Below are 52,883 nucleotides of genomic sequence, written 5' to 3' on the forward strand. Positions count from 1 at the left end.
ATGCTTTAAGGCAAAATATAATAGAAAAAGTTTTCTTTTGTCTGAATGTTGGGTGAGGGCTGTTGTCTGTGATACATAAAAGAGAAAGTCAGGAAAGTCTTAAAATTATGCGTGGTTGTTTCCGTACTGAATGCTACAAACTTCTTATCTCATCCCATAATTTACCAGGGTATTGCTCGGTTGTATTCCTATCGACCCTGCTGAAACGGGGATGCCATCTGTCTCATCCTGGATTTCTTCAAAGAAGTTGTGAACATTATCTGGCAGTCTTCTAAAGGCTAAAGATCGTTTGCTGTCATGAACAATTCTTGGGTTTATATTCCATCCTTTTAATGGGGTTATAACCGCGGTAGAACCCCATAAAAAATCTTTAAAACTTGAGGAGTCTAAATTATATGGTATTTGATTATATATCTCTTCTCCGTTTTTGTAACTTCGACATGCGTACGAAGGATCTAAACCGTTTAAACGATCCAGGTTTGTAACTATTATAGAGCCTACTTTCCCTCCTGAAGATTCAATCAAATATATTGCGTGTTTTAATCTTAAAAAATCAAACCACCCTGCCCTGAAAGGGCCGTAAAATGGGTTATCTCCGGTGGGGTTGGAATCAAGCATCTTTCTGTAAATTTCAGGCGTTATTTTTCCTTGTAAATCTTTTTCTGTTATCTCAGGAACAAATGGGGCATAGGCATGCCGCGAATCGTAAGCTCTTGTTACTCCAATGATCTCTATTTGATCAAGTGGGATTCCACTGTAGGTCTCGATTTGATTTGCTTCTGTATTTGTTTTTACTGTGTAAGGATATGGGCCTCTTTCTTTTCCAAGCAGAGGGCTTTGTGATCCTTCAAATATTACAGAGGCCCCTTCATCAAAGGCCCTCTTTATATAGTCTTGTTTTACAATATTTCTGTTTTTGATAAGTTTTTCAACTAAAGGTATAAGTTTCCTGAAAATTGAATCCACATCAAAAGCCTTTTCGTCAAAATGCTCGCGAGCTTGTGGGCAATCTTGCATAAGTGCGTAAGCTTCTTCCTTTTTTCTTTTAGCAATTCTTTTTATCTTGTTTTCTAATTCTTTATATTTCGATGTGTCTGATAACGCGTCGACAACTTCTTTTATTGTTACGTTATCTCCTCTTTCTTTGTCTTCTATAGCATCTCCTGTTCCACGACCTATACTTCCATATTCATCAAGCAAAGAAATTCTTCTATGTGTCTCTTTTATTCTTCCAGATGATACGTTGTATCCGAACACAATCGATGTATCTTCGAAGATTTTAAAATTGTTTTCTAAGTCTTTGAGATTAAAATGTTGTTCTGTTCGGTCTATTTCGTTATAAAGCGCTTCCAGGTTGACAAGTTTTGCTAATACGCCTGTCACGCCGTAAACCAGCATTCCGGCAGGCAACTGGTTTAATACTTTGTCTTTTCCTGATAGTGTATATACTCTGTGGCCTGAAGATGTTGATGAATCACAAAAACGGCAGCATAAAACCGGTTTGTTGTCGGGCCTTAAATCTCTAACTCTTAAACATAAATTATATGTTTGCTGCCCTTTTGATTCATCTCCCCAGCCAATACCTATTATTGCGTGGGCGCTTCTTTCGACTATTATTGTCTTATCTCTGCCTATTAGAGCAACCCTTTGTACGAAAGGGATTCCCGGTATATTGCCACTCATCAGCGCCGGCAAATTTGTATCAGTTATTCTAAATCCTGTATATATTCGCGCCATTTTTTTCTCCTGACTTTTTCCTTTCTGTTCCTTACGCCCAAAGGGCAAGGGGAGCCGAAAGTGAGGGTATGATCTTACTTAAGATTTTCCCAATTATATATCGAAAAAAATAGATTGAAATTTCACCCCGATTATCCTAATCGGGGTTCATCTATTTTTATTGAATTTTTATTGAAATTATATGAAATTCATAGCGATAACTTTATGAAATTTAGACTTAAAATTTTCGATATATATGTAGAGAAAGGAGGCGTCTTATCTCCTTAGAGAGGCGAATATACTATGATTAATTTTATGACGCCAATTAAAACAAGGATTTCATCCCTTTTCGGGATAAACAGGGGACAGTTTTGCGCAGAATTTAAAACTCCAGAGAGTCGCTTAAATCAGCTTATAGCTGGAAATTCCGGACATGAACGAAATCTTCTTGAAGTCATGTACAGACAGGGAATTTACGATGGGGAGGCTAGAACTTTTGCCGGAGTGAAAGAGTCTGATTTTTCTATTAAACTTTCCGGGGCAAAATTGGGGGAGGTTTTTTTAGCATGGGGTTCTGAAGCCTATTTTAACGAATCACAATCTGCTCAAACTATACTTCAATATTTTACAGGGATTGAGCGCAAAAAATCCATTTTTGAAGGGTTCTCAAATCTCCTCTGGAGTTTGGCGCCGCAAAATAGAGGGGAAAGAGCATATGCTCAATTTGCTTTGCGAACAAGCAGGACGCTTAAGGCGCTTTATTATTTGTCGACTGAATATACAAACCATGAAGATGTTGTAGGAACAACAAAAAGACCGCGTGTTGATTTTTATGGCGATGGATCAGGGTCTCCTCGAGAAGTAAAACTCCTTCTTCAAAAAGGGTTTTTATCAGGAAGACTTGATAAAGACTTTTTTACTAATATGGCAGATCAGATGGAGAGCCTTGTTGAAACAGGGATGAGAGAATGTGTCTCTCTTTCAAAAGAGGAGATAACTCTTTATCACGACATTGCACAACTGATTCGTGATATGGCAGGACAAAGAAGAATTATAGATCACTCAGAAATTATATCTCTTATCTCAAGATTTGAAAATCTTCCTAAATTCGAACAATTTTCTGTTTCAAGAAGATACAGGCGTCTGCAAAAAAGATATAACAGGGTTTTAACGGAATTAAAAAATGTTGTCAGTGCAACTGTTGCTGTTTTGGAATCAAAAAAAGCTTCTGAGGAATTTGCTGAAGAAGATTACATAAAAGCGCAGGAGCATCTTTTGAAATTCACAAAACGTTCTATATTGAGCATTAAAGATTTAATGGGGGAGATCAGGCTTAAAGATAAGAATATTGCCCTTGGATTAAGATTAAACGCTGCCTTTTGGATTGCATTTAGTACTTTTGGCTATATATCTTACAGGACTCAAATGATGACCAGTTCATGGTCGACAATAACAGCAACTGTTACTGTTTTTCTTGCAAATCTTTTTTTGATGTTGCCTGAAGTACTTTTAATTGGAATGGGATGCTGGTATCAAGGTTCTGTGTTTACAGGCGCCAAAAAAGTGTTTGTTGAAGGCTGGCAGCCGATGACAAGAGAGAGTTTATCTGATGAGCCTGCTCATAGGCCGTCGTTTGCTTATTTTCTTACTTTAGCGGGAGCTGATCCCTCTGCTGCCGAGCATAATATAAAAGAGCATGCAAAAGCTTGCATGTGCTATGGTGAAAATTCGCAGGTGTTTGTAGCAGCGTTGTCTTCCATGGCGTTTCACTGGCTGGCTGAAACAGGATATGTTAGGGAGGGGACAGAGATTTGCGCTAAATATGCAATGGTAAAAGAGATACTTAATGATGTTCAGGGGCTATCAAACCTTACTCGAAATGATCTTGCGTCGGCAATTGTTTATGAACATGTTCCTGTTGATTCCCTTCATCAGAGGCCTTATGTAATTCAAAGATGTGCCGGTTTTGCAAGAGAACCTCACAGGCTTGCGGAATATAAAATTGGAGGGATAGGAAGATATCTTGCAGCTAGGTTTGCAGAAGAGAATAAAGAGAATCCTGCCGGGCTTTATCAGTTTAGTATGACACATGAGGAGCTTGTCGACTGGCTTATTGGGGTTGACATTGATCCTGTTAAAGCTGATTCTATTGCGGCAGGGATGCTTTGGGATATTAACTCTTTGATGCGATGGTCAACTATTGCCGGCTTTTTTGGGTTGATATTTAGAGGGAACGGTTTAACAGAAGAAGGAAATAGGAGATTAAGCGAGGCTATTCAGAATGAGTTTGGTCTTGCGCCTGATGATGCGGAAGGGGTAATTGCAAAAATTACAAATGCTGCTGAAAATATAAAAGTTTGCGCTGCCGAGGTTACGGGTAGACGAGATCTTACTCCTCATAGTAGAGGTGTAAGACTGAAAAAAAGAAGAGAAGCTTTTAACCTTGTGTATGAAGCGATGGCAGAGTTTGCAAAAAACGCAAGAACTTATAGTATGATGCCGGGGACTTTGGGCAAAAGACTCCATCATATTGTTCAGGATAAGATGTTTTTCCAGAAAGGAGTAAGTTGGCAGCGAATATTAGCGAGGGAACTCCCTCTTGCAGGAACACTTTATGGTTTGTTTAAGCCTACAAAAAAAATTGCAGATGAGATTGCCCGCGGGGTAAATGATCTTTATAAAATTTCAGGGCGCATAGAGGCTGACATAGAAAAAGAATCTGTTGTTTCATATGAAGAAGCTGAAGCGAGCGCGTGGTTCGAAAGAAGAGCCGAAATTTTAGAAGTTGTAACTCAAGTTGGAGCCAGATATGGTTTAACGCTTCAGGAGATTGATGATATTGCAAATGGGATTATTCCCAGCATAGAAAGTTTTTATGGATTTAAAAAAGTTGCGGCTTTTGAACTTGCAAATTTTATGGCTGATAAACTTTCTCAAAATCCAACTGCCTCTTTTGAAGATTTTCTTAAATTTGTTTTTCTCTTTCCCGGAGGAGATAACGCGGGAGGGGTAAATATTGGACTAGCTGTTATTTTAGGTTACGGCGCAATGGATCTTAATATAGATACTTCTTCTTTACTATTCAAAAATATCCAGGCGATTCTGGAAAGCACTGTTGATCCGAAAGAGGAGAGAGATAATCTCATAAAAGCGTTGCAGGTAAACTTTAGAGAGGCTCCGGTTGCCGGAATAACAGGAAGCGTCACTGCCTCTTTGCCTATAGCGACAGAGATTGTTGACAATTACATAAAATATCATGAAGAGACGATCGGAAAGATGAGAAAGGCATTTGATCTTATGAGAGATAATGTTCCGCCGAAAATAAGATTTAGCCTTGATTCTGACCGTGTCGGTGAGGAGGTTTGGATCTAATGATATCTCCTACTTCAAAAACTTGCATAAATTTAGGGGCTGTAAAAAAGGCAGCCACTACTATGGTCAAAAAGATTGGCAAGTATAGAGGGTTTGGCGCTAAGTCTAACCTTATTGCCTGCGGATATAAAGGCGGAACTGCTGCCGAGTTTGTTAGAGTCTGTTCTTTTGATGTTATAAGAAGTATGGTTCTTGAAAGAACTTTTGATATAAGAGATATTCCTCAGGAACTTATTACTGAAATCGCAAGCGAAATTTCATACGAAAAAGGGGAGTTGCCGGAAGAGATATCCCCTAAACGTTGTGATCCAAGGCATGTAGCAAGTATCATAACTAAAAAAGTTGTTGAAGGAAAAACAGCATCAAAAATAGCGGAAGACCTTTTTAATTACTGGGATATTGAAACCCCTTCTAAAAAGCTAAGAAAACATCTTTATAAAGTTGTAGAAGATGTAGAGTTTAGGGTTGCGATGGATGAAGTTGTGAAAAAGCTGGCGGAAGATGGCGAAAAATGTGATGTCTTTGCTCTGGCTGCAAGCTTTAAAAGGCTTACCTATAAGCAGCGAAAGGCAATTGCCTTTCATACCGATCTTATTATGGGGCATATCAAAAAGGGATTAATCGTTGCAAAGAAAGATGATACAGGCACTCCTGTTGTAGTCCTTTCTGATATGGCAAAAAGAGATTGGGTCAAAGAGAATACATTTTTGGAGCATTATACAAAAAGTTTAAAAGGTTATTATAAAGACGGAAAATATTTGGGATACATTTTTAGTGATAAAGAAGAAGAGTTTCCTGTAGATCTTTTGGAAGAGATTAAAGATAAATTCGTATATTGGTACAAAATGCAGGGGGGAGAAGAAAAATCTCCTCAGGCATTTGTAAAACTTGTTTTGCGGCGCACGAAAGAAGGAAAATCTTCAAGCGCTATAGCAAAAGAGATTGTAGAGACGTGGGAGATTGAAGATAACGATAGCCAGACTTTAAAAGTGGCTCAAGGGCTTGTTGACGCGATAAGAAGACGTTCCTCTCTTGGCCTGTTTTTCCGTATTGCATCCTCTGCAGGAGAAGGGCTTAATGAATCTGTCGTTGCAAAAATAGGAGGGGTGGATCAGAAGTTATATAATATAGTTGAAGGGCATATTAGCTCTCTTCAAGGGTTTTCGGATCAGGAAAAAACTGAAATAAAGGCTGTTGCTCTGGATATAAGGGGGATGTGGGAGGAGCTTGAGTATAAAGCATCAGCAGGGATCCTTGATATACACCGCAATGGAGATGGAATAAAATTTTATTTAGGAGAGTGTTTACTTCCGGGTGAGAGGGAAAAGGTTTTAGCTGATGTTCGATATTTTCAGCATTTAGTTATTACGAAAGAGCCTCGTACAGCTTCTCAATTTGCTGAATGGATAATAGCATGGGAAGATATTGCTGATTTTACAATACGAAAAGAGAATATGGGACAGGGGGATGTTAAACGATGCGGGTTGGCTACAGAGTTTAGAAAATTTGCGCCTGAAATTGAGAGGGCGTTTAAGGCTGTTAGCCTAGATATTGAAAAGTTTAGAGATGAAACATTGGCAAAGGGAGTTCCTGTTAAACGGGCTATTGAAATTGTCGCAAAGCGAGCTGATGAGTTAATAAAGACAGAGCTTGATAAACAGCTTAAGCCGTCAAATAGGCTTAGAAATTATCTTGAGCTTCCCCTTCCTGACGTTTTAGCTGATATTGTTGAAGTAAATGATGTCGATTACGATCCTAGCATAGAATCTTCAAAAAGGAAGGCGGAGCTTTTAGATCAACATACAGGGCTTGCAATGGTTGGGGACAGGCAGTTTGGTGGAGGGGAGGAGCGAAGCGCGGTTGCAGATGCGTTTCAAGGGCAGGGGACACCATATTTTAGCTGGGTTTTGGGGGATGCTTCTGCACGGAAAAAGCATGGGGTTGTTGCTTCTTATGGATCTTGTGTTGCTTACTCTCTTGCGGCTTATAGAAGAGAGGCTACAAAATATCTTCAATCTGTCCCTTATAAAGAGAATAAGCAACCTTTTGCAAGCTTATATGATAAATGGGGCAAGGGAATTACTGATGCTGTGCTATATGATACAGAAGGGAACTATGCCAATAGTGCTGGACAGGTTGCCAGAGGGCTAGTTATTGCCGGCCGTCTTCCCGTAAGGCTCTCTTTTGGTTCACTTGCTGGTGCAGTAGATGTTGGATTGGCTTTCTCAAGTGTTCAAGTTACAGACTTGTTTCATTCTTTGGCTTTAAATGGATATATTCCAAAGAGGTTTATAAAAGATGTAGATAAAGATGTTTTGATCTCCGGCTTGAAAAATATAGAGGGTCCGGATGTTCAGGATTCAGAAGAAGAGTCAGAGGATATTGCAGGGACACGCAAACCTCTTGAAGCTCTTCCTTTTCCATCTCAGCAGAGGATCTTTTTTCCTGCCTATGCATTTTATGAAAAATTCGAAATGACTCGTTGCAGTTGGCCAAAAGGGAACGCAAGAGAATTAATGGATATAATGGCATTAAAAGCTCTTAAACCTGTTTACTGGGCTGGATGGAGCATTGCAAAACGCTTTAACTTCAGATTTGCCATTGGAGGATTAAATCCTCTGTTTAACAACCTCTTTATCCCTGGAATAGGGCCTATTGGAGCTCACTCTGAGAGTTTGGTTGGAGCGTATGTAACCGTCTTTTTAAGATGGCTTAGAGGGAATTTAAGAATTGCGGGGAAAGTTTTTAATACTCAAATGAACTTTTTTAGAGGGCTACAGTTTAAATCTTTGATAGTTCATTGGCTAACATATGTTGCAAAAACCTGTTTGATGGTCATGCCGATATTGTACATACATCTTGACATCCCTTCTGTAATTATTAAAATGGATCCGAAACATTTTGCGACTTTTGGTTTGTTAGTTGCGTCAAATACATTGGGGCTTACAGCCGCTTATTTAATTAGCATGTGGGCGGTTTCCTCATTTAATAAAGGCAATAGAGGAGAAACAGGAAAGGGGCTGGCTCTCGATTATGTAGGTTTGGGGAAAGCGACAAAATCTGCTTATGAAGGAATTGTTTTAAGAGTATCGAGGGCTTTTAAAATATCTTCTAAAGGGGGAGAGGCTGTTGACCGGCTTCCTTTAAGAGATATGCCGCTTGAAATTCTTCTTTTTTCTTTAAACTTCTTGGCTCTTTATTCGTCAATGCATTATTTCTTTGTAAATAATGGCGATCCTTCAATGTTTGGCGCGACTATATGGTCGACCATAAACCTAGGCTTTTTAGGATATGGTTTGAGAAAATTTAATTTTGGAGTTTATAACGAAGCTCCATGGGCTGGGGATGTTAAAGCTTTATGGGATTCTATAAGAGGCCCAAGAATAAGAGCCTCGGTTCCAACGGGATATATTTATGATTCACTTAAAGATGAGGGGAGCAGAGAGGAAAGGATCGATGGAGATGAGGGATGGGAAAGGGAGATGTCATAAAAATGAGTTTTAGTAGATTTTTAAATCAAATAGATTTAGTAAGAAGAGTTAAGGGGATGCCTGTTTATACCCCTCCTACTTCTGTTTCTACAGGACCAACAAGAAGGAGCATTTTAAAGGCGGCAGGAATAGGTCTTGTTTTGACGGCGGCCGGAACTCCTTTTGTACCTTTTGTATTAGAAGAGTGTCAGGAACCCATTGAAGTAATAAGAACTTCTTCTTTTAACTCTATAGATAAAAACTTATTAATTGATGGTTGGTTTCGAGCGTATGAAACTCCTTTAAATTCTGAGGCTGGTTCACCTCTTTTTATCGTAGATCGTGAAAAAGATGTTGTCCCGTCTGAAAGTATGCACTGGGGGCTTGAAGCTGCCAGAATACGTCAGGATCAGGAAAAATTTGACCGATTTTTAAGCGGTATTTTTGAAATGATGGAGAGAGGATTGCCTGCTTGGCAGGGATATATTGAGAATGGCAGATTTAATATTGCGAACTATGCTTCGGCTATGGATGCTGATGTTGGAATTGCAACCGAGCTTATAAAAGCCAGTGAACTTTGGGGATCTGAGGGAAGATTTAATTATGCCAAAATATCCAAGCAGTTTATAGATATGATTTGGAATACTTATGTAAATACTAATGGGGTGTGCGCGACTCTTGCTCCTACTCCATATGATAAATCTACTAATGGTAGTTTTGTAAGAAATATAAGTTATGTTTCAATTGCTATGCTTGAGATGATTAAGGGGTTTGATGGCGACCATGATTGGGCGCTTGTAATAGAATGTGAACAGAAGATTCGTGAAGAGGTTCTTGCCGCAACGAGTTATAAAGCGGGAAAAGATGAGACAGGAAAAGAGCTGACAACCGCGGACAATTTTTCTGATGGTCAATGGGAAAGGTATACGCATATACCTGATTTAATCGAAATTGTTCCAACAGTTTTTAATAAAGATGGTGAGCTTGTTAATAGATACGCTTTTTACACTCCGTCTGATGGAAGAAGCTTCCGGTTTGGGCGTGACGCGCTTAGAACTATTGTTCAAATAGCAATAGATGCCAGCTATTGCAGTGACCCTGTTTATAGAAAAAGAAATGTTGATTTAGCAAAAAGAATGTTGAAGGCTCTCTTCCCTAATCCTACTGATGAAAACGCAGTTAAGGGGATCGTTGATTCTATTGTATTTCATGGATATGATGGTTCTCCTGATGATTATAAAAATGGGGGAGATGAAAAAAGAAGAGCAGATCAGGATGTTCTCTATGCGGCTTATGCGTCACTTGCTTATGCTGCAGGGTTTGATGATTTACATGCTATTCTCGCAAAACCTGCTGTTGCAAGATTAAATAAATCTCTCAAAAGTGGTTTTACCAGATTTTATTATCAAGAGAGCAGTATTTTAAGATCTGTTTGCATGGCTTGCGAGTCATTTTGGGTAAACCCTGCTTCTGTTTATGTTGAAGGAGAAAGTAAAGATATACAGTCTCTTCATATACATCGACCATTTATCCTTCATCATCTGCAAAATTTTCCTTTTTATAAGGGACCATTTAAAACGTGGTGGTCAAGGACTCCAGCAGAAAGGGCAATTTCTGATCTTATGGTTCTTGTTGACAGTACAAAACACAATCTGACGTGGTATCAAAGGCCTTTTGTTTCTACAAAACTCTTATCTGCTGATGTGCATGAATTGCAAAGACTTATTGATTTGGGGGGGAAATTAAAAGCTGTTCGTTTGATGGAAGGGGCATGGTTTAGATATGGAGAGGCATTAGAAAAGTCAGAACCTTGGAAGAATCCACTTGAAGTTTCGGCAGCTCTTTCAGGGTTGCAGGGGACTTTTAAAGATGGAGTTTTTTCTCCTTTTACGAGTGTTAGAATTGTTGCCAGAACCAGACGTTTGGCGGAAGCAAGGTGGGGAAGAGAGAACAGAAATCCTTTTATTGAGATAGGATTAGCTCAGGCATTTATTGATGTAAATAGAGATGAGTTTGTTAGGGATGGGTTGGAATTAGTAGATAGGTTATTAAGTGATAGAGAAGCATACGGAGAAAAAGACAGCAGAAAGGGGAAAAAAGAAGTACTTATAAGGGCCTCAATGGTTTATGCTGAAGGATATCTTAAAGAAGCGGAATATGCCTGGAGAAACAACAGAGATTTGGCAGTTGTTGATGAACGCAGAAAAAAGAGTGAAGAATATTTGGCGAAAGCATTTGAAGAAGCAACCTCTCAGTTGAAAGAGCTTGAAACAACTTATAGTGGTTTAACTTTATTGCGTGATGGAACTGTTGACCAGAGAGAACCTATAGGCGAAGAATTTGAAAAGTTTGAAGGTTTTATCTCCTCTGTTTCTTTGCAACAGGCAGACCTTTCATATAGAATCGCGGAGTTGGAAGGCAGGGATTATGACAAAAGAATTGAAGACTATAAGAAAACGATCAGTTTTTGTTTTGATGTATTAAATTCTAAAGGATTAAATCCCGACTCTGCTCTTTCTTCTGTCTCTAAAATTATAAATGCTTATAATCGAATGGCTGTGCTTTCTAGAGATGAAGCAGAAGCGGCGGCGGACGAGAATAAATATCTTGGTTTGGCTGAAAAATATTTTAATGAAGCGAAAATAGTTGTAGATATTGCTATTCCCGTTCTTGTGGATAGAAGGAGATTAAATGATCCTGATGGAGTCTTGAGAGGGATTAAAACTATTCTTGAAGGAAAACCTGACGCATCATTTTTGGATATAGCAACCAGCGCTTTTTTTGAAAATGCAGAGAAGGTATTTATTAGAGAGCAATTATCTCAATTAAAGTTTAGAGTTTCAAGACTTGCTGTTTTAAACGAAATGACGGGAAATGATAAGCAGAAATTGCAGCAAATGGCGGAAGATGTTGATGAGATTATTCTTGCTTCCCCCTTTATGAGGGTTCGTTCGCATGTTGAAAGGATTTTAACTTTTTTAAATAGTGGGGATTACTTTCAAGCTCGGTTAGATTGCAGTATTATTGAGAGGGCAGTCAAAACTGTTTCTAACGCTGTTAATACTCCTTCTGATATAGATAAAGATTTGATCGATTTTTCTTCGATTGCGAAATTTAGAACGTTAAGTTTTATGTCAAGAAATATTTTAGCTTTGGCAAGTGCAAGGTTAGAGCAAAAAGATGCGATTATAAGAGATATAAAAGGAAACCTTGAGCATCTTTATCGGGACGAAATAGAAAAAGAAAAAGATTTGACAGTTGATGAAAAAGAATCTAAATTAAAAAAAATAACTGAAGTTGAAGTAAAAAAAATAATTGAAGCTGTTAATATATTATATCCTCAAGATGGAAGTTTAGTGAGGGATACTAACGTTTTAAATAGAGAGAGAAGGAAAATAGGGAAAATCTTTGAATCTTGTGTTGTTATTGTTGATGACTCTACTCAAAAATGGTTTTTTTGGGAAGCTTTTAAAAGATTAGATAGCGGTGAATATTTAGCTGCCTCTCAAATATTTGAAAGAGGGGTTGAATATAATGCCATGCTGACGGGATACAAAAAAGAGCTTATTGAGGGAAAGAAGGAAAGAGTAGAAGAGGAATTGACTCTTTTAGCAAAAGTTAAAAATATTAGGGAGACAATTAAAGCAGGAAGAATTAGAGGCGGGGATCCTGTAGTAATTGCAGCTTCTTTGTATGAAGAGATACTTGACACTTTTGCGGATCAGAAAAATCCATATACTTCTGATTGGTTTAAAGAGATAGTGGGCGCATATGAGATAGTAGCTTGGGCTATGTTTAATTCAGGAGATATAGCGGGAAGGGAAGGATCTCTTACTATGATGAAAGAATTACTTAATGAGGATCATGCAGATAATCCGATTCATGGAAATAAACCCCAAGTTCCTAATTGGGGTAAAATTGCTCAAGATTTAATGACTTTAATAAGAGATAAAGAAATTAGGGGTTCTATTAATCAGGTGTTGACAGAGCAGCCGTACGTGAGAATTCAAATTTTAGAAACAATTGGAGACATTTGTTCATCCAGAAGCATAGAGGGATATGAAAAAGTAGCAATTGAGTATTACGGAAAGGCCATGGGACTTTATGGCGTGACCTGGGAGAATTTGGATGCTTCTATTTTTTATGCTGAAGCAGAATCGATTGTTGATTTTAAAGATAATAATATGCGAAAGAGACTTAGAGATATAAAAAACAACAGGCCTAGTGAAATGGAAAGATTAAGAAGACTTTTGTATACAAGACATGGAATAGGAAATGGAGAAGAAATCCTTAAAAGCTTATAGGAGGTAAGGAGCAATGGTTGAAGTTGTTAAACCGTTAACAGGAATGCAATGCAAAGAGGCTGGTCTTCTTTCAAAGGAACAAGCTGAGACACAAGAAGACTTAGACTTTCTTTACAGATATGGTGGGAGTAGTGAAGTTACCCCTGAACAACAAAGAAGTAGTTATTTAGGCAACATAAACAGAGTCTTGTGTTTTTTGGATTCTGAAGTTGATAATAATCCCAAATTTAGAGTTGCCGCTATAAGATCTATTATAAGGTTGATGGAGTTATTAATTGATGAAGGACTTAAACTTCAAAAGAGTGATGATCCTAAGGATATTAAAAGAGCTAGAGAGAAGTATGAAGAAGCATTAGACATAATAAATGCGCTCGAGGGAAACCCTGTTGCTAGAAGTAATAGTGTGACAGAGGCTGCAATCCGATTAAAAAAAGCAATAGAGACTAATCAAGAAGATTTTTATAAGATTATTCAAGGTGGAAAATTAAAATATTCTCTCGGGAATTATCAATTTAAAAAAGGGGAAATATACAAGGGGTTGGGAAATTATACACAAGCGCTTACGTGGTATGCATTATGTAAGGACAGTAAAATAGAATCTTGGGAAAGGTTTGACTATACATTATATGCAAAGATGTCATATCTGGAGGTTTTGGCTCAAACCAGAAAAGAAGGAAATACAACTATAAAACCTAATCCCGAAGAGATTCTTAGCTCCGCCAAATCTTTAAAAGAAGAGATAGATAAACTAAATTCTACAAAGGGAATTGTAGGTATAGATCCTTCTGTTTTTGAGCGAAAGAAAGAGGAATTGTTAAGACGCCCTCTTGAAGCATATATAACAGCTCTTATTGAGGCAGGAGAATATGATAAAGCGCAAGAAATTATTGATGCCATACAAAAGGGGGATACATCTGGGCTCGGAGATGTCCAAACTTTGGTTACTCCTGGAGCTACGGTTTCTGACACGAATTTTGCAAATGTTAAACTTTGGAATCTAGTTAATTTTAGTCCTTTAAAAACTGCAAATGATGTGGAGGATTTGTTAAAGAAAGTAGGAGATGTAAAAGATGCAGAAGAACGTCAAAAGATGCAAAATGCATTAATCAGGCGTTTTTGGAAAGAGAAATGGGTTGCAAAAGAAAACTGGGAAAACGGCAAAAATCCTGATGATACTATTTTTAATGATACAAAAAGGTGGGCGGATAGTTGTAAGCTTACAACGCTTAAAGGGGAGGTGGCTTGGGATCTACTAATCAGAGCGGCAACAATTTCTGATGTAAAAGACAAAAAGGCAGGTTGGGAGGGACGTGTTATAACTTTAGTCAACAGAGCTCTTGACTTGAAAGATAATGTTCAAAATAATAACAAAGCTAATTTTATGGGAAAGATTGTTTTACTGCTTGGAAACGCGGACGATTTACAGAGAGCTCTTGCGATCGCAGTAGAGTGGAATTTATTTAAAGATGTTGTAGTCTTTCTGAAAGCTAAGATGAATAAGATTGCAAAAACAAAAGGGAAACAAGATCCTGAATATATAAAAAATCAGAATGCTTTGATAGCGTTGCTTAAAATTTTAATTTCCGGTTATAAAAACATTAAAGATAATCCTGAATGGTTAGTATATATAGAAGATTTGAAGGGGGTTGTTTTTAATGGAGATGAAAAAGCAGATGAGAAACTAAATAAAATTTCTATCTCTAATTCTATATTAGATGATAATCTTTGGCTTGCGGCGGAACTTAGGGCTACTGGGGAAAAAAGAGCTCAGACATTAGCAGATAGAGAATATGTAATTTGTGAGAGGCAAACCCGAGAAGATATTGCAGGCCAAGATGCAAGAAGAAATATTCTTAATGAAAGCGCTTATAATCTTGCTCGTGCTTTAGAGGGAAAGGGGACTTTAGGGGATAATTTGGGGAATTTGCGTGAAGCAGGCTATATATTACAGGAACTTCTTTCTGATGCGCTTCCTCCTTCACTAAAAATATTTTCAAAATCTTCAACTTCTATAACAAGTGCAATTCGTGTTTTTACTCTTGAAGTTCTTAAAGGAGAGACAGAGGAAGACGCTCTTGAAAGATTAAATAAAATTAAAATAGAGGCATTGGGTCTCTTTATGCAAATTTTTGTAAAAGAGATATCCGCGTATCCAAAGGGCGAAAAAGCTGAAAAAATTCGATTGGCTTTGATTGCTTATAATCAAATAAAAGAAAATCCCAACTTGAAAAATGCTTTGGGTGTTGGGACAGAAGCACAAATATTTATATTGGCCGGAAAACCTGCTGAGGCTGCCGCCCTTATTTACGACGATTTGAAGAGCAACGGCTCTTCTTTTGATATCGAAGATCTCTCAAGAAGATCAAGTTTACTCAGCTGGGCGTATGAGGAGGAGGGGCGGAGATTAGAAAAAGATGGGAATTTTAAAGATGCGGCTATATGGTTTATGAAATCCGCCCGTTTAAATGCGATACTTCTTACAAAAGAGGTTAATAGTTTAGAGGGTTATTCTTCTAATAGAAGATTTGACTCTCTATTTAGGAAAGTAGATCAGAAAAAAGAGCCTCATTTATATCTTTTCTATAAAAATAAAGCGCTGTTTGCGGAAAATTATCCTGAGGAGTTTTCAACAAAAGCTGTCCTCTATAAAGTTGGTGAAGCGTGTAATTTTGCTTCTGAACTTGGGCTTGCAATCCCTGCTTATAGATTAGCTTTAATGATTGCAGGAGAAGATACCCCTTTCGGGAAGAAAATAGAGCTTAGGATTATAAGCGCGTATGCGAAGAAGACAGAGAGTCTGTTAAAAGAGGCTGATGATTTTATTCTTGCAGGTCAAAGAGATGCGGCTATAAATATCTATCAGCAGATATTGAGCTTAAAAATAAATGGAGATGTTATAACTTCTCAAAAACTTATAGATAAATTAAATTATGTTAAGACTTTGGATAATGCGATGGATAGAAAGGATATTACCCAGGAGTTGTTATCTTTAGCATGGCTTGCTATCAACATGGGAAAGGCTTGTGATGCTTTAAAGCAGAAGGAAGCGGCGCTCTCTTTTTATAAAATCGCAATCGATGCTGATGATGTCATCCTTACAGACATAGGATTATTAGCTTCTTTATCTGACGTTGATTATGCTCCTTCTAAAGAGGAAATCATTCTGTCAAAAGGGGGACTATATCAATCTATCGGTTCTTTTGATGAGGCTATTACTGCTTTTGATGAAGCAATAGAAGTTGCCGAAAAAACTGATTCTTATAATTCTAGACTTGTTTTGACAAAGGCCAATCTTGGAAAAGGAGAGGTCCTTTTGGCACAATCTAAAAAGGCTGAAAAATCTTCTGACAGAAAGAGAGAGATCGATGCTGCATTTTATTGTATAAATTATGCTTTTGCCATATTGAAAGATATTGAACCCCGATTAGGCAATCGGGGTGAATTGCCATCTGGTGGGGATTTAAGAGTTTTAAACAGGCAGAAAGAACAATTAGTAAGCGATCTCTTCTGGGCTTTAAATGCTTATGCCGACTGGCAGAAGACTGACGATCCGCGTTTGAGAGATAAGCTTGTCCCTGCGGAGGCTGCTCTTTTAACTTTGATGAAAAGGATGGATGGAGGAGATATTTCAGTGTCATCTTGGCCGGAAATAGTAAATTGGGCTAAAAATTTTGGATATTTAAATATAGAAGAAGTTTCCGGTTTTATTTCGGTAAATAGCGATGCGTTTAAATCTTATTTAAAGAGTGGGAGTTTTAGGTTTAGCTATGTATCTGCCCTTGCGAGCTCAAAATTGTTTAAAGAGGCGTTGGATCAGTATGCCCTTGCGAAAAAGATGAGTGCGATTGACGGAGGACATGAAGCTAGATCTATCGGAGCTACCATCACAGTTGGGGATGTATTATGTTTTGAGGGAGGATTTTTTAAAGATGCTAAACCTTTTTATGATCAGGCTCTTTTGCTTGTTGCAAGAGAGCTGGTTGAGAAATATAACAACAGCAATAAAGGAGCATTCTCTTTAGATTTGCCTGAAAACCTAGAAGATGTGGCAAATTTGTTGAAAAACAGAGTTTTACAGGATTTCTTGTGGAAGGAAGAAAACGCCGATTTACTTAAGAGCTATTTGAGTGTTTGTAGCGGAAGAGGAAAAATATATGTTGAATCAGGGAGGCTTAAAGAAGCTGTTTTTGAGTATAACAATGCCCTTGCTTTGTTTGATGAAAGAGATTTTTCAACGATAGAAAAAGAGCTTGTTTCAATATATGTTTCATCTTTAATGAGTTTGGCAGGGATTTATGTTTATGAAACTAAAGGTCTTCTTATGAGAAAAAACCTTAAAAAAGCTATTGATTTATATGAGAAGGCTTATGTTTGTACGGAGCAATATTTAAAAGAAGAAATTGATGAGCCTTCTTTAAAAGCCTCTTCCCGTCTTGGAAGTGGCGATGCTCAAAGGCTTATAAATTTTGATTTTGTAAAAGCAGAAAATTTGTATCTTGAAGGGATTAATCTTTTAAAGCCTTTGTATGAGCGCGGTGAACTTGAATATAATGATAAAAAAACATTATCTCAACTCTATTTTGGATATGGAATGGCTTTATCAAAACAGAGAGGGAAAGGTGATGATCCCCGATTTCCTAATCGGGGTGAAGCTGCATATTATTTGCGACTTGCAAAGATAGTCCTTGAAAACGCTTCATCAAAACCTTATGACAAGGATCACTTTGTTATTTCAGAGCGCCTTGGAAAAGGGGACGGGGATATTGAGAAAAATAGAGAGGGCCTTTTAAGTTCTGCATCCGCGACTACTTATGTTAAGCAGAGTGGATATCAGGAAAACATGGAAGGATACAGACCAGGCGGAAGATTGGAGTTTGTATACAAAAGACCCAGACTTAATATTGATGCCAGTATCGATTTTGCGCCCCCTATAACATCTCTTTTTGATGTTGTAGGGCCCTATGATGAAAAAGTTCCCCGTTTAACCTCTGGATATTTTAAAAATTTTCATGTCGGAATAAATTATGAAAATAATATGGTTAAAGGAGTTCCTGCTTTAAATCTTAGAGGGTCTATTTTAGGTGATATTCAGGTTTTACCAGGCAGAATTTACGGATATACCTGGTCGGAGAATTATGGAGCTTATGTTGATCCTGTGGCGCAAGACCAAAAGTTCCATTCGTTAAAACTTGGGCTTATCTTTGGCTTTGATTATAAAAAAGATATTTCTGAATCACTTCTTTTTATGGGAGGGTTGGACGCTGAGGGATATTTGGGGTGGTTTAATAAATCTCCTTATTATTTGTCAGCTGTGCAGACATTTGGGGAATTTGCAAAAGATAAAGTCTCTTATAACGGAGAAAATTTGTCTGTGGATGAGGCTTTAAGTGCGATAGATAGGGCTGTTACTCCTAAAATACAAGACAGAATATCCGGCAAGGTTGAACCTCATATTCAACTTTTGTACAGTGGGAAATTAACGGACAGCATTTATCTTGACACCTCTATAAGATTTGGAGGCGGTGTCGGATTAAAAAGCGATCCTGTTTATCCATTAATGGATATAGGTTTTGAAAATGATGAGGGTCTTGGCGTTACGAAATTACTGATAGGAGATACCCGTGACATGAGACTTTTTTACGGGTCTTTAGGCATAAGTCTTAATCCTAGATTTGGAAGTGATTATAAATTAAGTTTCCCTTTTTCAGTCAATGTCGACGTAGGCAACATATTTAATTTAAATAGCTCTTTAGGCTTGCGAAGAGGAAATCTTGAAGTTGACCTGCAGTTGAATCGTTATAAAGACAAAGATGTTCAAGATAATACTTTTGGGATAAATTTTACTTCTTCTTTTTAACCCCGAGTATGATAATCAGAGTTGATTCACCGTGAATAATCGGGGGACTGTTGCATAATGGTCATTCCCGTGCCGTGCCTGCGGCAGGCAGAAAAGAGGGAAGCAATGTGCAAGTTTTTCATTTCTGATTACGATAAAATTTACAGCTTCTGGTGCAACATTGATGATATATCAGAAGCAAAAAGAGGTAGTAGAAACTACCCTTGAGAGGAGAGATTTATATGTTTGATAAATTTGGTTTTTTCTCTCCGGATGCTGTAAGTCTTGCGACTTCAAAAAAGACCCCTCAAAAAAATTCAGATTCTAAGCTCTCTTTTATTGACTCCTTGAAAAATATAGCCGCATCAAAACAAAAAAGTGTAGATCATCCTTCTTTTTATTCCGACCAGAAAGATGTCAAACTAGAAGTTCCTAATTTACTTCAAGGACATAATCAATGCGGACCTACTTCACTTGCTATGATTTTAAATTATTACGGGAAGGATGTTTCAAATTATAAAAATATGTTTATAGGCGAAGATACTGTCGGGCATGGTCCCTATGCCTTGAGAAATAGAGCCTTAGAGCGTGGGATGAAGGTTTACGGCCATAATAACGCGTCAATAGAAGATCTTGTTAAAATGGTTGATATTGGCATCCCTCCTCTTGTTCTTGGTATTTATGGCGGCAAGCAGGTAGAGGGAGGGCCTTCTTTGGATAATTTTATAAAAAATTGTAATAATGCTCATTGGATGGTTGTTACAGGTTATAAAAAAGATGAAAATGGCAAAGTGACGCATATTTACTTTAACAATCCTAATAAAAGTGAACCACAATGTTGGGAAGCGCAAAAATTTATTGATGAATTTTGGGATAAAAATATTATTCCTGGGGGACAACGTTTTTACATGGCTTTCGCACCCAAAAATGATTTTAGAAGTTCCGTATTAGATAAGAGTTTTCCAAGAGGAGATAAGTATTCGAGCGCTTTTGACAGAATTTTAAAAGCAATTAATAAAATGGAAAAAACTTTTTATGCCGCTGAAACTGTGTATGATAAAGTATTTGATGAAGAGACTCAGGAAAAAATAGAAGAAACTGTTAAGAATACTATTGATAAAGCAAAGCAGGCTAAAGAAAAAGTTCAGGAAAAAACGGCAAAGGTCAAAGATAAGATAAAAAACTTGTTTTCTTGATTATTCATACTTGGGAAAATTTTCAACACTTTGCTAGAATTCTGTTCGTCTATGAACCCCGATTATCCTAATCGGGGTGAATAATCGGGGTTAAAAGAGAATTTTTAATATCCGAATTTATTTTTTTAAGTAGAGTTTTAACTGTGTTTTGATGATCTTTTAAAAATAGACTTATCTTTTCCCATTTTATATCTAAATATTCATGAGCCAAAATGTTCCTTAATTTTGCGATTTGAACTAAATTATTAATTTCTTCGTTCGAGAGAGAAAGAACCTCTCCTCCTTTTTTCATGATATCTGCATAACTGTCTGGCATTTCCAGCCTTTTTTCACTGATAGCTATTTTAATGGCATCTATTGTGGCATTAGCTATGTTTTCTATTATTTTTTCAACCAACCTGCGTGAATTTTTATCATTTAAATATGTCTTATAATCAAGACTGCAAAAAGATTGAAGATCCGCAATTTCATTTTCAGCAAAATCGGTGATTGCTATTAATCTGTGCCTCGCGCTTTCATGCATATTTTAACCCCTTTTTAATCATCCACATCTCCTTTAAATCTTCTTGGAAATCCAAGGCGTCAAAAGAGACATTAAGCATATATTTTAAATATAAATCCCAATCTTTTATTACCAAAGATTTCCCCCTTATAGCCTGCCATCCAATCATCTCTTTTGCATTGTTTAAGGTCAGTAATTCGACATCTTTTTTTGAAATATCTTGAAGTTTATCCCAGACATTGTCAACATCTTTGGATGAAAATCCTTCTTTGAAATATGCGCCTATATCAAGATCTGAATCCTTCAAATTTGTCCCATTGGCATAAGATCCGTACATGAATGCAAAAATTACTCTATCTTCTTTTGCCAAATAGTTGCTCAAGCGTTTTTTTATTTCTTCAGTGGTCATTGCAGAAATTATAGCATATTTTATAGACTATAAACTTATCCTTGCCTCAATTCCAAAAAGGTCAGAATAAGCAGGGGCAGAGATTGCGATTACTCCGTCGGGGCTTGTTGTTTCTGATGGGACAGCATATCCTCTATAGAAGCTTCGCACTGAGAAAGTCGAAGATAGAGAAAATTTTAGCCCAATCTCTGTTGTCCATGTAGTTCCCAGATAATTTGCGCCGTATTCGAAATTGCCTGTCATTGCTGCGTCGGTTGTAAAATCCAAAACAACGCAATTGTTTAATTTCTGTGAAATAGAAACTGCAATATCAGCCATACCATCAATTATTAACTTGTCAAACCCGTTAAGCGGGATGAATTCGTATTTGTCCAAAGTTGTGCGGTAACTGCTCCCAACTTTGTGGGTGGTAAGTTCAAAAGTTGTCGTATCATTTTCATATTTTCCGCTTGCTTTTATATATCTTCCCGATGAACTCATATTCCCAATGCCGATTAAGAGTTGGCATGAGAGATTTTGCGAGAGGGAAGAGTTAATAGAGGCTTCCGCAAGGGAATCTTTTGTAGTTCCATTCCATAAATATCTCGGCCTTACGGAGACGGTAGTTTTTCCTAAAAGAGGGAGTTTCTTGTAAGTATAAGAGATGTTCCATGTAATCTCGTTTGAAGATGCCTCTCCCGTAAGAGAGGTCTTGTTGTTGTAATATTCAACGGCGATATCAAGGTTTTGGAAATATGTCTGCGTGTGGAAAGAATTTTTCTTGCGTTGTATCACCGTGTAATCGTAAGAGGGGAGGATTCCTGTTGCGTCGCGATGAATGATCTTATCAGACCCGATCGTTGCTGTGTAGTTTATCCCCCCTCCTTTTACATTTGTCTCTATATCGATTAAATCGGTTGATATTTCGTGTGTGGTTCCGCCGAATCCTGCGTCGACTGTATCGAGATCGATTTTAAAATTCCCGCTTTGGCCTATGGTTTTAAATAATGATCCTCTCATTCTGTAATTAAAAAGGGAACCTTTGTTTAATATCTCCTGATTAAAACTTCCTGAAAATACTAATTGATCAGGATTCTCTGCTTTATATTTTTCTGTGTAGAATTCTGTTTTTAACTCAGATAAAATTCTATTAATCTTCTCTCTTTCCTCTGTTTTGGAGGATACAAGATTTAGCAATAAAGAAGCAGCCTCATATCTTGTGATAGCGTTGTCTCCGCGGAATGTTCCGTCAGGATACCCATTTGTTATATTTTCTTTAAGCAGTTTGTAAACATATTCTGTTGCGAAATGATCAACTGGCATATCTTTAAATTTTTGATATTTGGCAAATGAAGGATTATAAATAATGAGCAATATTAGCAGCGATATCAAATACCGCATTTTTATTTTTTCTCCTTTTTATATTGTTTACGATCTTTGTATAACTTGATGGAATTTGTAGCTCTTTTATTGTTTTTACAATTTTTTCGGGGTCTTTTTGGATATAGCCCAAATTATTTTCTTTTACAAATTGTATATTTCCCTCTTCTTGTCCCGGAAGCCATGAAGTTATAATCATCGGGATGCTAATTGCGATTGCTTCAGCTATTGCTCCTGGTCCCCCTTTTGTGATTATAATATCTGATTGTGCCATGATTTTGGGGACATGGTCTGTAAATCCATATATTTTTGTTGGAATTCTTGTTTTTGAAGTCTCTTTTTCTAGTTTTTCTTTGAGTTTTTTGTTTCTTCCCGCGATAACTATTAGTTGCCCTTTTATTTTTGAATAATTTATTGCTTGTACGATTTTATGGATGCCACCTGCTCCTTCGCCTCCTCCCATAATTAAAATCGTAAATAAGTTAGGGTCTAGGCCCTCTTTTTCTCTTAAAATTTTCTTATTTTGCTGATTTTTGGTGAATTTTGGGTCGACGGGTAGACCGATTACCTTCCCCTTGTAACTTGGCAGGCCATATTCTATTGCAAATTCTTTGGCTTCTTTAGTTGCAAAGATATATAAATCAGGGTCAGGAGTTACCCATGCCCTGTGTATAGTAACGGGATCCATAACCATTACTATAAATGGTATTTTTTTGTTCAATTCTTTTAACGCTTGAACTGTTAAATGGTTTACTAGCGGATGGACAGAGACTATTACATTAGGCTTTTTCTCTTTGATTAGTTTTGTTAGTTCTTTTAAAATGAGCGGTTTTGCGATTTTTTCTAATTGTTCAAGCCTTTTTTTATTGTTGAGAAAATAGTATAAGGCGCCCCATAATTGAGGGGTGTAATTTATTACGGGAGAATACATTTTGGCAAAAATATTTAAAAAGCCGCTGCATTCTGCGAAGACATCCACCATTTCTTGTGAATACTTTCCGGGATACAATTCTTCTATGGCGTTTATCAAAGATTTGGCTCCGGCCCTGTGCCCGCCACCTGTGTCAGAAAAAAGATATAGTATTTTCTTTTTCATATGTTTATTAGAATACCAGGTTATCAGAATATCTGCCTGCCGGCAGGTAAGAAGAAGAATTCAAACCATCAGAGTGTTCTGATATTCTGTTTTTCCTTATACCAGTGCAAAGTCAATTCTAAGCCTTTTCTGATATCAACCTCAGCTTTCCAGCCGAGCTCCCTCTCTGCTTTTTTGCAGTTTAAAACGCTTCGAAACAGCTCTCCCGCGCGTGGAGACGCATATATTGCTTCACCTGTAAAGTTCAATAATTCTTTTAGATGTTTAAAAAGTTCATTGACTGAGATTCCGATCCCTCTTCCTATATTATATGTTGTATTATCCCCTTTTTTAAGGGCTATAAGGTTTATCTGCGCCACATCTTTGACAAAGAGATAATCTCTTAATTGTTTTCCGTCCCCATAAATGGTAGGAATTTCCCCCTTCAGCATTTTGCCGCAGAATATCGCGTTGACCCCTGCTTCTCCCAGAGGGTCTTGCCTAGGTCCGTAGACATTTCCATATCTTAAAACCGTATAATTTAATCCGTAATTTACATGATAAGCATATAGATAAAGTTCTCCCGCGCGCTTTGTTATGGCATAGGGGGAGATAGGCTCCTGGGGATGTCCTTCGTCGGCCCCGTCTTTCTCCTTTATTTCACCGTATATAGCCCCTCCTGTTGATGAAAAAAGGAGTTTTTTTGCTTTAGTTTTTACCGCGGTTTCCAGAATATTTAGCATTCCAAGTTCATTTACTTCTGCGTTAAAAACAGGATCAGAGAGCGATTTTCTTACATCAATTTGGGCGGCTATATGGTTTATGACATCGGGGCTGAATGAAGAGATTATATCGTGGACTTTTTTATCTCTTATGTCGATCTTTTCAAAGTTTGCTTTTGTATTTAAGTTCTCTTCTTTTCCCGTTGAGAGGTTATCAATTATTAGTACTTCGTGTCCGGCTTCAACATAAGTATCTACGACATTTGAACCTATAAACCCTGCTCCGCCTGTGACTACTATTTTCATAGGAGCTATTCTAGCATATTATCTATTGTTCGTGCACGTATGGTGCGACTTTTTTTAAGACTTTATTTGTGATACGACCTGTCATCGAAAAAGCTACAGCAAAGCTTAAACATCCCAGAGTTGTACTAAAAGCGCTTTCATTTCCCATAAGTCCGATTATCTCTCTATATGCAAAAATTCCTGTGCCTAATTTAGCTGTTTGAGTTGTCATATACCTTAAGATATGTTTTGCTTTTATTTCAAAAGGATTATCTTTAAAAAAATATCTGAATATATGCAAGTATTTTTGATTAATATTATCTAATTTGATTTGTGCCTCTGTTTTTAATGTTTTTTTTGCAAATAAATAGTAGGCAAATATATAAGCAAATAGAGCAGGCATTAAAAATCTGTAAAATTGCCACTCTTCTTTAGGCTGAAGAAGGGTAAGGGCATTTTTCGAAGCTCTCCATTCTTTATATGGGGTTACAGGGGGGTATGCTGATGCTAATACGTATGGCCAGTCGCTTGAAAATCTTTGATGATCTATATGATGGCCCAATTCATGCGAAAAGGCGAAAGGTTCGTTGGTAAAAACAACGACTGTTTGGGTCATGGAATTATAATAATCCTTGCGGCCGAGTTCACTATATAATTCACCGCTCAACGTGGAGAATAATCCGAGAGTCATCCTTGAGAAAAAACCATTTCTTGCTTTTACTTGCGGATCAGTAAATAATCTTCCTGTATCTTCAAGTATTGCATTATGGTTGATTCTTGCCGTCAGATTTTTCAGCTCTTTATGCGATTCTAGCGTAGTAAGTAACGCTCCTGTTTGCACAGCGTCTAATCCTGCGCCTAAATCTAAATCCCAAAAATATAATTTGTCAGGCAATGAAAAAATATATTTCCCAAGATAGCTTGATAAAAAAGAAGACTCTTCTTTAATTAAAGAATATCTCCCTGTTTTTATTGTGAAGCTTGAACTTAGGTCTATATCACTTGTCTTTACTATTTGAGGGGAGGTGATTTTTATTTGATCCCCTCCTGGAGTATTAAATTCTGCCTGAGAGACGCTTATTGTTTCAGGAAGTACATAATCATCTATTTTTGGAATTGACGACGGGGTTGAAAAAGCATACCATCCCGCAAGAGCTGCGGCTACGGCTAATCTTTTAATGGTTCTTTTTGCTCCTGGGGTTAAAGGTTCTTGATAGCTTATAGGTTTTTTTGTTGGTCGATGATAATTAAATTTGCCGGACAACTCCATCTGTTCCATTCTTCCTATATAATCTATTTTTCTGCCAAACATTGTAATCCTCCTTAATTATTAGCTTAACCTCGATTATTCATTCCGATTAGGATAATCGGGGGTAAGCATTTCATTTATAAAATCCATAAAAGTTTTTCCGCTGAGAGCTTTTTGTTCTTTTGCAGCTTCATAAACGGTTATAGTTTTTTTCAAAACCGATAATATCTTTTTCAGTTTATATGTTTCATCGCTCTCTTTCATTATATCGGCAAGTATTTTCAAACTTTCTTCCTCATCATAATGTTGGGCTAGTATTATTTTGATTTTCCTTGCAGATCTTAGATATGGCGCAATTCCTTCTGTTGTAACCGTTTCTCTTGATAACGTAAACTCTGTTTCTATTGAATATTTGGTGAAATTAAGAGGATCTTTTCCTATGGAGAGGGATGTCTTCCCATCCATTTGATTCGCACAAAAAAGCCTTTTTTTGCCGGAAATAATTCCAATTTTAAATCTACAGCCGTTAGCATCTATTTTATAATCTTGATAAGGAGGCTCTCTTCTGATTAAAAAATTCCCTTGGGAAGTTGTAAGCCCCGATAGATAATCTCTCCCAAGCAATTTGGAGCCTTTTTCCGCGATAGGACTTATTATGTCAGAGATAGATTTTAAAAGATTTGAGATCGGATATCCTATTATCTGATGAGGCTTGGTAATAGGAGCTTGTCCTCTTAGTATAATTTTTCCGATACTGCTTTCTATAGGATTTAATATGCGCATATTTTTTAATCATCGAAAGATCGGAAAGTAAATTTCATGAAATTACCCGTTGAATCTGTATTTTAACAATTCAGGGTTATTTTCATCAACAAAAATAGATTGATAGGGGAAGAAGACATTAGTATCTGAGTCTCTGATTGTTAAATCCTGCAGTTTTATTTCCAAATTGACATCGGCAGGAATTACTCTGAAATAGTTATTAGACTCTTTTGCCGCCATAGGGTGTGCCCACTTTTCAATAATATGGCTTATAACCTCTCGTTTTCCTGAAAATTCCTCTCCGAATTCGGTTAAGATTGCAAGAAGCGGCTTCCCCAGCCTCGCCTCTTTTAACATGTTTATGCAGCCTAACATACCAAGATGCTGGGATAAATATTTTCCCTCTTCTTTTTCAATAGATCCTATGTTTAGAAGAAGAATCTGGCACTCCTTATAATGATATCCTATTCCGGTTTCATATCGTGTGTCGCCTGTAATTCCTATGTGAAGATATTCGCCGTTTTTGTTTTGTAAGGAGGTATGAAGGACAAGCCCTACTGAAGATTCCTGGCTTGTCCACAATTCTGTGTGATATGCCGGTTTTATGCTAATTGTGAATCCATATTTTGATTCAAGAGACTCTCCCCCGACCTCTGTTAAATGATTTCCCGGCACCAGCATTTTAAAATTGATCTCTTTATTGCCAAAAAGGTCGGTTGCAGAGAGTAGCCCGTGGAATTTAAGAAGCACCCCTGCGGATCCGAAAACATCTAAAACCTTTGATCTTTTCTGGTGGTTATGATCATTGTATTTTGCAAGAAGAGATAATATCCCTTCAACACTCTCTGTATGATCATCATGGTCATGGGTTATTATTATCGCGTCAATATCAACAATCGAAAGCCCAATACTCCGAAAAATATCAAGAAAATCGTATCCGGGATCAATTGCTATCCCTTTTATTTCACCTCTTTTATTCCTCAGACTTAGAAAATATCCTCCTCCCTGGGAAATCCCGCCCGAGAAAAGAGGGGAGGAAGAATTCCATTTATGTATGGTTCTTATGACGTTTGCTCCGATTTTATATTCCAGCTGCCTGTCAGTGTTTAAATCTCTTATGAGTTTGTCTTGGTTTTTTCTTATAATTTCTCTTGTAGGGAAAATTGTCTCTTCCATGTAATCCAGGGCTTTTAAGGCTTGCGAGTTGTGGCTTTTTATATGTTGGTCAAACTGATATGAAGAGGTAAAATCTTCATAGGCTTCCTTAAAACGTCCCTGGAGAAATCTGCTTATCCCTCTGTAGTATGCTGCAATGCCAAAATTGTCATGATGATGCTTTAGCTTTTTGAATAAAAGATCATAAATTGTTTCCGCTTCTTTGTATAAATTTTCATTTATGCAAATGAAACCTATTAAATGCCACGGTTTAGGAGAAAACTCTTTATCATGTTTAATATTGTCGAGTGTTTTTAATATCTCATTAAGATGCTTTTTTATCCATTCTTGACGAGTATAAGACGGGATTTTGTTTAAATTTTCCCAGCTTTCCCATCTTTTTTCATCTAAGTGAATTTTTAAAAGTTGAAACATCTATTATATTTGAATTTTAACAGAATGAGGTATTATGAGCAATGCGGAAATAACATTACAACTTCCATGTGGCTCCGACTATTTGAGTCCTATTAAATAAACCTCCAAGATACGCGTAATCGATAATTAATTGGTTTATCATAATACTGGTGCCTGCTGTTTTATTCTCATCGAACATGCCTGCCCTTAAAGCAAGTCCGGGAAAAGGTTTGCATTCCATTCCATAATGGTATGTTTGTCCGTTTGTAAAGATATTGTGAGTGTCCGCTGATATGGTTAACATATCTATCGGGTTTAAAGCTATCCCTAAATTAATAACCGGTTCGTATCTTATGCTTGTTCCGTTTTCAAATTGAACATCGGTAGTCAAAATCTCTTTTGCTGTTGCGCCAAGAGCAAGATTATCAGTTGGCCTTATTATAATCCCAAGGTCAAGCCCCCCGCCCAGACCGTCTAGTGAAGTAGATGGTATTTTTATATGATACAGATTAAGATTTACTCCAAGCGCAACTCTTTGTTCGTAAGCTGTTGCGAGAGAAAATGTGTAAAAATCCGTATTTTGATCGAGCAGAGAATTTTTATCCGTTAAAAAAGATAGTCCTGCCGCGAACTGAGCTTTGCCATAAGAGATTTTTTCTTTGCGAATTTCAGGTTCATCCCAATATGTTGGCCTTTTATAATTTCTTTGATACCAAGGATAGTAAACAGGCCCCCAATAAATTTTGGGAGTTACAGTTGTTGCTATTGCATTCCCCGCAGCGCCTATTGCGCTTGTTGTTGAATCAAGCGCTGATGTAATTGTTTTTTCGACGGCATTTTCTGCTTTTTCCTTTACATCTTCTGTCTGTTCTGTTCCTCCTTCTTCTAGGACATCTTTTGAAACAGCTTCTTCCTTTGTATGTTTTTCTTCTTTTCTGTCCCAGTTTTTTTTGATAATTCCTTGATTAGACAGATATTTTGCTCCGTTATAAGCTAAAAGAGATATTGCTCCCACTCCAATTATCCATGCAAAAGGGTTTAGTTCTGTTTCAAAGCACATTTTAATAGCTGCCAGGTTTTCTCCTATTATTTGGTTTCTGTTATTTACAAGCGTTGTTCCATAAATATCCACGCCGGGATTAATTGCAAAGCCTGCAGGGTTCCAGTAAGCGGCATTTGTATCATTTGAGATTGAGGTAAAAGCTCCTCCCATTCCCATTGGCCGCGCGCCATACAAAGCAAGAGCTGCGGTCGAGGTAAAGAAAAAGAGAGTCAATATAGAAATAATCGTATTAATTTTCATGAAATTCTTTATGAAGATTTTATCAAATCAGTATTGCCAATACAAGGACTCAATGCTAAACTTTCCTAAGTAGTATGAAAAAAACATTTTTTCGAGCTGTTGATTTATTGATTAAACCTGAAGCTGCCTGGGCAGAAATTGCTTCCGAGTCTCATGGTACAAAAGAGATAGTTCTCTTTGCTTTAATCATAGTATGTTTTCCGGCTTTAGCCATGTTTATAGGGTATGTTTTTGTCGGTTTGCCAATGGATTACGGCTATGCCAGGATGCCCGTCAATGGGGCTGTTTTGGCCTCCGTTATTTTTTATGTTTTGTCATTGCTTGCTGTTTTTGCGGTTGCTTTTATGATAAGTATGTTTTGTCGCCATTTTAAAGTTGAAGGAGAATGGACTGATTGTTTTAAATTAGCTGTTTATTCTGCCACGGCTCCATTTTTAACTGGTGGATTTTATGTTTTTCCCGTGGTGAGTTTTTTGAAAATAATCGGATTTTATGGGGTTATAACTTTATTTTCCGGCTTACCCATAATTTTAAAAATACCTAAAGAAAAAGAGCTCTATTTTGTTGTGAATATTATTGTATTTGCGATTATTATTATGGTTGTTTTTTTTGGCCTAGTCGATTACTTTTTGGCTCCCATATCTTCGGGAATATTGTGATCGCTTCGACTGTGAATAATCGGGGTTAATATATAACTTTATTTAAAGGATATTCAACAATCCCTGAAGCTCCTGCTCTTTTAAGTTTTGGAATAAGCTCTCTTACGATGCTTTCTTCTATTATTGTATCTACATCAACCCAGTTTTTGTCTGACAAGCTTGAAATTGTTGGTGTTTGAAGCGCCGGCAGAAGGGATAGTATTGTTTTTAGTTTGTGTGCGGGAACATTTAGTTTTATCCCGACTTTTGTTTCCGCGTTAAGAGCCCCCTGAAGAAGCATAAGCAGATTATCAAGTTTTTGTTTTTTTGAGGGGTCTTTTAGTGTTTCTTTATTGCTTATGACAACAGTGTTTGATTCAAGAAGGGTTTCTATTATTTTTAAATTGTTTGCCTTAAGAGAGGATCCTGTTTCTGTAAGTTCAACTATCGCATCTGCGAGTTCCGGCGGTTTTGCTTCGGTTGCTCCCCATGAATATTCTACGATCGCTTTGACTTTGTTTTTTGCAAGATATTTTTTTACAAAACTAACAAGTTCAGTCGCGATTCTTTTTCCCTGAAGATCTTTTAGTCCCTTTATTTTTGAATCATTGGGAACTGCCAGTACCCATCTTACTTTTCGAAGCCCGTGTTTCGCATAAATTAAATCGGCTACTTTTGTTACTTTTTTCCCAGACTCCATAACCCAGTCGATTCCAGTAATTCCCGCATCTAAAATTCCCTCTTCAACATATCTCGGCATCTCCTGGGCGCGGATAAGCATACATTCTATTTCAGGGTCATCAATTTGAGGATAATAAGAGCGAGAACTCAGCTTAATTGTGAACCCGGCTTTTTTAAATAAATAGATTGTTGTCTCTTGCAGAGAACCTTTTGGAATACCAAGCTTTAATAATGGCATTAGTTTTTCCTCCCTTTACTCGGATATCTTAACCATTTAATTACAAGCCTTTGGCTTAAAGGGTTAAGGTATTGGATTTTAGTCGATCATATTGTAGCATTCATATTGTAGCATTTTAACCCCGATTATTCACCCCGATTAGGATGATTGGGGTTCACGCCAGAATCAATAACTAATAAATTGTCAAGCATTACTTACGGTATGAATAATCGGGGTTAAATGAAGTTTATGAAAGTATTTTTGAAATTCAGCAACATTTTTTCGATAAATAATATATATATAAAGGAAATTTACCCCGATTAGGAAATCGGGGTTCATACCTGGGGAAATTTCCAACACTCTGATAGAATTCTGTTTGTCTATGAATAATTGGGGTTAATTAAAAAATTACTAATGTCTAATCATATAATAAGTTATGGAGGATAATCATGGGTGTTTCTAGCCTTTCTGTCGGTGATACCCTTATTTCGAATAGATATACACAAAGAGAAATTGGCGTGCCTGTTCGGAGCAGAATAATAAAAACTGGGACTTCGTTGCCTCTAAAAAAACTTTGTGAATATGGCGGGCAGACAACAATTCTTGGCAGGGTAGAAATTCCATATAATATTATTTTAAATTTTGTCAGAGAAAAGTGTCTTAATAATGAAGATGTAAGAATTTTAGATGTTGGAATAGCGGCTAATATTCGTGATGCTAAAACGAGGGGTGTAACGACAAGAGATATGGCGTGGAGATTTATTAAAAAAGGATATTTAACCGTGAGTGTGCATGGATTGGATGCTAATTTAGATTTTCTTGAGGAGATGGTCTATTCTGAAATTGATATGCCTCCGCAATATCCACCATTTAATCTTCCAAATTTAACATATATAGAGGCAGACGCTACAAAAACTTTAGGGCTTTCAGAGAGATCGGTGGATGTGGTTTTTTGTGGAAATGCCGTTGTATACATATATGAACAAGGGGGGATGGGCGCTATAGATAATTTTCTTGGCAATGTAAGATCAGTTTTAAAAGATGGAGGATTGTTTTTAAGTAACATTGCTTTTACTGAAATAGCAGACGGGGATTATCGACGATTTATCAAAAGAGACAATACCCAATGCATAGTTGATGACTCTTATTATTTGGATTTATTGGAATTTGCAAGAAAACGGAATGAGGCTAGGCATTTATGGGATATGTATCATTTAGGATAAATTCATTCTTTTTTTGTCGATAATTTCTTGGGAGGATTTTGTAATGTTAATAGATGGACATCAAAGCATTGTTGGATATATGAGGCAAGCATGGTTTGATTGCTAAAATTGCAATTCCTCTCCATTTCTGCTAAAATTTAAAAAATTGAGGTTGTTTATAGTGACAAAAAGTTTTAAATCCTACTTAAAATTTAGTGATCAAAAATACAGAGATAAGTATTTAGTTTTTGCAAAAGGAAAATTTTTTAAAGCTGGTAAAAATCTTCTGAAGATTCTTCAAGAGTTCAAGAAAAAACATCCAAAAGAAACCCCTTTTATAGCAAAACCGCTTGGTCAGGGCAATTATGTTTTTCATGATTACTTTTAATTACAGGAAAGAGAAAAATAGTCTTGGTGGAATTATCTTTCGTCCTGTAGCAGATGTTGTTTTGCAATCAAATATTGGCGCTGTTGAAGTCGGGATGTATATAGATTCGGGTGCGGATGTATCATTAATTCCTTTATCAATTGGCTTAGCCTTAGGATTTTCTCAAAAAGCTCATGAGATTAAAGAGATGAAAGGTATCTCGAGTGAACCAATCCCTTATGTCCTTAAAAAAGTTAATTTTATTTTTAACAACTTCAAAATCGAGGCAGAGATTGCATGGGCTCTTATAGAAGAAATTCCGATTTTATTAGGCAGAAAAGATATTTTTACAAGATTTAAAATAATATTTGATGAATCAAAAAAGAAAATTCTATTTAAGCCAGTGCCTGTTGTCTTAACGGCTCATGGAGCGTATTGAATATGGTTGACACGCAAAAAACACCTTTATATGCAAAACCTTTAATAAGATTTGATTCTGATTGTTTTTCTCCTGAAATATTTAAAAAAGCTAAAATATGTCATATAAAGAAGAGATACAAAACAGCATAAAGAATATATTGAACAAAGCAGATGAATTAGCCGTTTCTTAATAAAAAATTGCAATTCTTTGTCTGGTTTGGTAAAATGATTTTGTAAAAAGAGGTGTTTATTATGCCAAAAGTTGAAGAAAAATTTAGAGTTATTCATTTGACGAGACCAACTGTCATTGAAGAACCGATGGTTTTAATTTCTATCGAAGAATATGAAGAGTTGCTTGAAGATGCAGAAATCGCAAAAAGTAAGACTTTAACAAAAGAAATTGAGCAAGCCAGAAAAAATTTCAAAAAAGGGAAAGGCATCTTGTTGGAAGATGCAATAAAGTCAGTTGAAAAACATCAAACTAGATAAAAAAGCCTAAAAAAATCTTGCCAAATTATTCCACAGCGATAAACACATCTATTTTAAACTTAAGGAAGCCTTATTTTCTTTAGCGAAGGCTCCTTTCCCTGGAAAACCTTTGGTGGGGGATAAAAAGGGTTGTTTTAGAATTAGAGTTGGTGATTATCGTATAATATACGAAATTGCCGGAGATGAAATCTGGATAATTAAAATAGGACATCGTAAAGATGTTTATAGATAAAATTTCTTTTTGTCAAATTGCAATTCCTCTCCATTTCTGCTAAAATTTAAAAACATTTTCGTTTTAAATCATGAGAGCAAAAATTATAGGCACAGGATCCTATCTTCCTGAAAAAATTGTGACAAATGATGACCTTTCAAAGATGGTTGAAACTTCAGATGAATGGATTACAACCCGTACAGGCATAAAGGCGCGGAGAGTTACGGATTACGGAACAACAACTTCAGATTTAGCTGTAAATGCGGCTAAAAAAGCTATTGAATCATCTGGAATTAATCCTTTAGAATTAGATTTTATTATAGTGGCAACCTGTACTCCTGATACTCTTTTTCCGTCTGTTGCTTGTATTCTTCAAGATAGACTTGGCGCAAAAAATGCAGGCGCCCTTGATGTTTCTGCTGCCTGTTCAGGGTTTAATTTTGCATTGGCAACCGCTGCAAGTTTTATAGAATCCGGCAAATATAAAAATATTCTTGTCGTTGGCGCTGATACTTTAACAAAATATCTTGATTGGCAGGACAGAAACACTTGTGTCCTTTTTGGAGATGGGGCGGGGGCTGTTGTTCTCCAAGCGACGGAAGAGGATTGTGGGATATTAAGCAGTTATCTGAAAGCAAAGGGGGAGGGGGGACAGTTTCTTGTTATGCCGGGAGGGGGATCTAAAGATCCTGAACTTAGAAATAGCAGATTTATTAACATGAATGGCAAAGAGGTTTTTAAATTTGCGGTTAAAGCTCTTGAAGAGTCTGTTGTTGAGGCCTTGAAACTTGCCCACCTTGAGCTTGAAGATATAGATTTTTTAATTCCTCATCAGGCAAATATCAGGATAATAGATCATGTCTTAAAGAAATTTAACTTGCCAAAAGATAAAGTTTATGTTAATTTGCAGAATTACGGGAACACGTCGGCAGCTTCTGTCTCGATAGCACTTGACGAAGCTGTTAAAATAAATAAAATTAAAAAAGGCGACATAGTTGTCCTTTCTGGCTTTGGAGCCGGACTTACGTATGCCGCCAATGTTTTAAAATGGGGGTAGTATAAAATGTTGGATTATGGTTTTACAGAAGAACAGATAATGGTTAGAGAATTGGTGAGAAAAATAGCGCTTGAAAAGGTGTTGCCTGTTAGGGCGGAGCTTGATGAGAAAGGGATATTCCCGAAAGATATTTTAAAAGTTTTGTCGGATGCGGATCTTTGCGGTTTATATGTTCCTGAAGAGTACGGAGGGTTCGGGCAGGATATACTCTCCTTTTGTATTGCGACAGAAGAATTGAGTCGAGTATGTGGCGGAGTTGGCGTTACCTTTGCAGCTTCGGCTCTTGGAGCTAGTCCAATTTTGCTCTTTGGAACCGAAGAACAAAAGAAAAAATATATGCCAGAGATTGCTAAGGGGACCAAACTTGCCGCTTTTGGTTTGACAGAAGCAAATGCCGGTTCAGATGCCGGAGGGATTGAAACCACAGCCGTAAAAGATGGGGATTATTATATTTTAAATGGAACAAAGCAGTGGATAACAAATGGGGGGGAGGCGGATACTTATACTGTTGTTGCGATGACAGATAAGAAAAAAGGCGCTCGTGGAGCAACGGCTTTTATCTTGGAAAAAGGGACTCCTGGTTTTGATTTTGGTAAAAAAGAAGATAAGATGGGAATCCGCTGTTCCGCAACTCGTGAGCTGGTTTTCCAAAACTGTAAAATCAACAAAGAGCAGATTTTAGGCAAAGAAGGGATGGGTTTTATAGTTGCTATGAAGACCCTTGATATGACTCGACCTGGAATAGGCGCTCAAGCTGTTGGGATTGCTCAAGGAGCGCTTGATGAGGCTGTTAAATATGCGAAAGAGAGAATTCAATTTGGCAGACCGATTATCGCTCTTCAGGCAATTCAGCATATGCTTGCTGATATGGCTACGCGTATAGAGGCTTCTCGTGCTTTGGTTTACAGTGTTGCAAAAGCCATGAATAATGGGGCAAAGGATTTTACAAAAGAGGCTAGTATGGCAAAGCTTTTTGCTTCTGATACTGCGATGTATGTTACGACTGAAGCAGTTCAAATTTTGGGCGGGTACGGATATATGAAAGAATATCCTGTTGAAAAAATGATGCGAGATGCAAAAATTACTCAGATATACGAAGGGACCAATCAGATACAGAGAAATCAAATAGGATTGGCTTTGATTAAAGAGAGTGCTAGGAGATAGATATTACATTCCGAGTATAGCGAGGTTGTGTCTTCCAATGTTTTGCTTCGCTAGATGTTTCATTTTGTTCAGCATGACAAAATCTAAAGCTTAGAGGGAATAAATGGACATTATAGTATGTATTAAACAGGTTCCTGATACGACAGAGGTTAAAATTAATCCTGAAACAAATACTTTAGTTCGTGAAGGGGTTCCTTCTATAATAAACCCTTTTGACGAAAACGCAGTTGAAGAGGCGCTTCGTCTACGCGAAAAAAATGGGGGGAAGGTGACTGTTATTACAATGGGGCCCCCACAGGCGAAAGAGGCGTTAAAACAGGTTATTGCCATGGGTGTTGACGAGGTCATTTTGGTTTCAGATAGAGCTTTTGCTGGATCTGATACATGGGCTACTTCTTATACTTTAGCTCAAGCCATAAAGAAAATCGGAAAATTTGATCTTATTTTTTGTGGCAAACAGGCAATTGATGGGGATACCGCTCAAGTTGGGCCTGGAATTGCAGAATGGCTTAATATTTCTCAAGTTACTTTTGCAGTGAAGATTGAGCTTACAGGGACTACTATTAAGGTTGAAAGGCTTCTTGAAGAGTTAAATGAGGTGGTCATAGCCCCTCTTCCTTGTTTGCTTACAGTTGTTAAACAGATAAACGAACCAAGGGTCCCATCTCTCAAGGGGATGATGAAAGCTAAAAAAGCTGAAATCAAAACATTAAGCGCCGCAGATATAGGAGCAGACATTCAAAAGACAGGGCTTAATGGCTCTCCTACCAGAGTTGTAAAAATATTTACACCTCCGCAAAAAGGGAGTGGAGAGATAATTTCAGGCGAAACGACAGAAGAGATAGTTTCTAATGTTGTGGCAAAACTTCAAGAGAGGAAACTTGTCTGATGGGAATAAAAGTCTTACTTGATAAATGTATAGGATGTACTCTTTGTGTTAAAGCTTGTCCTTTTGCTGCAATTAGTATGCAGGACAAAAAAGCTGTGATTGATCTTAATACGTGTACTCTTTGCGGCGCTTGTCTTCCTGTTTGTAAGTTTAATGCCATAGAACTTGAAAAAAAAGAAGCTGTTTCAGGTACTATTGATAAAAGTTCTTATAAGAACATATGGGTTTTTGTTGAACATCATGAGGGAGATGTCCATCCTGTATCTTATGAGTTGCTTACAGAAGGAAGAAAACTTGCGGAGGATTTAAACTGTGAGGTTGCGGCAGTTTTGCTTGGAGATGATGCTATAGAAAAAGAGATTGACACTCTTTTTTCTTACGGCGCTGATAAAGTTTACTTGTCGACACATTCAGAGTTTAAAGAATATAGAACAGCTCCCTATTCCAGAACAGTTACAGAGATGATAAAAAAATTTAAGCCGGAGATATTTTTGATTGGAGCTACAACTACGGGCAGGGATTTAGCTGCCAGGTTGGCAATTAGAGTAAATGCCGGGCTTACCGCGGATTGTACCGGGTTATCGATTGATATGCAACAAAAAATTTTAAATCAGACACGTCCCGCGTTTGGCGGTAATATTATGGCTACAATCATATCTCCAAACCACAGACCTCAGATGGCAACGGTTAGGCCGAAAGTTTTTAAAAGGGTCAAGATTCAGGGGGCAAGCGCCAGGGGGGAACTTATCAAGTTTGATCCTGTGATAAATCAAGAGGATTTAGCCGTTAAGATTTTAGAGGCCATAAAAGATGAAAGCGCCAAGGTGAATCTTCAAGAGGCAGAAATTATTGTTTCTGGCGGGCGAGGTATTTGTGACCCTAAAAATTTTAAATTGATTGAGGAACTTGCAAGTTGTCTTTCTGGCGCTGTTGGGGCATCTCGTGCAACTGTTGATGCCGGATGGATTTCTGCTCATCATCAAGTGGGACAGACAGGGAAAACCGTTGCTCCAAAGGTTTATATAGCATGTGGTATTTCAGGTAAAATTCAACATTTAGTAGGGATGCAAGGGTCAGATACCATTATAGCTATAAACAAAGATCCTGATGCTCCAATCTTTAAAGTTGCGACATATGGAATAATTGGAGATTGTTTAGAAATAATTCCGGCTCTTATAAAAAAGATTAAGGAGATTAAAGGTTGAAAACCGCGTTTATATTCCCTGGGCAGGGGAGCCAGCTTGTAGGTATGGGAAAAGGGTTTGCGGAGGCTCTTTTAGACCAAGCAAATGAAGTTTTAGGAATTGACTTAAAAAGGATCTGTTTTGAAGGTTCCCAAGAGGAACTTAAAAAGACAGAGATAAGCCAACCTGCAATATTGACAGTAAGCATAGCTGCTTTTGATATTTTAAAAAGCAAAAATATAAAACCTGATTATGTTGCAGGGCATTCTCTTGGAGAATATTCTGCTTTGGTTGCAGCTGAATCTATCAACTTCAAGGATGCGGTTAGACTGGTTTACTTGAGAGGAAAGTTTATGCAGGAGGCTGTTCCTATAGGACAAGGGGCTATGGCGGCTATTTTGATGCTTGATAAAGAACAAATCAAAGAATGTTGCGATAAAGCAAAAGATAAAGGCGTTGTTCAAATAGCAAATTTTAATGCTCCGGGCCAGATTGTGATATCAGGAGAGAGAGAGGCTGTTTTAGCTGCTTCTGCTTTTTGTAAAGAAGCGGGGGCAAAAAGAATAATTCCTCTTGCTGTTTCTGCCCCGTTTCATAGTATTTTAATGCAAAAGGCGGCGGATAAGTTGAAAATAGAGCTTGATAAAATAAATATAAAAGATGCTAATGTCCCTCTTGTTTCTAATATTGATGCGGAGCCTGTTACGTCTGCCTTAAAAATAAAAGAAAATTTATACAGTCAAGTGGTGGGATCTGTTTTGTGGGAGGATTCTGTCAAAAAAATGGTCTCTCTTGGAGTTGAAAAATTTATTGAAGTTGGTCCGGGTAATGTATTGTGCGGACTGGTTAAAAAGATTGATCCTACTTTGGTTAGGGTTCAAAATTTTGAATCCGTACTACTAGAAGGCTTTGGGAGGTAATTATGAAATTAAAAGATAAAGTAGCTTTTGTTACAGGGGCTGCCCAGGGGATTGGAAAGTCTATTGCGGAAGCTTTGGCGAGAGAAGGGGCGGATATCATAGTTTCTGATATCAACCTTGAACTTGCGGTGCAAACTGCCGCTGAGATAGAAAAAATCGGGGTTAAAACAATGGCGCTTAAAACAAATGTTTCCGATTTTTGTGACGTTGAAAACGGAGTTGAGCAATCAGTTAAACAGATGGGGAAAATTGATATTCTTGTAAATAATGCTGGCATTACGCGGGATACATTGCTTATGAGAATGAAAAAAGAGGATTGGGACGCAGTGATCAATGTAAACTTAACTGGTGTTTTTAATTGCACTAAAATTATTTCTGCTTTGATGATTAAGCAACGTTCTGGTAAAATAGTCAGTATTGCGTCTATTGTTGGAGAGATGGGGAATGTGGGACAGACAAATTATGCTGCTGCCAAAGCAGGGGTTATTGGGATGACAAAGACAGTGGCTCGGGAGCTAGCTTCAAGAGGTATTTGCGTAAACGCTGTAGCTCCGGGATTTATTCAAACGGCAATGACAGACAAGCTTAGCGAAGATGTTAAAAATAAAATGGTCGAAGTTATTCCATTAAAGAGAATGGGAACGCCTACAGAAGTTGCAAAGGCTGTCTTGTTTTTAGCTGGGCCTGATTCAGATTATATTACGGGCCAAATCATCAATGTTAACGGTGGAATGCTAATGAATACCTGATAAAGTGTACAGTGAACAGTAAAAACAAGAAATAGCTTACTACTGTACACTGTAAACAATAAACTGTAAACTTATTACAAAAAAGGAGGAAAAGTAAATGAACGAGAATGAAGTGTTAGAAAAGGTAAAAAAGGTAGTTGTAGAACAGTTGGGAGTTTCTGAGGCGGAGGCAAAAAAGGAGTCTTCCTATGTTGATGATTTAGGAGCTGATTCTTTGGATACGGTAGAATTGGTAATGGCATTGGAAGAGGCTTTTGGTACTGAAATCCCCGATGAAGATGCTGAAAAGATTAAAACGGTTGGGGATACGGTAACTTATATAATGTCACATCAAAAATAAATTTTAATAAGGTTATAATTATTTGAAATTACCTCAATTAAAAATAGGAGATTTAATCGCGCAGGTGCCGATTATTCAGGGGGGGATGGCAGTTAGGATTTCCACGGGAAATTTGGCAGGTGCTGTTGCTGCAGCACAAGGGATAGGTGTAATTGGCGCTTCAGGGATGACTTTTGATGAATTGGCAGATGAAATAAGGATTGCAAGAAAGAAAGCTTTAGATGGTATTATCGCCATAAATATTATGTTTGCTGCTCGTGAGTTTTTGGGGATTGTAAATACAGCAATAAAAGAAAAGATTGACTTTATAATTACAGGAGCCGGATTTTCTAGAGATATTTTTAGAATAGGCCGTGAAAAAAATATTCCCATTGTTCCTATAGTATCTAGCGCTAAGCTTGCTAAACTTGCCGAAAAGAGCGGAGCGTCCGCGGTTATTGTTGAAGGGAAAGAGGCTGGCGGACATCTTGGAACTGATAGATCGATATTTGATATTCTTCCGGAAATTTTAAAAGCAGTGAAGATTCCTGTTATTGCTGCAGGGGGATTGGTAACAGGGGAACTTATTGCAAAAGCTTTTAGAATGGGTGCTTCTGGCGTACAGCTTGCTACAAGGTTTGTTTTATCAGAAGAGTGTAATGCTTCTTTGCCTTTCAAAAAAAGATACCAGGATGCCAGAGAAGAGGATGTTGTTTTAATTGAATCGCCGGTTGGTATGCCTGGTAGGGCTTTGCGTACCCCTTTTGTAGATGAAATTATATCTGGGACCGCGCCAAAACCTGTTGGTTGTGACTATTGCTTGAAAAATTGTTCTCTGAAATATTGCATAATACAAGCATTAATCCGTTCTCAAAAGGGTGACATTGACAATGGAATTGTTTTTTCCGGTGAAAAGGTTTGGCAGTTAAAAGATCGTAGAATTAAGCCGGCTAAAGAGATAATGAATGATATTATTTCCGAAATCGAGGAGGTCCCTTGATGGAGAAAAGAGTTGTTGTAACGGGGTTGGGAATTGTTTCTCCTATTGGTTTGAACGTGGATGAACACTTTACAAATCTTGTTAAAGGAAAAAGTGGCATTGGCAAAATAGACCGTTTTGACGTCTCTTCTTTTTCTTGTCATATAGCGGGCTTAGTGAAGGGATTTGATCCTTCTTTATATATGGATAGAAAAGAGGCAAAAAAAATTGTTAATTTTATTAAATATGCAATAGCAGCTGCAAAGATGGCTTTTTCTGATTCTGCATTCTCAATAAATGAGAGCAATGCTGATCGTGTGGGTGTTATTATCGGTTCTGGAATTGGTGGTATTGAATTTTTAGAAGAGCAGGTTAATGTTTTGAGAGATAAGGGGCCAAGCCGACTCTCACCATTTACTGTTCCTTATATGATAACAAACATGGCAGCGGGTTTGGTCTCTATACATCTTGGAGCTAAAGGGCCAAACAGTTGTGTTGTGACAGCTTGCGCTTCAGGGACCCATTGTATTGGTGATTCCTATAGAATATTGCAAAGAGGAGATGCTGATGTCATGATTGCCGGCGGAGCTGAGTGTGCTATTTCTCCTATTGGAATTGGTAGTTTTGCTGCGGCAAGAGCTCTTTCTACTTCTTTTAACGCTGATCCGGAAAAGGCTTCTCGTCCTTTTGACAAAAAAAGAGATGGTTTTGTTATGGGAGAAGGGTCAGGAATCGTTATATTGGAAGAGTTGGAACATGCCAAAGCGCGCGCTGCTAAAATTTATGCTGAAATTGTGGGCTACGGAATGAGTGGAGACGCAAATCATATAACGGCTCCAGCGCCTGGTGGGGAGGGGGCTGTACGAGCTATGCTTATTGCATTAAAAGATGCTAAGCTTAATCCTTCTGATGTTGATTATATAAATGCTCATGGAACATCTACAAAGCTAAATGATGAGTATGAGACAATGGCTATTAAAACGGCGTTTGGCGAACATGCAAAAAAAGTAGCAATCAGTTCCAATAAATCTATGACAGGTCATCTTTTGGGGGCTGCGGGAGCCATTGAAGCAGTTTCTACTGTTTTATCTATTGTTAATGATATTGCGCCTCCTACCATTAATCAGGAAGAAGCTGATCCTATTTGTGATTTGGATTATGTTCCAAATGTTGCTAGACAAATGAAAATTAATGTTGCGATTTCAAATTCACTTGGATTTGGCGGGCATAACGCTGTTATAGCTTTCAAAAAATATAAAGCGTAGAAAATCAATTTTGCTGCAAAACTTTTTGTTTGTAATCTTTTCTGTCAAAAGTTATAATTCTCCTGTAATGAAAATAAAAATTATTATTATAGGAGCGCTTTTAATTTCATTCTTTTTATTATTAGGAAGCGCTTACGCAGATCAATTCCCCAAAATAGATGTTTTTGGGTATAAAAAATGGCAGTATAAAGAGGTGAGTGTAACTCCCCGTTCTAATTACTTTCTTGGCGTTACTCTTTTGGGTGGGGGATCTTCCAATCTAACAGGAGGGCCTTGGCAAGAGAGTTTGCAACTGAAAATAGTTGGGCAGCTCAATGAAAAATTATCCGTGGCTTATGATGTTGAACAGCAACCTGAAACTCCGGATACTTACAATGTTAAAGTTAATTATGATGATAAGCATGAATTAACCTTCGGTGATTTTACTACCAGTTTTTCGGGAAATGAATTTGCCTCAGCCACAAAATTTTTAAATGGTGTAATGGTTACTTCAAAAGGCAAAAATTATGATTTTATTGCCGTCCCTTCTGCGAAACTTAAAAGTCAAATTCAACCGCTTACGTCTCAGATAGGAAATAATACTACAGGACCATATAGCTTGGGGCATGGTTCAATTGTTGAAAATTCTGAATACGTTGAACTAAATGGTATTGCTTTGGCTAGAGGTAAAGATTATTTGATCAATTATTTTGAGGGTAAAATTACATTCACAAAAATATTGACAACAACGGATACATTTAAATATAGTTATGAATATACTAATATTTTAGACCTTTTTTTCCCTTCGTTATCAAAAAAAGATTTTTTAGGGCTTCAAGGTAGAGTGATTTTGGATTCTTCATCATCATCAAAAGGTGATAGCGAACCACAACCCGTAGAAAAAGGGACTAATGAAATTTTTCCGACGACATCAAGAAATTTTACTGGACACGATTCTCCCCTTATTGATTTGTCAACTAGCGAAGCATTATCTGGCACAGAGGAAGTAAATGAAAATGAAATTTCAGATGAGATTTTGGAGGATGAATCGGTCGGAAAATATCAATTAAAAAATTTCCCCGTTGTTCAGTTTTCCGAAGCATTATTTTTTAAAGGTAGATTACTCGCTAAAAATGAAGATTATAATATTGACTATAGTAAAGGAAGCATTGTTTTGATTCTTCCTGAATTGCCAGATGATTCCTCCCGATTAGAGGTTTCTTATTCATATTATAAAACAGAAAAGACAACTGATAACATTTCGGGCAATGGAGGAAGAGGTCCTTATTCCCTGCTTAATCAGCCTATAGTTCCTAACTCAGAGAAAGTTTATGTAAATGAACGATTTGTCATTCGTGATTTTGATTATTATTTAGATAATGAAACAGGAAAGATAACTTTTAATTATAATGTTTCAAATACTTCAAATATAAGAACTTTATATTCTTATATAGTGAGAGAAGTTCCAACTCTTTCGTATCCGGATAAAAATCCGAAATCTGCGACAATCGGTTTTACTTACCTTAAGGAATCGGCACAAAAAAGCACAAGCTCTATTACTGCAACAGATGTCCAAACTTTCAGGTGGTCGGATATTGCAAGTAATGAGTCTACCATATATCTTTCTAAATTCCCGATTTTGTCAACACAAGAAGGTGGAATTCTTACGGTTTCTGTTGGCAATCAAACCTTGGTTTACGGTATAGATTATGTTATTCCTACTATTGAAGTTGCGGCTTCCGGAAATGCGCTTACTATTCCTTCCACAAAACTTGCATTTATAAATGATCCATCTGATATATCAAACGGTTACTATACAGGGACAATAAAAATGTTGACTTCCTTTAATTCTACTGCCGAGGTTTCTGTTACTTATACTTATTATAAAAATGTTATTGGGAGGTTTACCGGGACAGGGGATGGCAGCCGAGGCCCTTATTATCTTACAGGTTATAGAAATGTTATTCCAGGCTCAGAACATGTTGACGTATGGATTACAGGATCACAGACGAAAGATAATTATGTAAGAAATAGTAGTACTACTGAGGCCAATGGAAATTATTCAATAAATTATACAAGTGGAAGTCCCTCTATTATGTTTAACCAGCCATTGGATACTACAAAGAGTTTTGACGTGTATTTTCAGTATGTTGCTCAACAGTCTGATGTAAGCAGCGATATTTCTCAGGATCTTATAGGTTTTGATGCCGATGTCAAGTTTGGTGAAATTTTGCAAATGACGACTAATTATGCTCAAACTAATAATGACAAGGTTATAAGTTCTGTTTCAACAACGGAAGCTTTCTCTTTTAGCTCTACTGTAAATAGAGTTGTTTTAAGTTTTAAGCCGGTTATTGAAGGAAGTGATAATGTTTATATCAATCAAAAGCTTGTAAACAGAGATGGCGACTACTTTATAGATTATACTTCAGGAACAATAACCTTTTATAGCATTTCTTTGGGGACTCAGGATTCTGTAACAGTTGATTATAAGTATCAATCTCAAGGAGGAATTCAAGAAGGGATAACATCCAAAATTGACAAGGCTTATAAGTATGGAATTAAAAGTAAAATTGGAAAGATCTCTTTGGCGTACAACAATAAAAACATAGGGTTTGATTTCAGTCCCCTTGGGAGTACTGCTATTGGAGTTGGCTCAAATTATCAGGATTTTGCTGTTCAGCTTGAACCTTTGTCCAGTGATTTTAAAGCGGATTATTCTTATCGGGAGACGAACAATCCTATAGGCGCTTCCCGTTCCGCTTACACTCACAATTATGAGAGACTTTATAACACATCATTTACACCTTTTGGATGGGCAGGGATTGCTTTTGTAAATAGGAATCAGGAAGTTCGGGGTGATCCTGTTGATATTAATAAACCTTTAAGCGCTGACAGTTCATTAAATTCTTATTCTTTAAGCGTGGCGCCGAAAGAATACAGAATGGGATTGTTAAGAATTACTCATAAGTATGATGGGCAAAAGACTTTTTCAAAAGACAGGCTGAATTTTTCAAAAGGAGATACGACGTATGGACATGTAAGTTATGGTTTTGGTTTTACTGATCGTATAAAGGCATCTACAGATTTTCAATTATCAGAGCCAAAGATCATTAATACTCAAACTTCTGAGGTTGTAACATCATGGAAAACCATAAGAGATTTAAGTTATGATATATCTATCGATCTACCCTTCCCGAAAATACAAAAAATGACAACGTATGCTAAACAGCTTGATCATGAAGAGATAACGCATGCGCCAAGCGCCGAAAGTAAAATTAAAACTAAAAATACTACATATCATATAGATTTGAACCCCACAACAATTATTAATACAAGTTATGATTATAACAGGCAAGAAACTCCCTCTCTTGTAGTTCAGGGCAAAAACCCGAAAGATGAAAAGTTGTCAACCAGTATAAAAATTGATCCTTATTCTTATTTATCCACTAAATGGTTTTATACAGAAGACCACACTGTTCATGAGACAGGGGTGGAGAGTAGAGGCAATTCCAATACTTATAATGCCACTTGGATTCCTATTTCTTTTAATAATTTCAAACTTAATTCAAATTATACCTGGTATGGGAGTAAAGCTATTACTCCTTCAGGGACTTTTGAGGTTGCGACAGACAATCGTTCCTTTATTCAAGATTATACATTGACAATAAACCCTGCGCCTCAGATTTCTTTAGTTCCGGGATTTGTTTATGAAGATTATTTTAATGCGACTTCCACTGCAACCTCTGAACTTAAGACAAATAATCAGACCGTAAAATGTTCTCTTGCTTTTACGCCCATAGACAAGCTTGTTTTGGATGCGGAATACAATCTAAAAGTTACTACTAATATTACTGATAATCAAAATCGCCACAAGAGTTGGTCAAAAATAACTTCCAAGTACAGAGCTTTTTCTTGGGGTGAGTTGGTTCATACGCTGGAAGATGAACATAATCAGGGTGAGGTTCAAGCGGGGGGGGCTTTTCCCGAAACAGATTATTTAAAAACAATAAACACCTGGAGCTTTAATTTTAATGTTCCCCAGGAAAATCCAATTCTAAGCAGTGTAATTTTTACTGCTTCTTATAAAACAGTAAGCTTTGAAAATAAAATAAAACCTAGCGATAATCTTAATGCGAGTTCCGCCAGTTTTGATTTTACCTTGAGTTTTTAACCCCGATTATAATAATCGGGGTTAAGTTATCTTATAACAATTATCCGACCTGAACCTAAAATTTTATTATTTGAAGTTATCTTATATAAATAAACGCCATTACCGACTGTGGCGCCAAACGGATCATGCCCATTCCATGTTACTAAATTCTCTCCGGCTTTTCCTCCGTTTTGACCGCTCTGAAAAGTTTGTTTATAAACCAGTTCACCGCTTATATTGAGAATATAAAGTGAAGTCTGAAAATTGTTAGACAGGTTATAGTATATAAATGTTTCGTTTTGTGTTTTTGGGTTGAAAGGATTGGGACTTGGTTGTGAAAAACCTTGTATTTCAATAGAGGGTGTCGTTGTCGATGTAATATTAACATCTATTGTCTCAGAATTTTCACGACCGGATTTATCTGCGACAGTCAACTTTAGTTTGTATAATCCTGATAAACCTATGGTATTCCAATCTCCCAATATGTTATTTGATTTTTGGGTCGTTGATGAGGATATGTTAATAAAACTTGTATCTTGGGATTTGGCATAAGAGAGAGTATAGTAGTTAAAATTTATATCCGTCGCAATACCTAAAATAGTAACGACATCGTTTATTGCTGCGTTGTTTTCAGGCGAGGTTATTTTAGCTTTTGGTTCGGTATTGTCTATGTTGATTGTTATAGAGGCTTCCGAGGAGAGTTGTGATTGGCTTTGAGATGTTAATTTGATTATGTAGGGACCGTCTTCCTTTGTAGTTGTATCAAAAGTTCCTAATATTCCGGAATCTACACTTTGCACCCCTTCATAAAAGGTTTCAAATGTCGCGGGATTTGTTCCAGATCCTATTTGCAGTTGATATCTTGAGAAATCTGTACTTGTTGCGGTTCCTTTTATTTGTATAGAGCTATGTACATAGCTTGTATTTTCAGGTTGAGTGATTCTAGCGATTGGCAAACCTAAGGCTAAGGCTGCATTTATTCTTCCATATCCTAAAAGATTCGCGTAAGAAGGATTGAGGCTGTCTATATTTATACATGAATTCTCAATCTGGTATCTGACATTTTCTTGTGACATTGAAGGTTTTTTTGAAAGGATAAGAGCTGCTAATGCCGCAACATGGGGGGCTGCCATGGAAGTTCCGCCTTGGTTTGCATAATTGTTTGATTTCCATGTGCTAACAATATCTGTTCCCGGTGCGCATACATCAATCCACTCTCCGTAGTTTGATGCTGATAAAGGAGTGTCTGTTCCCCAATGTCCTACCAAATCATTTTGATCTGTAGCGGCAACTGCTATAACATAATCGTCATATCCTGCAGGATAGAATCTGCTGCTCTTATTTTCATTTCCAGCGGCTGCTACTAATATACATCCTCTTGAATAAGCATTTATAATAGTATCTTTTAAGTCGTCATCGTCATATTCAATGCCAAAACTCATGCTTATTATTTTAGCTCCGTTACTTGCCGCGTATTCTATTCCTCTTGAAGCATTAAGTAATGAACCATAGCCGCCCACACCCATTATTTTAACGGCCATGATTTTACAACCCCAATTTAGTCCTGCCACCCCTTTATCATTATTGGTGATGGCGCCTATAACGCCTGCTACATGTGTTCCGTGGCCGTTGTCATCTATTGGGTCGCTATCGTTGTTTTCATAGTCATAGCCTAAAATTATTTTGCCTGACAGATCTTCGTGATTATAATCTATTCCTGTATCTGCTACCGCAACAATAATTGAAGAATCTCCTGTAGTTATATCCCAGGCTGCTTCTGCGCTGATTTTTGACATATTCCACTGATAAGTGTTATAGAGAGAATCGTTTGGAGTTATAAAAGCTTTTATAATATGATTTGGATGGGCATATTCTACTTCGGAAAGTTTTTTTAATTCAGAGATAACCTGTTCTACACTATTTTCTGTGGGGAATTTTATTAAGAATATCGAGGAGAGATCCGGAATTTTAATCTGTTTGCCTGAAATAACTTTGTAAGTCTGGATCGGTGTTTTTGCATCTGGAAAGCCTTTTTCTATGCTTTTTACTTTCAGTGAAGATAGAATGTTTTTTAACACTTTTGATTTTACTGAAACAGAGTTTACAGATGAAATGTTAATACCGGAAGGAATAGTAATAGTATTACTCTTGAATTTTACAATTACTTCTCCGGAAATATATGTTGTGGAAGAAAAGCAAGCTGAAGGTAAAATTAAAAGAATGATAAAGGTTAATAATTTGAATATATTTTTCATGATATCAATTAAAAGTATATCATAAACCCCGATTATTCACCCCAATTATGATAATCGGGGTTAGTTTCTGGGTTTACCGTGGATAATCGGAGTAAATAGTGTATAATATTTTAATGTCGATGCTTGAAAATTTCAAAGAATATACTTCGCCTGTTCTTGGACGTTACTTTGATGATTTTGAAGTAACATCAGGAAAAGGTTGTTATTTATATGATATTAACGGAAAACAGTATATAGATTTTGCCTCTGGCATTGCCACTTGTTCTGTTGGGTACTGTCATCCAAAAGTTGTAAAAGCTGCTATTGATCAGACTAAAAAATTAATTCATACATGTATTGGCGTTGCTATTTATGAGCCTTATATTGATTTGGGTAAAATTATCCGATCTATAACTTCAATCTCCGAATCTCAAGTTTTTTGTTGTCAAAGTGGAAGTGAGGCAGTTGAAGCTGCGATTAAACTTGTAAGATATGCCACAAAAAAACCAGGGCTTATAGCTTTTGAAGGGGCTTTTCATGGAAGAACACTTGGGGCTTTGTCCCTTACCACATCAAAGATGAAGTATCGTGAAGGGTATGAACCTCTTTTGCCTGAAACGTATATTTCTTCTTTAGATTTGGATTCTGTTAAAAAATTAATTAATGAACATCAAATTGCCGGCATTATAGTAGAACCTATAATGGGGGAGGGGGGATATAAAGTTATCTCTTCGGATTTTTTGCAAGGGTTACGAAAACTTTGTGACCAGAGCGGGGTTTTATTAATTGCAGATGAGGTACAGTCTGGGATTGGGCGGACCGGTAGATGGTTTGCGTTTGAGTATGCAGGGATAGTTCCTGATGTTATAGTTTTGGCAAAAGGGATTGCGTCCGGATTTCCCCTAGGAGTGTGCGTGGCGTCTAAAGATTTAATGTCAAAATGGTCTCCAGGGGCTCACGGATCGACCTTTGGTGGGAATCCTGTTTGTTGCGCGGCCGCGGTTGCCACAATTAATGTTATAAAAGAAAAAGGCCTGCTTGGAAAAGCAGAGAAACTTGGAAAATATTTGATTAAGAGGCTTGAGAAACTAAAAAATAAATATTCTCAGATAAAAGATGTTAGGGGGATAGGGCTTATGGTTGGGGTGGATTTTGGGGATAATACGGTTGTTAAAAAGATCATGAACTTTTGCCTGGAAAAAGGTTTAGTTTTGATATCTACCGGTGGGGATGGGACTGTTATTAGATTTGTACCGTCCCTTATTATTAAAAAACCTCAGATTGATAAAGCTCTCGAAATATTTGAGCTAAGTTTACAATAATTCCTCTGAACCCCGATTATTCATACATCGAGGGCTTGTTGCATAATAGCGGTTTTTGCAATTTGTCATCCCCGCGAAAGCGGGGATCCATCTTGTTTTCTGAGAAATAGATTCCCGTTTTCACGGGAATGACCATTATGCAACAGACCCATCGAGTAAACCCCGATTGTCATAATCGGGGTGAAATTTCTAATAGTTGAGATCGAAAGATTTTATATGGATATTACTTATAATTTGCGTCAGCTTGACCCTGTAAGAATGTTATCTGGAGGGAGAGTTGGCAGAGTTCTTTTTTGTACCAAGAAAAATAAAAATTGTTTTGGCCAAGTAGTATTTAAAACCGTAATAAGAACTACTGTATCAATTGATGCCAGAAATTTAAGAGAAAACAGAGAAGATGGCGAAGAATATCGGGGAAAAGTTTATTTTGAAATAAAAAGAGAAATTCTTAAAGAAATAGAAGGAAATTCTTTGTTAGTATCAAAGTTACAAAAGATTAAATTTGCAGTAGGGCAAGATTTTGTAGATGATGAGAAAAGAGGATTTGCTTATGAAGGATTTTTAGTGGGAGGAGAGTGGGTTGAAAAGGCTTATGATCTTGACGGATTGATTCATAAAAAAGAGACCCAACAATTTTTCTGGAGCTGTTTGTCTTTTGTTTTTTTGACGGTTTTAGCTCCGGACGAGAAATATTGCTATAATGATTTTTTTAGACAGTTTCGGGGGAGAGCTTTAGGATGGGGAAGACAAAGGCAGTGTGGGGTTTTATTTATAAAAGGTATGGGAATCCAAAGATTCAGCAATGTTTATAAGTCAATAAGCTTGATTGCGAGGAGAATCTCAGCGCCAAAAACAGGTTTTACGGGAGGTCATGGCACAGGAGAATTTATGGACGGATTGTTTGTGTGGATACGAAAAAATCTTAGAGAGTCGGAGAAGTCGAGATTAAATTAGCCTTATGTTATAATTAATTCATGCGTAAATCAAAACGTTTAGACAAAATACCGCCATATTTATTTGTTAAAATCGAAGAAAAAAAAGCAGAGCTTATCGCAAAAGGGATAGATATCATCGATTTTGGGATCGGGGATCCCGACCTCCCCACACCAGACCACATTTTTGAAAAGATGCATGAGGTTTTAGAAACAAAGGAATCCGCAAATTATCCGAGTACAAAAGGAGAGCTCTCTTTCCGTAAAGCTGTTGCAACCTGGTACAAAAAACGTTTTAACGTTGAGCTTAATCCAAACAATGAAGTATGCTCTCTCATAGGTTCAAAAGAGGGCCTTGCACATCTTACATTTGCTTTTATTGATAGAGGTGATATCTCTTTGGTTCCTGATCCTGCTTATCCTGTTTATGGTATATCAACCACACTGGCGGGTGGAGAAACTTATAATTTGCCTCTTACAAAGGAGAATCACTTTTTGCCTGATTTAGAATCTATTCCAGACGATGTCATTAAAAAAGCCAAAATTTTATATGTGAACTACCCAAACAACCCGACGGGGGCGGTCGCAGATAAAGCATTTTTTGAGGAGGCTGTTGAGTTTTGCAAAAAGAATAATTTACTCCTTGTCTCCGATCTTGCTTATTCAGAAATGGGGTATGATGGATTTCAACCGATGAGCGCTCTTGAAATATCAGGGGCAAAAGATGTAACTATAGAATTCCATTCGCTCTCAAAGACTTACAATATGACAGGCTGGCGAATCGGGATGGCGGTTGGGAATAAAGAGGCTGTACAAACTTTGGCGACAATAAAATCAAATATTGATAGCGGGGTATTTAAAGCAATCCAATTTGCGGCGATAGAGGCTTTAAGCGGATCTCAAAATTGTGTTGTGGCAAATAATGAAATATTTAGAGAACGGAGAGATGTTTTATTTGAGGGGCTTAAATCTTTGGGGTTTGATTTTCCAAAACCAAAAGCTACTTTTTATATGTGGGTTCCCACTCCAAAGGGGGAGACATCTGCATTTTTTTCTGAAAAGCTTTTAGAAAAATGTGGCATTCTTGTAGTTCCCGGAATAGGGTATGGAGCTTCAGGAGAAGGATATGTACGGTTTGCTATTACTCTGCCTAAAGAGAGAATTTCTCTTGCCATTAAAAGGATGAAGGAGCAAGGGATCTAAGTATAACAAAAAAGCCCGAACAGGCTCGGGCTTTTTATTCTCTTCCCAACGGTCTAATATTTTCTATATATATATCGTACAATTTTGATAGGAATTTCACATTATCTTGGAATTCTTCTATAATGATACATATGCAAATTTTAATGGCTGAATACGCGGGATTTTGTGAAGGGGTGGAGAGGGCTTATCGAATAGCTCTTGAGCAGACAAAAACCCACAAACAAATCTTTATGCTTGGCAATCTAGTACACAATACTCAAGTTGTCAGGAAATTCGAAGAACTAGGAGCCAGAATTGTAAAAGCTGTTTCTGAAATCCCTCAAGGGACGGACGGAATTATTATTATTTCAGCGCATGGGGTTTCTCCTTTGGTTTACGACGAAATTAACAAGAAAGGGCTCGAACTTGTTGATACGACTTGCCCTTGGGTAAAAAATGCCCAAAAACTATCCAAGAATCTTGCTGAAAAAGGAATACAGGTTATAGTTGTAGGAGACAAGAACCATCCTGAAGTTAAAGGGATTGTTGCATGGTCGGGAGGGAGAGCGCTGGTGGTTGAGGAGCCGGAAGATTTGGCCTCTATAAAACTTGCCGGCAAGGTTGGCGTTATTGCTCAAACAACCCAATCTGAAGCAAATTTTGACAAAGTGGTAGAAGAACTTAAAGAAAAGACAAAAGATATTATTATCCATAAAACGATATGCGGAGCGACAAGCAAAAGGCAAAAGGCGGCGATTGATATTGCCAAAAAAGTTGATCTGATGCTTGTTATTGGTGATCTCAAAAGCGCTAATACAAACAGGTTGACGGAGCTCTGCAAAAAAACAGGGGCAGAAACGCATCAAATCCAAACGGCTTTGGAATTGGATGGCAAGTGGCTGGCAGGGAAAGCTAAAATTGGCATTACCGCAGGAGCCTCAACCCCCGATTGGGTGATTGATGAAGTGATCAAGAACTTAGGGAATCAAGAAAATTTGCTATTGCATAACTGCAATTAACATGAATAACTTAACCCCGATTATTCATAGACTAACAAAATTTTAACAGTCTATTGGAAAATTCCTTAGGTATGAATAATCGGGGTTAACAACATAAAATAATGACTTTGTGAATTTTCCATCCTGGATTTCTCTGCCCTCACCCAATCTTGAAATAGTTTGAGAACTGGTAGGCATTTCAC

36 protein-coding genes and 1 pseudogene are annotated in these 52,883 nt (G+C 37.3%); 25 read left to right on the forward strand and 12 right to left on the reverse strand.

Annotated features, from left to right (window positions below):
* Window positions 1–144: 144 nt before the first annotated feature.
* Window positions 145–1,737, reverse strand: coding sequence for a hypothetical protein (locus tag A2290_08795; GenBank protein OGC15151.1), 1,593 nt, complete (start codon window positions 1,735–1,737; stop codon window positions 145–147).
* Between the two features lie 282 nt (window positions 1,738–2,019).
* On the opposite strand from A2290_08795, the gene A2290_08800 reads away from it, so the two are divergent.
* The 5 genes from A2290_08800 (at window position 2,020) to A2290_08820 (ending at window position 19,894) form a co-directional block, all read left to right on the forward strand.
* Window positions 2,020–5,088 (forward strand): hypothetical protein, encoded by a 3,069-nt coding sequence (locus A2290_08800; GenBank protein OGC15152.1) that lies wholly within the window; start codon window positions 2,020–2,022, stop codon window positions 5,086–5,088.
* Window positions 5,088–8,579 (forward strand): hypothetical protein, encoded by a 3,492-nt coding sequence (locus A2290_08805; GenBank protein ID OGC15153.1) that lies wholly within the window; start codon window positions 5,088–5,090, stop codon window positions 8,577–8,579. The genes A2290_08800 and A2290_08805 overlap by 1 nt, the downstream gene beginning before the upstream one ends.
* Window positions 8,558–12,862, forward strand: a complete 4,305-nt coding sequence (locus tag A2290_08810; protein ID OGC15154.1) for a hypothetical protein — start codon at window positions 8,558–8,560, stop codon at window positions 12,860–12,862. The genes A2290_08805 and A2290_08810 overlap by 22 nt, the downstream gene beginning before the upstream one ends.
* A 13-nt stretch (window positions 12,863–12,875) precedes the next feature.
* Complete coding sequence (locus A2290_08815) at window positions 12,876–18,719, forward strand: hypothetical protein (protein ID OGC15155.1); 5,844 nt, start codon at window positions 12,876–12,878, stop codon at window positions 18,717–18,719.
* 221 nt (window positions 18,720–18,940) lie between these two features.
* On the forward strand, window positions 18,941–19,894 hold the full coding sequence (locus A2290_08820) for a hypothetical protein (GenBank protein OGC15156.1): 954 nt from the start codon (window positions 18,941–18,943) through the stop codon (window positions 19,892–19,894).
* A 67-nt stretch (window positions 19,895–19,961) separates the two neighbouring features.
* On the opposite strand, the gene A2290_08825 is transcribed toward A2290_08820, so the two are convergent.
* The 9 genes from A2290_08825 to A2290_08865 form a co-directional block, all read right to left on the reverse strand.
* Complete coding sequence (locus A2290_08825) at window positions 19,962–20,417, reverse strand: hypothetical protein (GenBank protein ID OGC15157.1); 456 nt, start codon at window positions 20,415–20,417, stop codon at window positions 19,962–19,964.
* A complete protein-coding gene (locus A2290_08830; GenBank protein OGC15183.1) occupies window positions 20,410–20,733 on the reverse strand; it encodes a hypothetical protein in 324 nt (107 codons plus the stop codon). The genes A2290_08825 and A2290_08830 overlap by 8 nt, the downstream gene beginning before the upstream one ends.
* A gap of 99 nt (window positions 20,734–20,832) precedes the next feature.
* A complete protein-coding gene (locus A2290_08835; protein ID OGC15158.1) occupies window positions 20,833–22,185 on the reverse strand; it encodes a hypothetical protein in 1,353 nt (450 codons plus the stop codon).
* Complete coding sequence (locus tag A2290_08840; GenBank protein OGC15159.1) at window positions 22,142–23,260, reverse strand: hypothetical protein; 1,119 nt, start codon at window positions 23,258–23,260, stop codon at window positions 22,142–22,144. Before A2290_08840 ends, A2290_08835 begins: the two co-directional genes overlap by 44 nt.
* A 68-nt stretch (window positions 23,261–23,328) precedes the next feature.
* Window positions 23,329–24,267: a UDP-glucose 4-epimerase gene (locus A2290_08845; GenBank protein OGC15160.1), complete on the reverse strand. Its 939-nt coding sequence runs from the start codon at window positions 24,265–24,267 to the stop codon at window positions 23,329–23,331.
* 22 nt (window positions 24,268–24,289) lie between these two features.
* Window positions 24,290–25,558 (reverse strand): hypothetical protein, encoded by a 1,269-nt coding sequence (locus tag A2290_08850; protein OGC15161.1) that lies wholly within the window; start codon window positions 25,556–25,558, stop codon window positions 24,290–24,292.
* 33 nt (window positions 25,559–25,591) lie between these two features.
* A complete protein-coding gene (locus A2290_08855) occupies window positions 25,592–26,278 on the reverse strand; it encodes a hypothetical protein (GenBank protein ID OGC15162.1) in 687 nt (228 codons plus the stop codon).
* A 42-nt stretch (window positions 26,279–26,320) separates the two neighbouring features.
* Window positions 26,321–27,847 (reverse strand): hypothetical protein, encoded by a 1,527-nt coding sequence (locus tag A2290_08860; protein ID OGC15163.1) that lies wholly within the window; start codon window positions 27,845–27,847, stop codon window positions 26,321–26,323.
* A 55-nt stretch (window positions 27,848–27,902) separates the two neighbouring features.
* Window positions 27,903–29,129, reverse strand: coding sequence for a hypothetical protein (locus A2290_08865; protein OGC15164.1), 1,227 nt, complete (start codon window positions 29,127–29,129; stop codon window positions 27,903–27,905).
* Between the two features lie 74 nt (window positions 29,130–29,203).
* Here A2290_08865 and A2290_08870 point away from each other — a divergent pair, with 74 nt between their 5' ends.
* Complete coding sequence (locus A2290_08870; protein OGC15165.1) at window positions 29,204–29,788, forward strand: hypothetical protein; 585 nt, start codon at window positions 29,204–29,206, stop codon at window positions 29,786–29,788.
* Between the two features lie 25 nt (window positions 29,789–29,813).
* On the opposite strand, the gene A2290_08875 is transcribed toward A2290_08870, so the two are convergent.
* Window positions 29,814–30,686, reverse strand: coding sequence for an ATP phosphoribosyltransferase (locus tag A2290_08875; GenBank protein OGC15166.1), 873 nt, complete (start codon window positions 30,684–30,686; stop codon window positions 29,814–29,816).
* 428 nt (window positions 30,687–31,114) lie between these two features.
* Here A2290_08875 and A2290_08880 point away from each other — a divergent pair, with 428 nt between their 5' ends.
* The 15 genes and pseudogenes from A2290_08880 to A2290_08950 all read left to right on the forward strand — a co-directional run bounded on the left by A2290_08880 (window position 31,115) and on the right by A2290_08950 (window position 46,033).
* On the forward strand, window positions 31,115–31,888 hold the full coding sequence (locus A2290_08880; GenBank protein OGC15167.1) for a hypothetical protein: 774 nt from the start codon (window positions 31,115–31,117) through the stop codon (window positions 31,886–31,888).
* A gap of 160 nt (window positions 31,889–32,048) precedes the next feature.
* Entirely contained in the window at window positions 32,049–32,255 is a 207-nt protein-coding gene (locus A2290_08885) for a hypothetical protein (protein OGC15168.1), read from the forward strand.
* The gene (locus A2290_08890) at window positions 32,242–32,673 is read left to right on the forward strand and encodes a hypothetical protein (GenBank protein ID OGC15169.1); all 432 of its coding nucleotides are present in this window, start codon (window positions 32,242–32,244) and stop codon (window positions 32,671–32,673) included. The genes A2290_08885 and A2290_08890 overlap by 14 nt, the downstream gene beginning before the upstream one ends.
* Window positions 32,674–32,906: 233 nt before the next feature.
* Window positions 32,907–33,143 (forward strand): hypothetical protein, encoded by a 237-nt coding sequence (locus tag A2290_08895; GenBank protein OGC15170.1) that lies wholly within the window; start codon window positions 32,907–32,909, stop codon window positions 33,141–33,143.
* A pseudogene (locus A2290_08900) lies at window positions 33,121–33,375 on the forward strand (hypothetical protein). Before A2290_08895 ends, A2290_08900 begins: the two are co-directional and overlap by 23 nt.
* 70 nt (window positions 33,376–33,445) lie before the next feature.
* Window positions 33,446–34,411: a 3-oxoacyl-ACP synthase gene (locus A2290_08905; protein OGC15171.1), complete on the forward strand. Its 966-nt coding sequence runs from the start codon at window positions 33,446–33,448 to the stop codon at window positions 34,409–34,411.
* Window positions 34,412–34,420: 9 nt separating this feature from the next.
* A complete protein-coding gene (locus tag A2290_08910; protein ID OGC15184.1) occupies window positions 34,421–35,575 on the forward strand; it encodes an acyl-CoA dehydrogenase in 1,155 nt (384 codons plus the stop codon).
* Between the two features lie 103 nt (window positions 35,576–35,678).
* Window positions 35,679–36,464 (forward strand): electron transfer flavoprotein subunit beta, encoded by a 786-nt coding sequence (locus A2290_08915; protein OGC15172.1) that lies wholly within the window; start codon window positions 35,679–35,681, stop codon window positions 36,462–36,464.
* Window positions 36,464–37,669: an electron transfer flavoprotein subunit alpha gene (locus A2290_08920; protein OGC15173.1), complete on the forward strand. Its 1,206-nt coding sequence runs from the start codon at window positions 36,464–36,466 to the stop codon at window positions 37,667–37,669. Before A2290_08915 ends, A2290_08920 begins: the two co-directional genes overlap by 1 nt.
* Before the next feature lie 44 nt (window positions 37,670–37,713).
* A complete protein-coding gene (locus tag A2290_08925; GenBank protein ID OGC15185.1) occupies window positions 37,714–38,568 on the forward strand; it encodes a [acyl-carrier-protein] S-malonyltransferase in 855 nt (284 codons plus the stop codon).
* Between the two features lie 2 nt (window positions 38,569–38,570).
* Entirely contained in the window at window positions 38,571–39,317 is a 747-nt protein-coding gene (locus A2290_08930; GenBank protein ID OGC15174.1) for a 3-oxoacyl-[acyl-carrier-protein] reductase, read from the forward strand.
* Window positions 39,318–39,414: 97 nt separating this feature from the next.
* Window positions 39,415–39,657 (forward strand): acyl carrier protein, encoded by a 243-nt coding sequence (locus A2290_08935; protein OGC15175.1) that lies wholly within the window; start codon window positions 39,415–39,417, stop codon window positions 39,655–39,657.
* A gap of 22 nt (window positions 39,658–39,679) precedes the next feature.
* Window positions 39,680–40,636: a 2-nitropropane dioxygenase gene (locus A2290_08940; GenBank protein OGC15176.1), complete on the forward strand. Its 957-nt coding sequence runs from the start codon at window positions 39,680–39,682 to the stop codon at window positions 40,634–40,636.
* Window positions 40,636–41,880, forward strand: a complete 1,245-nt coding sequence (locus A2290_08945; GenBank protein ID OGC15177.1) for a beta-ketoacyl-[acyl-carrier-protein] synthase II — start codon at window positions 40,636–40,638, stop codon at window positions 41,878–41,880. The genes A2290_08940 and A2290_08945 overlap by 1 nt, the downstream gene beginning before the upstream one ends.
* 10 nt (window positions 41,881–41,890) lie before the next feature.
* On the forward strand, window positions 41,891–46,033 hold the full coding sequence (locus A2290_08950; protein ID OGC15178.1) for a hypothetical protein: 4,143 nt from the start codon (window positions 41,891–41,893) through the stop codon (window positions 46,031–46,033).
* Between the two features lie 26 nt (window positions 46,034–46,059).
* Here A2290_08950 and A2290_08955 read toward each other — a convergent pair whose 3' ends face one another.
* Window positions 46,060–48,267 (reverse strand): hypothetical protein, encoded by a 2,208-nt coding sequence (locus tag A2290_08955; protein ID OGC15179.1) that lies wholly within the window; start codon window positions 48,265–48,267, stop codon window positions 46,060–46,062.
* A gap of 119 nt (window positions 48,268–48,386) precedes the next feature.
* On the opposite strand from A2290_08955, the gene A2290_08960 reads away from it, so the two are divergent.
* The 4 genes from A2290_08960 (at window position 48,387) to A2290_08975 (ending at window position 52,701) form a co-directional block, all read left to right on the forward strand.
* A complete protein-coding gene (locus tag A2290_08960) occupies window positions 48,387–49,568 on the forward strand; it encodes a hypothetical protein (GenBank protein ID OGC15180.1) in 1,182 nt (393 codons plus the stop codon).
* Window positions 49,569–49,784: 216 nt separating this feature from the next.
* On the forward strand, window positions 49,785–50,522 hold the full coding sequence (locus tag A2290_08965) for a hypothetical protein (protein OGC15181.1): 738 nt from the start codon (window positions 49,785–49,787) through the stop codon (window positions 50,520–50,522).
* A 20-nt stretch (window positions 50,523–50,542) separates the two neighbouring features.
* The gene (locus A2290_08970; GenBank protein OGC15182.1) at window positions 50,543–51,703 is read left to right on the forward strand and encodes an LL-diaminopimelate aminotransferase; all 1,161 of its coding nucleotides are present in this window, start codon (window positions 50,543–50,545) and stop codon (window positions 51,701–51,703) included.
* Between the two features lie 131 nt (window positions 51,704–51,834).
* Complete coding sequence (locus tag A2290_08975) at window positions 51,835–52,701, forward strand: 4-hydroxy-3-methylbut-2-enyl diphosphate reductase (GenBank protein OGC15186.1); 867 nt, start codon at window positions 51,835–51,837, stop codon at window positions 52,699–52,701.
* Window positions 52,702–52,883: the final 182 nt, after the last annotated feature.

Source organism: candidate division WOR-1 bacterium RIFOXYB2_FULL_36_35, assembly GCA_001771505.1.
Classification (GTDB): Bacteria; Margulisbacteria; WOR-1; order XYC2-FULL-46-14; family XYC2-FULL-37-10; genus XYB2-FULL-36-35.

Bases quoted from the DNA above. Each gene is read 5' to 3' on its own strand.
- A2290_08795 (OGC15151.1), bottom strand. From the start codon at position 1,737: ATGGCGCGAATATATACAGGATTTAGAATAACTGATACAAATTTGCCG.
- A2290_08800 (OGC15152.1), top strand. From the start codon at position 2,020: ATGATTAATTTTATGACGCCAATTAAAACAAGGATTTCATCCCTTTTC.
- A2290_08805 (OGC15153.1), top strand. From the start codon at position 5,088: ATGATATCTCCTACTTCAAAAACTTGCATAAATTTAGGGGCTGTAAAA.
- A2290_08810 (OGC15154.1), top strand. From the start codon at position 8,558: ATGGGAAAGGGAGATGTCATAAAAATGAGTTTTAGTAGATTTTTAAAT.
- A2290_08815 (OGC15155.1), top strand. From the start codon at position 12,876: ATGGTTGAAGTTGTTAAACCGTTAACAGGAATGCAATGCAAAGAGGCT.
- A2290_08820 (OGC15156.1), top strand. From the start codon at position 18,941: ATGTTTGATAAATTTGGTTTTTTCTCTCCGGATGCTGTAAGTCTTGCG.
- A2290_08825 (OGC15157.1), bottom strand. From the start codon at position 20,417: ATGCATGAAAGCGCGAGGCACAGATTAATAGCAATCACCGATTTTGCT.
- A2290_08830 (OGC15183.1), bottom strand. From the start codon at position 20,733: ATGTACGGATCTTATGCCAATGGGACAAATTTGAAGGATTCAGATCTT.
- A2290_08835 (OGC15158.1), bottom strand. From the start codon at position 22,185: ATGCGGTATTTGATATCGCTGCTAATATTGCTCATTATTTATAATCCT.
- A2290_08840 (OGC15159.1), bottom strand. From the start codon at position 23,260: ATGAAAAAGAAAATACTATATCTTTTTTCTGACACAGGTGGCGGGCAC.
- A2290_08845 (OGC15160.1), bottom strand. From the start codon at position 24,267: ATGAAAATAGTAGTCACAGGCGGAGCAGGGTTTATAGGTTCAAATGTC.
- A2290_08850 (OGC15161.1), bottom strand. From the start codon at position 25,558: ATGTTTGGCAGAAAAATAGATTATATAGGAAGAATGGAACAGATGGAG.
- A2290_08855 (OGC15162.1), bottom strand. From the start codon at position 26,278: ATGCGCATATTAAATCCTATAGAAAGCAGTATCGGAAAAATTATACTA.
- A2290_08860 (OGC15163.1), bottom strand. From the start codon at position 27,847: ATGTTTCAACTTTTAAAAATTCACTTAGATGAAAAAAGATGGGAAAGC.
- A2290_08865 (OGC15164.1), bottom strand. From the start codon at position 29,129: ATGAAAATTAATACGATTATTTCTATATTGACTCTCTTTTTCTTTACC.
- A2290_08870 (OGC15165.1), top strand. From the start codon at position 29,204: ATGAAAAAAACATTTTTTCGAGCTGTTGATTTATTGATTAAACCTGAA.
- A2290_08875 (OGC15166.1), bottom strand. From the start codon at position 30,686: ATGCCATTATTAAAGCTTGGTATTCCAAAAGGTTCTCTGCAAGAGACA.
- A2290_08880 (OGC15167.1), top strand. From the start codon at position 31,115: ATGGGTGTTTCTAGCCTTTCTGTCGGTGATACCCTTATTTCGAATAGA.
- A2290_08890 (OGC15169.1), top strand. From the start codon at position 32,242: ATGATTACTTTTAATTACAGGAAAGAGAAAAATAGTCTTGGTGGAATT.
- A2290_08895 (OGC15170.1), top strand. From the start codon at position 32,907: ATGCCAAAAGTTGAAGAAAAATTTAGAGTTATTCATTTGACGAGACCA.
- A2290_08905 (OGC15171.1), top strand. From the start codon at position 33,446: ATGAGAGCAAAAATTATAGGCACAGGATCCTATCTTCCTGAAAAAATT.
- A2290_08915 (OGC15172.1), top strand. From the start codon at position 35,679: ATGGACATTATAGTATGTATTAAACAGGTTCCTGATACGACAGAGGTT.
- A2290_08920 (OGC15173.1), top strand. From the start codon at position 36,464: ATGGGAATAAAAGTCTTACTTGATAAATGTATAGGATGTACTCTTTGT.
- A2290_08925 (OGC15185.1), top strand. From the start codon at position 37,714: ATGGGAAAAGGGTTTGCGGAGGCTCTTTTAGACCAAGCAAATGAAGTT.
- A2290_08930 (OGC15174.1), top strand. From the start codon at position 38,571: ATGAAATTAAAAGATAAAGTAGCTTTTGTTACAGGGGCTGCCCAGGGG.
- A2290_08935 (OGC15175.1), top strand. From the start codon at position 39,415: ATGAACGAGAATGAAGTGTTAGAAAAGGTAAAAAAGGTAGTTGTAGAA.
- A2290_08945 (OGC15177.1), top strand. From the start codon at position 40,636: ATGGAGAAAAGAGTTGTTGTAACGGGGTTGGGAATTGTTTCTCCTATT.
- A2290_08955 (OGC15179.1), bottom strand. From the start codon at position 48,267: ATGAAAAATATATTCAAATTATTAACCTTTATCATTCTTTTAATTTTA.
- A2290_08960 (OGC15180.1), top strand. From the start codon at position 48,387: ATGCTTGAAAATTTCAAAGAATATACTTCGCCTGTTCTTGGACGTTAC.
- A2290_08965 (OGC15181.1), top strand. From the start codon at position 49,785: ATGGATATTACTTATAATTTGCGTCAGCTTGACCCTGTAAGAATGTTA.
- A2290_08970 (OGC15182.1), top strand. From the start codon at position 50,543: ATGCGTAAATCAAAACGTTTAGACAAAATACCGCCATATTTATTTGTT.
- A2290_08975 (OGC15186.1), top strand. From the start codon at position 51,835: ATGCAAATTTTAATGGCTGAATACGCGGGATTTTGTGAAGGGGTGGAG.